Raw genomic sequence first — 57,671 nt, 5'->3', positions numbered from 1 at the left:
GTCTGGATCGAGCAGGGGAAGGACGGGCAGGCGGTGACCGCACCCGAAGGTGCCTATCCGCCGCAGGACCAGAAGAAGGCCGTCCTTCACTACCACCGCTCCGACGGCGACTACGACGGCTGGGGCCTGCACACCTGGACCGGCGCGGCCAACCCGACCGACTGGTCCAAGCCGCTGCGCCCGGTTGGCCGGGACAGCTTCGGCGTGACCTTCGAAGTGCCCCTCGCCGACGGCGCCACGTCCCTCAGCTACATCGTCCACAAGGGCGACGAGAAGGACATCGCCAGCGACCGGTCCCTGGACTTCGCCACCCACGGGAAGGACGTCTGGCTCCTCGGCGGCACCGCCGGCTACCTGCTGCCGACCGTGGGCTCCGCCCCCGACCTGGACCTCGGCGCCTCCAAGGCCCAGTGGATCGACGCGGACACGGTGGTGTGGAACGTCAAGGCCACCGACGCCACCAGCCAGCAGCTCGTGTACGCCCCCAAGGGCGACATCACCGTCAAGGACGGCGCCCTCTCCGACGAGGGGCACTGGCTGCGTCTGGTGCCGACGACCCTCAGCGACGCCCAGAAGGCGAAGTTCCGGCACCTGAAGGACGGCACCGCCTGGTCCGTCGACCCGCGTGACCGGGACCGGGTGCGGGAGGCGCTGCGCGGCCAGCTCATCGCCACGCAGCGGGCCGCCAACGGCGCGCTGCTCGCGGCGACGGGCGTCCAGACCCCCGGCGTGCTGGACGACCTCTACGGTGCGGCGCGCAAGGCCCGCCTCGGACCCGTCTTCGACCGGGGCAGGCCCACCCTGTCCATCTGGGCCCCCACGGCGAAGAGCGTGTCCCTCGACCTGGACGGCCGGCGCGTAGCGATGCGCCGCGACGGCGACACGGGCGTCTGGTCGGTGACCGGATCGCGTGCCTGGAAGGGCAAGCCGTACCGGTACGTCGTCACGGTGTGGGCCCCGGCGGCCCGCAGGATCGTCACCAACAAGGTCACCGACCCGTACTCCGTGGCTCTGACTGCCGATTCCGCACGCAGTCTCGTCGTCGATCTGAAGGACAGGTCCCTGGCGCCCGCGGGATGGTCCGGGCTGGACAAACCCCCGGCCGTCCCGCTCAAGGACGCGCAGATCCAGGAGCTGCACGTCCGCGACCACTCCGTGGAGGACTCGACCGTCCCGGCGACGGAGCGGGGCACGTACAGGGCCTTCACCGACAAGAACTCGGCGGGCAGCAGACACCTCCGTGCCCTGGCCAAGGCGGGTACCTCGTACGTGCACCTGCTTCCGGTTTTCGACTTCTCGACCGTTCCCGAGAAGGCCGTCGACCGGGCCGTCCCCGCATGCGACCTTGCCTCCTATCCGGCCGACTCCGCCGAGCAGCAGGAGTGCGTGGCGAAGGGCGCCGCCGAGGACGCCTACAACTGGGGCTACGACCCCTACCACTTCACCGTCCCCGAGGGCTCCTACGCCACCGATCCGGACGGGACGCGGCGCACGGTCGAGTTCCGCGAGATGGTCAAGGCGCTCAACGAGGACGGCCTGCGGGTCGTGATGGACGTGGTCTACAACCACACCGTCGCAAGCGGTCAGGCCGAGGCCTCGGTCCTCGACAAGGTGGTGCCCGGCTACTACCACCGGCTGCTGGCCGACGGCTCCGTGGCCACCTCGACCTGCTGCGCGAACACGGCTCCCGAGAACGCCATGATGGGCAAGCTGGTCGTCGACTCGGTCGTCACCTGGGCCAGGGAGTACAAGGTCGACGGCTTCCGCTTCGACCTCATGGGCCACCACCCGAAGGCCAACATCCTCGCCGTCCGCGAGGCCCTCGACGCGCTGACCCCCGAGAAGGACGGCGTCGACGGCAAGAAGATCATCCTGTACGGGGAGGGCTGGAACTTCGGCGAGGTCGCCGACGACGCCCGCTTCGTCCAGGCCACCCAGAAGAACATGGCCGGCACCGGCGTCGCGACCTTCTCCGACCGGGCCCGCGACGCCGTGCGCGGCGGCAGCCCCTTCGACGCCGACCCCGGCGTCCAGGGCTTCGCCTCCGGCCTGTACACCGACCCCAACTCCTCGAAGGAGAACGGCACCGAGGCCGAGCAGAAGGCCCGCCTGCTGCACTACCAGGACCTGATCAAGGTCGGCCTCTCCGGCAACCTCGCCGCCTACCGCTTCACCGACACCGACGGCAAGGAGGTCAAGAGCTCCGAGGTCGACTACAACGGCGCCCCCGCCGGGTACGCCGAGGCCCCGGGCGACGCCCTCGCCTACGCCGACGCGCACGACAACGAGACCCTGTTCGACGCGCTCGCGTACAAGCTCCCCGCCGACACGTCCGCCGACGACCGGGCCCGCATGCAGGTCGTCGCCATGGCGACCGCCGCCCTCTCGCAGGGCCCGGCGCTCTCCCAGGCGGGCACCGACCTGCTGCGCTCCAAGTCGCTGGACCGCAACTCCTTCGACAGCGGCGACTGGTTCAACGCGATCCACTGGAACTGCGCCGACGGCAACGGCTTCGGCCGGGGGCTGCCGCCGGCCACCGACAACGAGGCCAAGTGGCCCCACGCCAAGGCCCTGCTCGGCGCCGTGAGGGTCGGCTGCGCGCAGATCCAGGGCGCCTCGGCCGCCTACCGGGACCTGCTGAGAATCCGTACCACGGAGAAGGCCTTCTCCCTCGACACGGTGGCACAGGTGCAGTCGGCGCTCTCCTTCCCGCTCTCCGGGAAGGACGAGACGCCCGGCGTGATCACCATGAAACTGGGTGACCTGGTCGTCGTCTTCAACGCCACGCCCGACCGGCGGTCCCAGCGGCTGACGGTGCCGGGCGCAGGCGCCTACCGGCTGCACCCGGTGCAGGCCGCCGGAGCGGACCGTGTGGTCAGGACGGCGACCTACACGAAGAGCACCGGCACCTTCCAGGTACCGGGCCGTACCGTGGCGGTCTTCACGCGCTGACAGGGAACCGGCCGCGAAGTGCCCGTACCGGCGGCCCGGTACGGGCACTTCTGTGTTCGGGGGCCGGAACGGGAGAGGGGCGATGGCTTTCGGTCTTATCGTGACCGCCTCACTGAGCACGGCCATGTGTTCGTTTGTCGACGGCAGCGCGGTCCAGTGACAGGAGTAAGTCATGCCGCTTCATCCGTCAGTAATCTCACGGGGCCCGCAGGTTCATGCGTCAGTCCGTGCCCTGTCATCCTGCGGCGCGATGCCGACTCGGCCGCTGAGCTGCTTGTTCATAAGGAACCGCGTCTCGTGGGGGTCATCGAAACCGGCACCGCTGATTGCTGAAATTTGCCGCAATATTTTTCATACCCCTGCCGGACCTACGTACTCTGAGGGTGTCCGTTCAGCAAGTGAAGGGGAGCACTCTGATGAAGCGGTTGGTGCGTTCGACTTTCATGGTGTGCGCGGTGGCTCTGGCCATGGCCGCGCCCGCCACGGTGGCCCACGCCGGGTCCCAGGAGCATGCGGAGAACGAGGCCTCCGTGCCCGCGTGCCTGACGTACAGCCCGGGGTGGCGCTACACGTTCGTGAACAACGACTGCCCCACCCCCCACAGGGTGAAGGTCCTGTACGGCGATGGAACGGACGTTCCCTGCCAGGAGGTGGCCCCGCGAGACTGGTTCACCTTCCCGGGCTACGGAACCGAGGGGAACACGGTCGAGGGCATCGTCCTGTGCGACCAAGCCGACGGTGCCTGACCGCACCGCGGAACGGACGAGCGCTCCCAGCCTGCGGGGAGCGCTCGTCTTCGCCGAGTGGTGACGACGGCATGCCTGGTCCGGCAGGCGTTCAGGAGCCGCCGGACCGGACGCCCGTCACCCCGGCTGCGACCGTCGAGCGGACGGCTTGATGATCCCCTGAGGCGAGGGCGAGGGCGAGGGCGAGGGCGAGGGCGAGGGCGAGGGCGAGGGCGAGGGCGCGGACGCGGACGCAGGAACGGTCTGGGTCAGCTGGCGTTGCTCCAGCCGCCTGTGCTGGAGTACGAGTCGAGCAGGTCCACCACGAAGACCAGGGTCGAGCCCGCCGGGATCAACGGCGAGGGCGACTGGTTGCCGTAGCCGAGACGCGGGGGAACGACGATCTCGCGGCGACCGCCGACCTTCATCCCCCTCAACCCCCGGTCCCAGCCCTTGATGACCCTGCCGCCGCCCAGGGCGAACTTGAAGGGCTGGTCACGGTCCCAGGAGGAGTCGAACTCCTTCCCGGTCTCGAAGGTCACCCCGACGTAGTGGACCCTGACCACCGTGCCCGGCTTCACCTCGGCCCCGTCCCCGACGACCAGGTCCCGGATGGTCAGCTCGGCAGGCGCAGCACCCTCCGGGACGTCGACCTCTGGCTTCGTCAGTTCACTCATCGCAGTTTCGTCACTCCCCGTCGCAGACCCTCGTGCGGGCCGACCCGGCACATGGACACTCCATGCGGCAGGGGATCACGCTAACGCGCTTGCCGGTTTCCGGAGCGCACCGGATCAGTGACCGCGTACGCGGTCCGTCGCACGGCCGGCGCACGAGCCCCCGCACGCCCGGGCGGGAAGCGGCAGAGAAGGCCAGGGCCGACGCGCACCGTTCAGTCGACTGCGTCGAGCCGCGCCGCCGCCCACAGCTCCCTGGACGACGAGACGACCTCGGCCAGGCCGTGCCGCAGGGGGCATCTCCGGCTGCCGGCCGAGTACCCGGCGGGCGAGGGTGATCTCCGGCCGACGCAGTTGCGGGTCGTCCTCCCTGCCGGGCAGGAAGGTGATCTCGGCGTCTGATCAGCATCAGTTCCCGAACAGTCCGGGACGGCTGCCCGGACAAGCGCATGGTCTGCTCGGTACGGCGCCCGATGTTCTGCAGGGCCTTCGGCCGGGAGGCATGCCCGTGTACAGTGAAGACCGCCCTTGACCTGCACAAAGCAGGCAAGGAGCCGTCTTCCAGAAGTCCGACATGCTGCGCACCATGTTCAAGTCCAAGATCTAGCATTTGGGTGTTTTTGCAGGTCAAAGGCTTGATGGCCCCGATCGGGTCAGCAAGCGGCCAGCATCGGGCGCGGGAGCGTCCCAGCTGCTGACCTGGTGGCCGCCATGACGGGGGACCCGAACACAGGTGCCTGGCTCCCGCCTGGGAGGTTCGCTGCGTGACTCGACAGCTCGTCCGCGGCACGGGTCCTGAGCGAGTGGGCTGTCGGGGCCGAAGCGGCGTTCCTTATGGGTACCGCCCGCCCCTCCGGCCGCTACCGCGACCTCGCCCGCCCCGGTGCCCTTCTCGTCCCCTGCGCCGGCGCCATCGGCCTCGGCTTCGGCACCATCGTCATTTCCAAGACCGAGACCGAAGCCGCAGCCGACTCCACTGCGGCGGCCCTCCGCGTAACCTGCTGCCTCATGATCACCCGTGCCCGCGAGCGGGGCTGGCCCCGGGTCTGCAGGGCAGCCGGTTTGCCGCGTCACCTGAGGGCCTGCACGGGTAGGCGATGATGCGCTAAGCGCCCACTGGGTGAGATGTCCGAGGGAAGGACGGGCGGCCGCCCGACGTACGTACGGCAGGGAACCCCAGTATCCGCCATGCCGCCGCCTCCCAGCAGCGATACCGGATGCATGGACACGATGATCACCGCGCCCCGCGCCGAGGTGCTGCGGGACCGCTACCGCAGCCGACTGCCCGAGCGCTTGCAGGAGCTGGCCGGCCCCATCGAGGGCAACGTGGACCTGCCGCTCCACATCGTCTGGTCCGGGCGGACGAGCTACAGCCTGGACCGTCCGAAGTCCCGCATGACGTTCTACCGGACCGTCCTCGCCGAAGGACTGCGCGAGGACCTGGTGACCCTCCTGCACCACCGGCTGCTCACCGAGCAGTGGCCCGTGCTGCGGCGCTTGATCAGCCCCTACATCCGCGAGGTCTGGGAGAACGCTTTCCCCGAGCTGCCCCGCACCGCTCCGGCCGACACGACCGCCGCGTGAAGCTCACTCCGCTCCACGAGCGTCTCCTCGCCGACATCCTCGACCTCGGCTCCCCCCACCCTCTGGTCCTCACCGGCGGATAGAAGGAAGCACGGCGTCACGCAGGACGGATATCTCCTGCGCGGCCCGAGCGGCTACTACACGGAACCGATGGAACGCCGCGTGTATGGTCCGGATTTGCGTCGTGTGTAGGTCGGGGTTGGTGCGCGGCCACAGTACGGATGCCGACGCGGAGGCGACGAGGAGCGGGGGAGCAGAGTCGATGCCCTCGCCTCGGCCGGTGTAAGGAGCACAGGTCCGCGGGCACATGGGGTGCGACGACGCGACACCTCGACGTCTCCGCTTGCGCCAAGGCGAGCCGGTGAGGTTCGGCGTGCAGTTGTCCAGCTAGGGGCGCCGCGCTGCGGCTATTCGGCTACACGAGTGGTTGACCTGGGCAGATGAGGCTTTCAGCGTCTTTCACAAGCGTGCTGTCCGTAGGCGATAACGTATGTCACATGGAGCTTGCCCTGAAGGTTGACGAGGTGGTCGGTGGCGACTTGGAGGCTTTGCTCCGTTGGCTCCACGAAGAGCGGAGCCTGCGCGGGCAGGCGCGGGTGTTCATGGGAGGGGCTCAGCCCCCGCCTCCCGGTAGCATGGGGGGCTTTTCCCTGGAGGTCGTGAATGTCGTGCTCTCCAACTCGATCGCCCTGGGCAGCCTGCTGACAACCTTGGTGGCCTGGCGCTCCAGCCGGCCGTCACCGCCGCCAGCCGTGCGCATCGAGGTGAACGGTGTGCCGGTGACCGTGAACACCGACGATCCCGAAGTGATCCGTTCCCTCATCGACACGCTCCGCAGGGCGGACTCCAGTTCCGGTTCCGTTGCGGACGATCCCGACGCCGCCTCGACCTCCGGCTCCTGAGGTCCCGTATGGCCGATGCGATCTCCCGGACCGACGCCTCCAACGTGGTGCTGATCGGCTGTCACCGCTTCACCGCACTGGAGGATCTGCCCGCCGTTGCGAACAACCTCACCAGCCTTCGGGACCTGCTGGCCGACCCGAGCGTCTGGGGTGTGCCGGAGGATCGGATTGAAGTGCTGGCCCAACTGCCGGGCAGCGACGATATCTTGGACGCGGTTGAGCGAGCTGCCGCAAGCGCCGTTGACACACTGGTCGTGTACTACGCGGGGCACGGCCTGATCGACCCGCTGACCGGGGAGCTGTACCTGGCCCTTGCGGGGTCGAGCAAGGGAAGTCACCGCGTCCGCTCAGCGCTTCGCTTCGATGATCTGAGGCGCGCCATCCACAGCAGTCGCGCCGAGAAGAAGGTAGTACTTATTGACTGCTGCTTCAGTGCCCGGGCGCTGGTGGGCGCGATGGGTAGCAGCGAGGCGACAGACGTCGTCGACAAAGCCGTCGTGGAGGGCACCTGCGTCATCACCGCTGCCTCGGAGACGGCTGAGGCCCGCGCCGAGCCCGGGGAGGAGTTCACGGCCTTCACCGGTGCGCTGCTCGACACCCTGAAGAAGGGGGTGACGGGCGCCGGTGAACTGCTCGACATGGAGATTCTGTACCACAAGATCTACACCGAACTCGATGCCGCGTCCCGCCCGTTGCCGCAGAAGCAGAACCGCAACACAGCAGGGCGGATCTGCATCGCCCGCAACCGCGCCCATGCCCTGGTGCCCCTGGGGCATCGGCCCAATGGGGCGGGCCCGACGCTCGCCGCGTCGCAGGTGCGCATCTACTCGGCCACCGGTGACCTGGTCGGTTCCGGGTTCCTCGTCGCCGCCGACGTGGTGTGTACCTGTGCGCACGTCATCACGATGGCACTCGGGATGCGCCATGCGGAGCCGGTGCCCAGCGACTCCTGGGTGCAACTCGACTTTCCGCGGCTCAGAGGCTGTCCCAAGGCCAGGGCGAGTGTCGTGTCCTGGCGACGTGACGGAGAGGATATGGCGCTGCTGCGGCTCGATGGAGTAGTCGACGATAGTTGGCCGGCGCCGCTTGTCGACGCAGCCGACGTGTGGCAGCACCCGTTCCGGGTGTTCGGCTTCCCGCGCTACTACGACGACGGCGTATGGGTCTCGGGCACGCTGCGTGCGCAGCAGGCATCGGGCTGGGTACAGATGGAGGCGCAGGAGCCAGGGCCGGCCATCGGAGCAGGTTTCAGCGGGGCGCCGGTCTGGGACGAGACGCTGGACGGCGTCGTCGGGATGACGGTCGCCGTGCACGGGGGCGAGGAGCGCACCGCGTATCTGGCGCTGCTGGCCGACCTGGTTCAGGAACAGACGCTCCAGCAGCGATGTCCGTTCCCAGGGCTCGCGGCATTCACGGAGGACGACGCGGAGTTCTTCTTCGGCCGCGAAAGTGACACCGACCGCCTGTACACGGCTGTGCTCAATCAGAGCGTGACACTGGTGGCGGGGCCTTCGGGGTGCGGAAAGTCGTCCCTCGTACTGGCAGGGCTGCTGCCCAGGCTGCGAGCCCAGGGCATGAGAGTATCCGAGCTGCGGCCGTTGCCCGGGGTGCCGGCGTCCAAAGCTCTCGCCAAGGCCCTGACCAACACCCTGGAGCCGGAGCTTGGCGAGGTCGAACGGCTCGCCAAGAGTGATGAACTGACACAGCTCCTGGAGACCGGCGGCAACGCACCCGCCGAACTGCGCGGCAAGGTCCTCGCTTGCGGAGAAGGCCCCGGGCACATCATCTTCGTCGATCAACTCGAGGAGTACGCGGACGCCGAGCCTGCCGCCGCGAGAGACCTGCTCACGCTGCTCGCCGCCCTGTCAGGCCAGGACGGCGTGGCGGTGCTGCGGGTGGTCGCCACCGCGCGGCCCGCCTCCCTCGAACTACTGAAGACGCCCGACGCGTTCGACCTCGCCGGCGACGCCGTACAGTTCCTTGCCCCGCTGCCCGTCAACGATCTGGGGCGGGCGATATCCGCGTCCGTCGACGCCGTGCCGGGGCTGTGGTTCGAGCCGGGACTACCTGAACGGATCGTCGCGGATTCATGCAACGAGCCCGGGCGGATGCCACTCGTCCAGTTCGCCCTCACCGAGCTATGGACCCGTCGCACCCGCTCGACGCTCACCCACGCCGCCTACGACTTCCTGGGCGGCGTGCCGGGCTGTGTGGTCACATACGCGGACCGGGTGCTCTCCGAACTGCCCGAAGGTCAACAAGAGTGGGCTCGACGGTTGTTCATACAGTTGGCCCGACCCGGTGACGGTGACACGTTCTCCCCTCGATCCGCGCGTGCCGCCGACCTCGCCCCTGAAATCATGGAGGTAGCACAGAAGTTGGCCGCCAGTAGGCTCGTTGTGCTCTCACCTGCCCCAGGTGGCGCGGTCCAGGAGGAGATCGTCGATCTGGCGCACGAGGCGCTGATCGGACTCTGGCCGGCCCTTGGGCTCTGGCTCGTCGAGTCCCGGGACTTCCGCCTCTGGCAGGAAGCACTGCGGGCTGACCTCAACCGCTGGGAGATTCAGCATCGCGACCCTGCACGCCTGTTGCGCGGTGCCGACCTCGCGGAGGCCGAACGCCGGATGGCATTGGACCCCACAGACATCGTCGCCGACGAGCGCGACTACATCCTGTTGAGCCGCCACTTGCGGCGCCGTGTCCGTCTCAGCCAGGCCGCCATCGGCTCGCTGGCCGTTCTCACCGTGCTCGCCGCCGTACTGGCACTCTTCGGTTGACCACCGGCCGCACACCGGCGAGGCTTCGATCACGGCACCGTATTTGCTTCTGCAGGGGGGCACGCCTGCCCGAGTCCGCGCTGGAGTGGTCATCCCTGCCCCCACTGCGGGAGGCCGTGCGTGTCGTAGCCGCCACTGAGCCGGGCGGTGAGCAGAGTGGGTTCGGCGGGGTTGACGGTGAGCGGCATGCCTGCTCGTCGGCCTGCCGGGCATCGTCGGTGCGGCCGAGGTCGCGCAGAAGCGACGCCCGGGCGGCGTGGAGGCGATGGCAGCGACCGGTCCGGTCGGCCAGGGCGTCGACCCGGGCCAGGGCGGCGGCCGGCCTGTCGTGTGACGACTCACGACCGTCCGGCGATGGACTGGCGGCTGCGGAGCGTTTCCCAGTGGACGGTGCGGTCGCACCAGCGGTCCAGGAGGGTGCGGTCGTGGCCGACGGCCAGCAGGCCGGCACCGGTCGTCCGGCGGTAGTCCTCGACGGCCGTGACGAGTGCGGCGGTGGTGGAGGCGTCCAGCATGGCGGTCATCTCGTCGCAGATCAGCCAGCGCGGGCGCAGGACGAGGGCGCGGGCGAGGCAGGCGCGTTGGAGTTGGCCGTCGCTGACTTCGTGGGGGCGTCTGCCGAGCAGGTCCGGGGTCAGGCCGACGGTTGCGGCGAGTTCGGTGACCCGCTCGGGCAGTCGTGCGTCTTGGCGGCCGGTGGCGCGCAGGGGTTCGGCGATCAGGTCGGTGAGCTTCAGTCGAGGGTCCGCGGAGAGTCTGGGCTGCTGGAAGATGACGCCGAAGGCGGTGCGTTGTTCGCGGGGGGCGCGGTGGCGCCAGTGGCGTACCGGTGCGCCGTCGAGGCGGACGGTGCCGGAGTCGGGGCGGTGCAGGAGGGCGGCGACCCGGGCGAGAGTGGATTTGCCGCAGCCGCTGGGGCCGAGCAGACCGACGGCTTCGCCCGGCTCGACGGTGAGGGAGGCGTTTCGGACGACCGGTGCGTGGCTGTCGTAGCCGGCGGTGATGGCGTGCAGTTCAAGCACGGGCGTCCTCCGCGACGTGCGGGTGGTGGCAGGCGATGGCGTTGGCCAACGGAGGGGCAGTGGTGCAGGTGCCGGTGGTGCGGTCGCAGCGTGGGGCGAAGGCGCAGCCTTCGGGGAGGTCGCCGAGTTCCGGGGGCATGCCGGGGATGGGGGTGAAGGCGCGGTCGGGCAGGGCGGCGAGCAGGCCCCGGCTGTAGGGGTGGCGGGGGCCGGGAGCGCCGAAGAAGGCGGCTGCGGCCGCGACCTCGACGATGCGGCCCGCGTACATGACAGCTACCCGGTCGGCGATGCGCTCTGCGGCGTTCAGGTCGTGAGTGATCATCAGCAGAGCCCGGTCACCGTCGTCGACGTGCCGTCGCAGTTCGTCGACCGTGTGCTCCACCAGGTCGCGGTCGAGCCCGGTTGTCGGTTCGTCGGCCAGCAGGAGGGGCGCGTCGCCGACGAGGGCGAGGGCGGTGGCGGCCCGTTGGGCGAGGCCGCCGGAGAGTTCGTGCGGGTGGCGGTCGAGGTGGTCGACGGGGAATGCCGTACGGGACGCGGCTGTCTCGGCGGCTTTGCGTACGGCCGCGCGGCCTCGTACGTCCGTCAGCGCGGCGACCGTCTCCTCCAGTTGGGAGCGGATGGTGCGCACGGGGGTGAGGTGAGCGGCCGGGCTCTGGGGGACGAGGCCCACGCGGCGGCCCCGGACGGTGCGGGCGAGGGTCCGTTCATCGGCGGCGAGCAGGTCGAGGTCGCCGAGGCGGGCTTCACCGGCGGTCTGGGCGTTGGCGGGGAGCAGGCCGAGGAGGGCGGAGGCGAGGACGGACTTGCCGCAGCCGCTTTCGCCGATCAAGGCGAGGCATTCGCCCGGCGCGACGTCGAAGCGAGCGTCGGTGACGGCTGCGATGCGGCGCCCGCCGGGCATGAGGAAGCGCACCGACAGGCCGCGTACCGAGAGGATCGGGGGTGGCTGGCTCACAGCATCAGCTCCGACCGGCGGCGGGGGTTGATTCGTTCCCGCCAGGCTCCGGCGAGGCCGGCGATGGCGAGGGTGGGGACGATGATGAACAGGCCGGGGAAGAGGGTCGGCCACCACTGTCCGGCGAGCAGTGAGCCGCGTGCGCTCTGGATGAGGTTGCCGAGGCTGGCCATATGGGTGGGCAGGCCGAGGCCGAGGAAGGACAGGGCCGACTCGTGCCACATGGCGTGCGGCACCATCAGGACGGCGGCGAGCGCGGCCTGAGGCAGTACGCCGGGAAGCAGGTGCCGTACCGCGACCCGCCACCGGGACGCCCCGCCGGAGACGGCGGCGTCGATGTACGGCCGTGAGCGCAGGGAGAGGACCTCGGCGCGGACGATGCGCGCGGTCGAAAGCCAGTGGGTGAGCGCGACGGAGACCACCACCGGCCAGACGCCCGGCCGGAACATCGCGACGATGAAGATGCCGAGCAGCAGGTGGGGAACGGAGGAGAAGGCGTCGACGAGCCGCATGAGGGCCCGGTCGGCCCACCCGCCCAGCGCCCCGGCGGTGGCACCCACGGCCGTGCCGATCACGGTCGCGGTGAGCGCCGCGGCCACGCCGACGAGCAGGGAGACCCGCAGCCCGTAGACACAGCGCAGCAGCAGGTCCCGGCCCACGTCGTCGGTGCCGAAGGGATGCGCCCAGGAGGGCGTCAGCAGCTTGGCGGACAGGTTGACGGCCTGCTGGTCGAGCTGGACCAGCGGCGGTACGAGCAGCACGGCGAGCGCGGTCATCGTCAGCAGGACGACCGAGGTGCGCACCCGCAGCGTGCGGGTGGAGCGGCGGCTCGTGCCGGGGGAGCGCCATGCGGTCCCCGACGGCTTCTCGGTCTCGGCTATGGCCTCAGCCATGGGAGTCACATTTCACTGAGTTTCACCCTCGGGTCGAACAGTCCGTAGAGGAGGTCGGCGAGCAGGTTGCCGACGAGGACGGCGGCGGTGGCCAGCGTGGTGAGGGCGGCGAGCAGGGGGAAGTCGACGGCGGTGGCCGCTTCGACGGTGGCCGCCGCGATGCCGGGCCAGCTGAAGACGCTCTCCACCAGCAGCGCGCCGGTGATGAGTTCGGGGACACGGGAGCCGATCAGGGTGAGGACCGGAAGGAGTCCGGAGCGCAGGGCGTGTCCCAGCAGGACGGCGCTCTCGCTCAGGCCCCGTGCACGGGCGCCGCGCACCGGGTCCTCCGCCAGGGCGTCGCCGACCCCCTGGCGCACGTAGAGGGTGAACCAGGGGATCTGGGAGACGGCGAGCACACCGGCGGGCAGGACGAGGTGGCTCGCGACCTGCCCCGCGGTGACCTGCTCGCTTGCGGTGTCAGTGAGGCCGCCCGCCGGGAGGACGTCCAGTCGGAGGGCGAACAGCCAGATGGCCAGCAGGGCGATCCAGAAAACCGGCGCCGCCTCCAGGGTGTAGGCGAGCGAACTGACGATCCGGTCGAGCCACGATCCGGAGCGGCGGGCGGCCAGCACCCCCAGGACCGTGCCTGCCAGTACGGCCACGACGAACGCGACCGCGCACAACAGCGAGGACCACACCAGGCGTTCGCCGATGACCTGTGTCACCGGCTGCCGCAGCACGCTGGACTGGCCCAGGTCGCCGCCGAGAGCGGAGGTCAGCCACTCCCACCAGCGGGCGATGAAGGGCCGGTCCGCGCCGAGGTTGTCCCTCAGCCGGTCCAGGGTCTCCTGGTCGGCGCCGAGGGCGGCCGTGCCGGCGTAGGCCTTGACGGGGTCGAAGGGGGAGGCCGCGGCGATGGCGAACACGCCGAAGGTGACGACGAGGAGGATGGGGGCGGCGAACAGCAGCCGCCTCCCCGCCAGACGTGCCATCGCGCCCCAGGGCAGGAAGGTGGTGGTCACTTCTTCGGCTGCCAGTCCTCGATGTCCCACCACGGGCCGCTGGCGAAGCCGTGCTCGTGCGGCTCGAGCTGCGTGGTCAACCCGTCCCAGCGGTCCGCGAGAACGTACAGATGGTCGATGTGGGTCAGGAACGTGTAGCCAGGGTCTGCCACCAGGGCGCGCTGCAGCGTGTCGTAGGCGGCCCTTCGGGTCGCCGTGTCCGAGCTGCGGCGGCCGGTGTCGAGTGCCTTGTCCACGGTCGGGTTGTCGTAGCGGGCCATGTTGTTGAAGCCGTCGCCGGCGAGGGAGGAGTGCAGCAGGGTGTAGAGGCCGAAGTCGGGGTCGCCGGTGCTGCCGAAGCCCGCGAGGACGGCGTCGTTCTTCATGCGGGGCTCGATGACCTCCCAGGTGGCGCTCTCCACCGTCACGTCGATGCCGGCCTTCTTGGCGTCGGAAGCGTAGGCGAGGGCGTGGTCCTGGCGGACCTTGTCGCCCGAGGGGTAGAGCAGGGTGAACGCCGCCCGCTGTCCGTCCTTGGCGCGGATGCCGCCCTTGCCGGTCCTCCAGCCCGCGCGGTCCAGGATCCGCTTGGCCTTGGTGAGGTCTTGTCCGCGCTCGATGCCCTTCGCGTACCAGGGGTCGTCGACGGGCAGCGGCCCGTGCGCCGGTCGGCCGGCGCCGTCGAGGATCTTGTCGACCATGGCCTCGCGGTCCACGGCGGCGTCGAGGGCCTGCCGGACGGCGCGGTCGGCGGTGACCTTGTTCTCCTGCGGAAGGGTGACGGTGCGGAAGTCGTAGGACTTCGCGTCGTACGTCTTCCTGCCGTTGTCGCTCTTGAAGGTGGCGGCCAGGTTGGGCGGGAGGACGGCCCCGTCCAGGTCGCCCGCGCGCAGCCGGGTGGCGCGCACGTTGTCGTCCGCGATGACCGCCATGGTGAACGTCTTCACCTTCGGTACGCCGCCCCAGTAGTGCGGGTTGGCCTTGAAGGTGAGCTTCTCGCCCTTGCGCCAGGCCGAGAGAACGTACGGGCCGGTGCCGACCGGCTTGGTGTTGAAGGAGCCGGTGTTGGGGTCCTGCTTGGCGGCGATGTGCTCGGGGACGATGGGCAGGACCGTGCGCCCGGCGAACGGGGCGTAGGGGTACTTGAGGGTGAAGACCACCTTGTCGTCGCCGTCGGCCCGCACGTCCTTGATGGCGTTCAGCTCGCTGCGGGCCGTGTTGTTGGTCTTCGCGTCGAAGATCTTGTCGTACGTGAAGACCACGTCGGCGGCGGTGAGGGGCTCGCCGTCGCTGAACTCCACGCCGTCACGCAGGGTGTAGGTGTAGGTGAGCCCGTCGGCGGCCACCTCGGGGAGGGCCTTCGCCAGGGCCGGTCTCAACTTCAGACCGGCGTCCCGGGCGAGGAGGCCGTCGAAGATCTTCGAGTTGCCGTCCTTGCCGTAGCCCAGCAGGGGGCTGAGGGTGTCGGGCTCCGAGGCCACCCCGATCACGACCGAGTCGGCGGAGTTGCCGCCGCTTTCGCCGTCGCTGGGCGCGGAGCAGGCGGCGACCCCGGCCACCACCGCCGCCACCGTGACGGCGGCACCTCGTATTCGACGGGTCGTCATGAGCCTCACACCCTTGTTGCTTGTGGTTAGTTGTTGCATGTCATGTGCGATGGCGGGACTACCCGGGAGGACTACCCGGGCACGTCGCGCGTCAGTCCGTCACCGATGAAGCGCGGGGCGGGCGTCTTGCCAGGGGGCAGGCGGAGTTCCAGGGTGCTCATAAGCCCGCCGCGGCGGCCGTGCGGGCTGGATGCTGCGGGCCGAGGAAGACCGCGATGCCGCTGCCCTGCGGAGAGGGATGGGTGGCCTGGGTCCAGCCCTGGCTGCGGTAGAAGGAAGCAGCCCGGGGTGCCCCGACCGAGGTGAGAAGCCGGCTGCGGCCTTTGGGGGCGTCGGCGGTGACGGCCTCCAGGAGCGCGGCGGCGAGGCCGGTGCCCTGGGCGGAGGGGCGGACGGCGAGTTCGTCGATCTCGCGGGCGCCGCACAGCCAGTCAAGGGTGCGCTCGGTGCCGAGCCCGGCGGCGGCCTGCCGGTAGCAGCGGTCATCGGGGAAGGGTGCGAGGGTGGTCCAGGCTGTGGCGAAGCCGAGCACCTCCCCGTCGTTCACCGCGGTGACGGCCGTGAACCCCGGACGCCGTACGTTCCCCGGCAACCGTCCGACGAACTCGGCGGCCTTCTGCTCGTCCTCGTTCCACGGCGGGGCGCAGAAGGCGTCGACGTACACGGAGCGCAGTTCCTCGACGTGCGTGAGGAACTCGGCGCCCTTGAAGACACGGATGTCCATCAGGCCGCCACCGCCTTGGCCCCCGCAACGGCCTGGCAGCGCTCCTCGGCCAGGGATCGCACGCGGGAGTCCGCGGCGCCCTCGCTCACCACCACCAGGGTCCCCGCGCCGTGCTCGGCGCAGGCCGCCGCCACCGCATGCCCCGGCAGCCGCCCGTCACGGACCAGCCCGGCACCGGCCTCGTCACAGGACGACTCGATGCCGAGAACGATCGGAGGACCCATCACCCGCCCTTCCTGCACTCTCAAAGTTATTGCAACTATTGTGCAATAACTGGGTGCTGATGTGTACCCCTCCAGAGGTGCGCAGGTCACCGTCGTATACGTGCACATCCGTTGGTGGCCCCCGAACGCCAAGGCCCCGAGCAGCGACCCCTGTTAGCCCTCCCGCCCGCCGCTGTGACCATCGGCGGGACCGGCTCGAACGCCGGTGGTGGTCATCGGTGGGCGTTGCACCCCCTTGGCCTCCTTGACGCCTGGTGGGAGGCGCTGCCTTTGGGTATGCGAGGCGGGCTCTGGCTGTGGCGGGTGACGACCTTGCTCTGGAGATCGTGATGATGGCGGGGTGCGGGCTACGCAATGGTGAAGCCAGGGCCGTGAATACCAACAACCCGGTGGCGGATGACGTGTACCGGGTGCACGAGCAGATCCATTCCCCTACACATCAGCCGGCGAAGCTGAGACACCGCAAGGTGGGGGAGTTCCGGGAGGCAATCGAACGTTACGAGGCAAAGCACGGCACGACGAGGGAGGTTGTACGGCTTTCGGCACTACTTCGCCTCCAACGCACTCGGCAGCGGCATCCCGATCACGGACGTGGCCGAGTGGATGGGGCACAGGTCGATCGAGGAGACGTACCGCACCTGTCGGCACCTGATGCCGGGAAGCGTCGCCAAGGCGGCACGCGTCCTGAACGCCGGCCTGTGGGAGGCAGTCCGACGCCGCGACGAAACCTGTCGGGGCTGCGACGGCACCACCTGGCACAGGACGCGGAGGCCGTCTATGGGCCTCCACGTCAGTCCATGGTGGACGCGTAATAGCAGGTCAAGGCATCCCGGCGCCCTGGAGGCACTGGCCACGCCTCCTGTTCCGTCCCAGGTGGCGTGGATGGGGTTGGGGCAGTACCGGTGGGTCCTTCAGTCGCGTGGTTCTTCGAGGAGGCACGTCACCTGCGGGGCGCCGGTGCGCGGATGGAGGGCGACTTCCGCCGTCACTCCCCAGACTTCGGCCAGGAGCTGCGGGGTGAGTATCTCGGTGGGTTGGCCGAAGGCGGTGACTTCGCTGGAGTGCAGGGCGTAGAGGCGGTCGCAGTAGTAGGCGGCCAGGTTGAGGTCGTGCAGGGCGAGCAGCACGGTGGCGGGCAGGCGGCACAGGGTGCCGAGCACGGACAGTTGATGCCGGATGTCGAGGTGGTTGGTGGGTTCATTGAATGTGGAGGGAAGGCAGAAACCAGGTGTGTCCTCGTCCAGTTGTCGCGGCGGCTCCGGCCGGATAGCGCCTCAAGGGATCGCTGCCCCATCAGCCGGACTTGTTGCCTCACGACACATGCACACCCGTCGCCGCGGTGGCCCGTGCCCGGGAGGCCCCTGATGACGTCGGACACGAGGCCGGACGAAGACGGGGCAGCAGCCCCGCCCGGAAGGCAACGGCCTCCCGAGGACCGCGTCGCTCCGCGGGGCGACCTGCGCTCCGCCCTGCCCGACGCCACTGCGGTGGTGGTGGTCACGGCGCTCGTGTTCGCCCTCCTGTGGACGCGCTTGGAGTCGGGTGCTTCGGACACCGTCGCGGTCATGCCGTTCATGGACGATGCCGGCACCTACTGGTTGTACCTGCTCAGCCAGGCTTTCGGCTGGTCGGGGCTGCTGTGGGCCTGGGGCACGGTCATGTTGGGTCTGCTGCTGTCGGGGCCGCGTCCCGCCCGGCTGCCCGTCTCCCGGCAGGTACTGGAGCGCTGGCACCGCACCACGAGCCTGACGACGACGGCGCTGATGTTCGCGCACGCGTTGATGTTCGCGGCGGAACTCGTACGCTACGAGACGAAGGTGGGCTCGGCCGAGCGACTGTGGGTGGGCTTCGCCGACAGCTTCGTGCCCGGCTGGTACGACTCCGGCACCGGCCGGATCGCCATCCCGGTCGGACAGGGTGCCCTGTACCTGGCGATCCCGCTCGGGCTGGTGTTCTACGTCCGGTATCGCATCGGGGCGAACACCTGGCGACGGCTGCACCGCTTCGTGATCGTCGTCCACGTGCTGAGCGTGTGGCACGCCCTGCTGTACGGAACCAACGTCTGGTACGGGGAGGGGCCGCGCACCGTCCTGTGGCCGCTGCAACTGCCTGTCGCCGCGCTGCTGTCGGTCCGTCTGCTGAGACCTGCTCGGCGGGCCGAACGGCTGGGCCCGCCGAGGGGAGGCGCGGGCGCGGCCCGTCCGGCCTGGTGGGCGCGCGCGGCCGGACGCCTCGTCGCCGGAGCCGTCGTTGTCGGGCTGGTCGTCGTGGTGGTGTCCGGCCGTGACGGCGGACGGGACCGTCCGGCCCATCCGCCCGCGACGGCACCGCACGCCCAGGAAACGGACTGACGGCCGGCACCGGGCGGGCGGCACGGCATCCCGGGATGGGATGATGGCCGGCGACAAGGCGACGGCGGAACGAGGAAGCCGGTGTGATTCCGGCGCGGTCCCGCCACTGTGATCGGCGAGCACGTCCCGACAGGCCACTGCCCGGCAGCGGGTGGGAAGGCCGGGACGCCGCATCGACCCGAGAGCCAGGAGACTCACGCGGTCGCCTCCTTCGACGGACCACCGGGGCGGATCTCCCCGGAGAGAGGGACGGCACCGCATGCGCGCAACGCCGACCGGACGAACGACTGACGACGCGAAGACCGGGACGGCGGCCGGGCCCGTGCCGTGCCGTGTCGTCGTGTGCCGCGACTGCTGCTGCGGCAGCCCCAAGGTGACCGGTGTCGACCACGCGGCCCAGACCGAACGCCTGCGCGCCGTGGTACCGGTACGCGTCTCCGACTGCCTCGACGTCTGCGACCACGCCAACGTCATCGTCGTCCAGCCCTCCGCCGAGGGCCGGGCAGCCGGCGCCCGGCCCGTGTGGCTGGGGCTGGTCAACGACCCGGACGCGACCGAGGACATCGCCGCCTGGGCACGCGCCGGCGGACCGGGCGTCGCGCCCCGGCCGGACATCCTCGACCTGTACGCCATCACGCCGCCGCGACGGCGTACGGCCTCCTGACCGCACGGACGGAGAGTCGGAGGGAGAGCAGGAATCGTGCACGAAGCCCGTGCCTCAACGGCGTCCGTCGGCGCCGCCCCGCATGACGTGGCGAGTCTCGACGGCTTCTTCGCCCTGCAGGCCGGCGGACCGGACGACGGCTGGCACCCGGTTGCCCACACCTACGCGGCGGGATTCACCGACCTCGCCGGCGCCGTCGCACGACGTCACCGCACTTCGGAGCCGCGCGTCGACGTCTCCATCGCTCAACTCGGTCACGCCGCCCGCCTCTGATCACCGGCTCTGGCCTGCGTCGTCCTGCAGGGGATCGTCCCCGATCTGGCGGGACTGCAGCGGGCCGACGACAGTCCGGTCCTCCGGGTGCCCCGGCCGGCCGGCTGGTACGCCGACCGGCTCGACGGCGGCCCCGTCCGCGCCCTGTACGAGCAGGTGACGGGTCACCTGTCGGCACTGGCCGACGGACTGCGCGTCAAGATCGCCTCGCGCCCGCTGGACGGCAACTCGGCGTCGGCGATCGCGGTGCGGCCCAGGTCCTGCTCGCACTCCGTTCAGCCGTCCGCGGACCGCTCACCGGCCTCACGACCGCTCCGCTGGACACCGGACGCCTGGCCGGCACCGGAGCGCTCACCGGCCCCGACCTCGCGTTCCGCCGCCGGAGTTGCTGCCTCTACTGCCGTGCGCCGAACGGCTCGAAGTGCGGTGACTGCGGGCTGGCGTGAGGTGTGCCGAGACGGGGTTCCGCCGTCGCCGCCCGGTCGGTGGTGCGGGACGGCGGGCGGCGCGGACGTCCGTCCTCCGGGCGCCGTCCCGTGTCACGTGTCCGGAACGGCCCCGGACAGGGCGCCCGACGTCAGGCGCCGGAGAGCAGGGCGGGGACCGAGGCGAGAGTGCCCGGGAGTCGTTCGCTCGGGATCCCGCCACCTTGAGCCAGCTCGGGGGAGCCACCGCCTCTGCCGTCGAGCAGCCGCTTCACCAGGGCCGAGGCGTCCCGCCCCGCGCTCCGGGCCGCGCCGTTCACCGCGGCCACCAGCGTCGCCCGGTCGCCGACCGGTGTGCCGATGACCACCACACCGGGACGAGCGGCGGGCAGGCGGTCCCGTACGGCGATGGCAAGGGCCCGGGCGTCGCCGTCCGTGACGGCCGTGACCAGCAAGGTGCCGTCGATGTCGGTGGCGTCGGCCGCGAGATCGCCTGCGCGGGCCCGGTCGGCCTGCTCGCGGAGACGCTGGTTCTCGCGGTCGGCGGCCTTCAGTCGGTCGAGCAACCCGGCGATGCGGTCGGGGAGTTCGGCGCGCGGTGCCTGGAGCTGTTCGGCGATGCGGCTGACCAGGTCGCGTTCGCGAGCCAGGTAGCCGAAGCCCTCGACGCCGACTGCGGCCTCCAGGCGGCGCATGCCCGCGCCGACCGAGTTTTCGGAGGTGAGGGCGACCGTGCCGATCTGTGAGGCGTGTTCGACGTGGGTGCCGCCGCACAGTTCCCGTGACCATGCGCCGCCGATCTCCACGACGCGGACCTTCTCGCCGTACGTCTCGTCGAACAGGGCGAGTGCGCCCAGTTCTTTGGCCTCCGGCAGCGTCATCCAGCGCACGCCGACCGGGAGGTCGCGGCGCAGGGCCTGGTTGGCGGCCTGCTCGATGTCGCTCCGGGCGGTGGGGGACAGGGCGCCGCGCCAGGGGAAGTCCAGGCGCAGGTATCCGGGGCGGTTGTAGGAGCCCGACTGCAGGGCGGTCGGGCCGAGGATCTGCCGTAGGGCGGCGTGCAGGACGTGGGTGCCGGAATGGGCCTGGCGGGCGCCGAGCCGCCACTCCGGGTCCACGGCAGCGTGCACCTGGTCCCCAGTGGCCAGTTCGCCGGACAGGACACGGACCTGGTGGACGACCAGGCCGGGTAGCGGCCGCTGCACGTCCAGCACCTCCGCCTCCACCGACGCACCGGAGAAGCGGCCGGCGTCGCTGTCCTGGCCGCCGGACTCGGCGTAGAAGGGGGTACGGTCCAGGACGACGGTGGCGATGTCGCCCTCGCGGACCACGGGCGTCGGGCCCGTGGCGTTCAGAATCGCCAGGACCCGGGAGTCGGTCGTCTGGGTGTCCCAGGCGCGCCAGTCGGTCGGTCCGTGCTTCTCCAGCACCGGGCGCAGGGTGGTGAGGTCGGTGCCGCCGGCCTTGCGGGCGCGCGCGTCGGCCCTGGCACGTTCGCGCTGCTCGCGCATGAGCGCGGTGAAGCCCTCGCGGTCTACCGGCACGCCCTGTTCGGCGGCCATCTCCAGGGTGAGGTCGATGGGGAAGCCGTAGGTGTCGTGCAGGAGGAACGCCTGCGCGCCGGGCAGCGCACGGCCGCCCTCCGCCTTCACCTTGGCCACCGCCGTGTCCAGCACGGTCGTGCCCTGCCGCAGGGTGGCCCGGAAGGCGTCCTCCTCGCTCGCGGCCCGGTCCGCGATGCGGTCGTAGGCCTCGGCCACCTCGGGATAGCTGGGCGCCATGCAGTCCCGCGCGACCGCCAGCAGGTCCACGAGCACCGGCTCGGCGTGGCCCAGTTGACGCATGGAGCGGACCGCGCGGCGCAGGATGCGGCGCAAAACGTAGCCGCGGCCCTCGTTGCCCGGACTGGTGCCGTCCGCGAGGAGCATCAGGGCGGTGCGGACGTGGTCGGCGACCACGCGCAGCCGTACGTCGGCCTCCGCGTCCGCGCCGTAGCGCACCTCGGTCAGAGCGGCGGCCCGGTCCAGGATCGGGCGGGTCTCGTCGATCTCGTAGAGGTTGTCGACGCCCTGGAGGAGGGTGGCCATGCGTTCCAGGCCCATGCCGGTGTCGATGTTGCGGCGGGGCAGCTCGCCGAGGATCGGGTAGCCGGACTTGCCGGGGCCCTCACCGCGCTCGTACTGCATGAAGACCAGGTTCCAGAACTCCATGTACCGGTCCTCGTCGACCGCCGGGCCGCCCGGGCGGCCCAGGGCGGGTCCGCGGTCGTAGTACAGCTCGGAGCAGGGACCGCAGGGGCCGGGCACGCCCATGGACCAGAAGTTGTCCTCGTCGCCGCGGGCCACGATCCGTTCGTCGGGCAGGCCGGCGATACGCCGCCACAGGGCGCGGGACTCGTCGTCGCTGTGGTGGACGGTGACCCAGATGCGGTCCGGGTCGAGGCCGTAGCCGCCGCCTTCCACCGACGCGGTCGACAACTCCCAGGCGAAGGCGATGGCCTCCTCCTTGAAGTAGTCGCCCAGGGAGAAGTTGCCGTTCATCTGGAAGAAGGAACCGTGCCGGGTGGTGCGGCCCACCTCCTCGATGTCCAGGGTGCGCACGCACTTCTGCACGCTGGTCGCCCGCGGCCACGGCGCCGGCGCCTCGCCGGTCAGGTACGGCTTGAAGGGGACCATACCGGCGTTGACGAACAGCAGGGTCGGATCGGGTGTGGGCAGCGGGGCACTGGGGACGACGGTGTGGCCGCGCTCGGCGAAGAAGTCGAGGAAGCGGCGGCGGATCTCGGCGGTACGCAAGACGGGGCTCCGGGGGCTTACAGGGGGAGAGGGGCGAGGGACCGGGCGGGGTGGCGCGGACCGAGGAAGACGACGATGCCCTTGCCGTCGGGGGACGGGTGGGTGACCTGTGCCCAGCCCTGGCGGCGGTAGAAGGCCATGGCCCGACTGTTCTGGACGGAGGTCAGCAGCCAGGCCCGGCCGTCGGGTGCGTGCGCGGTCACCGCTGCGAGGAGGTCGGCGGCGAGTCCGGTGCCGCGGGCGGTGGTCCGGACGGCCAGTTCGTCGATCTCCAGGGCGCCGCACAGCCAGTCCGCGGCGTACGTGGGACCGAGACCGGCGGCGGCCTGCGGGTGGCAGCGGTCGGCGGGGAAGGGCACGGGGGTGGTCCAGGCGGTGGCGAAGCCGATGACCTCCCCTCCACGGAGGGCGACAGCGGCCGTGAAGCCGGGGCGGCCCACGTTCGTCGGCAGCCGGTCCACGAACTCCGTCGCCCTCTCCTCGTCCTCGTTCCAGGGCGGGGCGCAGAAGGCGTCGACGTAGACCGATCGCAGCGCGTCGGTGTGCGCGAGCAGACCGGCGTCCGCGTAGACGTGGAGGTCGGTGCTCATCAGGCGGCCACCGCCTGTCCGGCGGCGACCGGGTGCAGGGCGGCGTACTCCAGCAGCGCCGACGGATCGATGGACACGTCCAGCGGTGCCGGTTCGGCTCCGGCGCGCACGAGGAGGTCGCCGACGGCCGCGATCATCGCGCGGTTGTCGGTGCACAGCCGCAGCGGCGGCACGCGCAGCTCGATCCCGGCCGCCCGGCAGCGCTCCTCGGCCAGCGACCGCACCCGGGAATTCGCGGCGACGCCGCCGACCACGACCAGAGTGCCTACCCCGTGCTCGGCGCAGGCGGTGACCGCCTTGCGGGTCAGTACGTCGGCGACGGCCTCCTGGAGCGATGCCGCGCCGTCGGCCACTGGCAGCTCGCGGCCGGCGTGCCCCTCCGCCCAGCGGGCGGCGGCCGTCTTCAGCCCTGAGAAGGAGAAGTCGTACGACCCCGGGAGCGGGCGCGGGAAGGGGACAGCGCGAGGATCCCCCGCTCGCGCTGTCCGGTCGATGGCCGGACCGCCGGGGTACGGCAGCCCGAAGACCCGCGCGACCTTGTCGAAGCACTCGCCGGCCGCGTCGTCCAGCGTGTCCCCGAGGTGCGTGATCCGGTCCCGGGCGAGGTCGCGGACGAGGAGCAGAGAGGTGTGGCCGCCGGAGACGATCAGCACCATGCACGGGTTCGGCAGCGGGCCGTGCTCCAGCGTGTCGGCGGCGACGTGCCCGGCCAGGTGGTGGACCCCGTACAGCGGGACGCCGAGCGAGTAGGAGATGCCCTTCGCACCGGCGAGACCCACCTGCAGAGCACCCGACAGCCCGGGGCCGGTGGTCACGGCGACCGCCCCGATGTCGGACAGCCGCAGCCCGGCCTCGTCCAGTGCCCGCCGGACGACCGGACGCAGCGCGTGGAGGTGGGCGCGGGAGGCGATCTCGGGCACCACCCCGCCGAAGCGGGCGTGCTCGTCCATGCTCGACGCCACCGCGTGCCCCAGCAGCCGCCCGTCCCGGACCACACCCGCGCCCGTCTCGTCGCAGGACGACTCGATGCCCAGCACCACCGCAGACCTCATCGCCCACCCTTTCCTGCACTGCATAAGTTGTTGCAATCAGTGTGCAATAAGATTTCCGATGATGTGCACCCGAACGGCTCTGTGCAGGTGGCCGACCCGTAGAGTGCCAGTCCGACGCCCTTCCCGATCCTGAGGTACCGAGCCGTGACCGCCGCCCGACCCGCACCTACCGCAGCAGTGATCGTCGTGGGGATCGGCGCCGACGGCTGGGGCGGTCTGCCGGACGCCGCGCGCCGGGTGCTGCTCGACGCGGAGGTCGTCATCGGCGGCCCGCGTCAGCTCGATCTGCTGTCGCCGGAGTGCGCCGCCGAGCGTGTGACCTGGCCCTCGCCACTGCGGCCGGCGGTTCCCGGCCTGCTCGCCGCGCACGCGGAACGCCGTATCGCCGTCCTGGCCAGCGGTGACCCCATGTTCCACGGCATCGGTCGCACGCTGACCGAGATGCTCGGTCCCGGCGCGGTGCACGTACTGCCCCACCCTTCGTCCGTCTCCCACGCCTGCGCCCGGCTCGGCTGGCCCGTGGAGGAGGTCCAGGTCGTCACCCTCGTGGGCCGCCCCACCGCACGCCTCGCCGCGGCCCTGCACGACGGCCGCCGCCTGCTCGTGCTCAGCGCCGATGCCCACGCGCCCGGCGAGGTCGCCGCTCTGCTCCGCGACCGGGGCTTCGGCCCCAGCCACATGCGGGTCCTGGAACAGCTCGGCGGCGTGAAGGAACGGACGACCGAGGCCGCCACCGCCGACGACTGGCCGCAGCACGCGCCCTGCGACCCCCTCAACATCGTCGCCGTCGAGTGCCGCCGCGCCCCCGGCGCCCTACGCCTCGGTGCCGTCCCCGGACTGCCCGACGAGGCGTACGAGCACGACGGGCAGCTCACCAAGCGGCATGTCCGCGCCGCCACGCTGGGAGCGCTCGCCCCGTCCCCCGGCGAGCTGCTGTGGGACATCGGCGGCGGCTCCGGCTCGATCGCCGTCGAGTGGATGCGCGCCCACCCCTCCTGCCGGGCCGTCACCATCGAACGCGATCCCGTACGGGCCGAACGCATCGTCCGCAATGCCGACCGGCTCGGCGTGCCCGGCCTGCGCGTCGTCACCGGCGCCGCACCCGAAGCCCTCACGGGGCTTCCCAAGCCGGACGCCGTGTTCGTCGGCGGCGGGCTCACCGCACCCGGACTGCTCCAGGCGTGCTGGAAGGCGCTCCCCGTCGGCGGTCGGCTGGTCGCCAACACCGTGACGCTGGAGTCCGAAGCGCTGCTCGCCGACGCCCGCAGACGTCACGGAGGCGAACTGGTGCGCCTCGCGGTGGCGCACGCCGTTCCCGTCGGCGGCTTCACCGGGTGGCGGCAGGCGATGCCGGTGACCCAGTGGGCCGTACAGAAGACCGTCAACCCCTCCCCAGGAGCAGACAGATGACCGTGTACTTCATCGGCGCCGGCCCCGGAGCAGCCGACCTGATCACGGTGCGCGGCGCCCGGACGCTCGCCGCCTGCCAGGTGTGTCTCTACGCGGGCAGCCTGGTCCCGCGTGAGCTGCTGGCCGAGTGCCCGCCGGATGCCCGGCTGGTCGACACGGCGCAGCTGACCCTGGACGAGATCACCGCCGAGCTGGTCCGCGCACACGAGGAAGGCCACGACGTGGCCCGGCTGCACTCCGGTGACCCGTCCGTGTTCAGCGCGGTCGCGGAGCAGATGCGGCGCCTCGACGCGACCGGGGTGCCGTACGAGGTCGTCCCCGGTGTGCCGGCCTTCGCCGCGGCGGCGGCCTCCCTGAAGCGGGAGCTGACCGTGCCGACGGTCGGGCAGACCGTCATCCTCACCCGGATCGCCAACCGGGCCACCGCCATGCCGGAGGGAGAGGACCTGGCCACCCTCGGCCGCAGCGGAGCGCTGATCGTGCTGCACCTGGCCGCGAAGTACGTGGACCGGGTGGTCGGCGAACTGCTGCCGCACTACGGTGCGGACTGCCCTGCGGCCGTCGTCGCCTACGCCTCCCGCCCCGACGAACTGATCATCCGCGGCACGCTCGACGAGATCGCCGGGAAGGTGAGGGAGGCGGGGGTGCTGCGCACGGCGGTGATCATGGTCGGGCGGACCCTGGGAGCCGACGAGTTCCGCGACAGCCATCTGTACTCGCCGGAGCGGGAGCGGCACGTCTGCTGAGCCCGCGCGGATCCGCTCCGCTGTTCACGCCACGGGACTGCGGCCCACCACCGTGCCCGCGCGGTCGATGCAGATCACGTCGACCGCGACGGGCGCTCCGCGCAGTACGGACAGGGCCTCGTCACGGGCGGCGACCGCCACCAGGTCGCCGAGCGGCACCCCGGCCGCCCGGCAGAGCTGGAGCGCTGCCAGGCCGGTGTTGGCCTGCGCCACCTCGCGGGCCAGGGCCTCGCCCGCGCCGCCGCGCCGGGCCAGTTCGGCGAGGAAGCCCTTGTCGACCTGGGATCGGGCGGAGTGCAGGTCCAGGTGGCCCGAGGCGAGCTTGGACAGCTTGGCGAAGCCGCCGCAGACGGTGAGCCGGTCCACCGGGTGGCGGCGGACGTACTTCAGCACGGCGCCCGCGAAGTCCCCCATGTCCAGCAGGGCGTCCTCGGGCAGCCCGTACTCGGCGACGACCGTCCTCTCCGAGGTGGACCCGGTGCATCCGGCGACGTGCGTACGGCCGGCGGCCCGTGCCACGTCCACCCCGCGCCGGATCGAGTCGATCCACGCGGAGCAGGAGTAGGGGACGACGATGCCGGTGGTGCCGAGGACGGAGAGGCCGCCGAGGATGCCCAGCCGGGGGTTCCAGGTGGACCGGGCGATCTCCTCGCCGTGGTCGACGGAGAGGGTGATCTCGACGTCGCCGCTGCCGCCGTGCCGCTCGGCGACGAGGGCGACGTGTTCGCGCATCATCTGGCGGGGGACCGGGTTGACGGCCGGTTCGCCGACGGGCAGGGGCAGGCCGGGCCGCGTGACGGTGCCCACGCCCGGCCCCGCCCGGAAGACGACGCCGGAGCCCGCGGGCAGGGGTCGCACCGTCGCCCGGATCAGCGCACCGTGGGTGACGTCCGGGTCGTCACCGGCGTCCTTCACGATCCCCGCCATCGCGTACGCGTCCGTCAGCTCCTCGGCCGCGAGCGCGAACGACGGCGTCTGCCCCTTGGGCAGGGTGATAGCCACGGGGTCGGGGAAGTCACCGGTCAGCAGCGCGGTGTACGCGGCCGTCGTCGCGGCTGTCGCGCAGGCCCCGGTGGTCCAGCCGTGGCGCAGGCCGGTGTGCTTGAGTTGGGCGCTGCGACCGCCCCTGGCCTCGCCGCTCATGCCTCACTTCCAGAAAGGGAAACGGATGAAGGACTGCTCGTGCACGTGTTGATCCTCGGCGGTACCACGGAGGCCCGTCGTCTCGCCGAACGGCTGGCGGCCGAACCGCTGCCGGGGCTTCGGGTGACGAACTCCCTGGCGGGACGGGTGTCCGCGCCCCGCATGCCACCCGGTGAGGTGCGCGTCGGCGGCTTCGGAGGAGCCGAGGGGCTCGCGGCCTGGCTCCGTGAGCACACGGTCGACCTCCTCATCGACGCCACTCACCCTTTCGCCGGCACGATCAGCTTCGATGCGGCTCGGGCCGCTGCCACCGCTCATGTTCCCCTGCTGGCGCTGCGCCGCCCCGGCTGGGTGCCGGTCGAGGGAGACGTCTGGCACGAGGCCGGCTCCTTGGCGGAGGCCGCCGAGCTGCTGCCTTCCCTCGGCCGTCGGGTCTTCCTGACCACGGGGCGGATGGGTCTGGCCGCCTTCGCCGGCCTGGAGGGTCTCTGGTTCCTCGTCCGGTCCGTCGACGCGCCCGAGCCCCCGTGTCCGTCCCGCATGGAGGTGCTGCTGGACCGTGGCCCGTTCACCCTCGACGGGGAGCGCGAACTTCTGCGCCGGCACCGGATCGACGTCCTGGTCACCAAGGACAGCGGGGGGGTGGCCACCGCGCCGAAGCTGACGGCCGCCCGTGAGGCCGGCCTGCCCGTGGTCGTGGTGCGCCGGCCCGCGGTGCCCGAAGGGGTGCCGGTGGTGACCGAGCCCGATCAGGCGGCGCGGTGGGTACGAGAGGCCCTCGCACGCCGCCCGTCCGCGCGGCGGTGCGGTCCTCACGTCTCCGGGTAGCGACGAGGTGTCCAGACGACCTCTTCGCCGTCTCCACGCCGTACGGCCCGGGTCTGGGACGAGCCGACCAGCAGGATCGTGCGCATGTCGACCTCGGCCGGATCCAGCTCCGCCAGCCGCACCACCCGTACCCGCTCGTCCGCGCCGCCCACGTCACGGGCGACCACGACCGGCGTGTCCGGAGCCCGGTGCTCGAGGAGCAGTTCGCGGGCCTTGCCCACCTGCCAGGTCCGGCTGCGTGACCCGGGGTTGTACAGGGCCAGCACCAGGTCGGCCGCTGCGGCGGCGCCCAGGCGTTCGGCGATGACCTCCCAGGGTTTGAGGCGGTCGGACAGGGAGATCGTGGCGTAGTCGTGGCCGAGCGGGGCGCCCGCGCGTGCTGCCGCCGCGTTGGCGGCGGTCACCCCCGGCAGCACCCGCACCGGCACGTCCGCGTACGCGTCCTCCGACGCGGCCTCCAGCACGGCGGTGGCCATGGCGAAGACGCCCGGATCGCCCCCGGACACGACGGCCACGCGCCGCCCCTGCTGGGCGAGTTGCAGGGCGAACTCGGCGCGCTCGGCCTCGGCCCGGTTGTCGGAGCCGTGCCGGCGCTGGCCGGGGCGCACGGGTACCCGGTCGAGGTAGGTGGTGTATCCGACCAGGTCGTCCGCCGCGGTGAGGGCACCGCGCGTCTCGGGCGTCAGCCACAGCGGACCGGCCGGCCCCGTTCCCACCACGACGACCTCACCCGTCGAACCTGGTTCCGGCGCGGCCGGTTCGACGTCGACCTGGCTCGGCAGCACCGCCACCGAGAAGTACGGCACCGACTCGGCGTCCACATCCGTCAGTTCCGCGAGACGCTCTCCCGCCATGGTGGCGCGCTCCACGTACCGGGCGGCACCGAGCCGCCCGGAATCCTCCAGCGCCCGGCGCACCTTGGGGAAGGTGCGGCCCAGCTTCATCACGACCGCGGCGTCGGTCGAGGCGAGCCGCGCGGTCAGCTCCTCCTCGGGCAGGGTGCCGGGCAGGATGGTCAGCACCTCCTCGCCCTCGGCGAGCGGCGTGCCCAGGCGGGCCGCGGCGGCGGAGACGGAGGTGACACCGGGGATGACCTCGGTGTCGAAGCGGTCGGCGAGCCGCTTGTGCATGTGCATGTAGGAGCCGTAGAAGAGCGGGTCGCCCTCCGCCAGGACCGCGACCGTCCGGCCCGCCTCCAGGTGGGAGGCCAGCCGGGCCGACGCCTCGGCGTAGAAGTCGTCGATGGCGCCCCGGTAGCCGCCGGGATGGTCGGTGGTCTCCGTGGTGACCGGGTAGACCAGCGCTTCCTCGATGTGGTCGTCCCGCAGGTGCCTCGCCGCGATCGAACGGGCGATGGACCGGCCGTGCCGGGCGCTGTGGTACGCGACCACGTCGGCCTCGGCGATGGCCTCGACGGCCCGCACGGTCATCAGGGACGGGTCGCCGGGACCGAGCCCGACTCCGTACAGCTTGCCGCTCATTCTTCCTCGCTCGCGATCGCGTTGAGCGCGGCGGCGGCGATGGCGCTGCCTCCGCGACGGCCCCGTACGACCAGGTGCTCCAGTCCCGACGGGTGGGCGGCCAGGGCGTCCTTGGACTCGGCAGCGCCGACGAAGCCGACGGGCACGCCGATGACGGCGGCCGGGCGGGGCGCCCCCTCCTCGACCATCTCCAGGAGACGGAAGAGCGCGGTGGGCGCGTTGCCGACAGCGACCACGGCGCCCTCCAGCCGGTCCCGCCACAGCTCCAGGGCGGCGGCGCTGCGCGTGGTGCCGAGCCTGGCCGCCAACTCGGGGACGGCCGGGTCGGACAGCGTGCACAACACGTCGTTGCCGGCCGGCAGCCGCTTACGGGTCACACCGCTGGCCACCATATGCACGTCGCAGAAGACGGGTGCGCCGGCGCGCAGTGCCTTGCGAGCACGCTCCACCACGGCGGGGGTGTACGAGAGGTCGCGCACGAGGTCGACCATGCCGCAGGCATGGATCATCCGGACCGCGACCTGGCTGACGTCCGCGGGCAGCCCCGCGAGGTCCGCCTCCGCGCGGATGGTCGCGAAGGACTGGCGGTAGATGGCCGCGCCGTCCTTCTCGTAGTCGTAGGGGGTCACAGTGGTGATCTCGCTGCTCTCGGTCGTAGTGGTACGGCTCATGAGGTGATCGCCGCCAAGGCGGTGGCGAGGCGGGAGACATCGTCGAGGTCGGTGGTGCGGAGCGGTCCGTCCCCGTCCGGTCCGGCGAGGCGGTAGCCGCCCTCCGGCGTGGCGACCACGTCGACACGGTCGCCCCGGGGGTGGCCGCAGCGTCGCTCGCAGCCGGACCAGTACAGCGGGAGGGGCGACCCGCTGGCGGCGGCGAGGGTGCGGGTGGCATCGGCGCGTACGTCCGCGCGGGACTTGCCGCAGCCGGGTCGGCCGATGCACGCGCCGACGTCCAGCCAGGGTGAGGAAGGATCGGTGACCAGGCCCGTGGCGGCCAGACGGGAGAGGGCTGCGCTGCGGTCGGACACGGTCATGTCCGGGGCGGGGACGACGACGACGCGCCAGGGGGTGAGACGTAGTTCACCAGGGGCGACGTCGGCCAGCTCCTGCCACTGGGGGGCGGTCAGACGCCCCAGCGGGGCGTGGACGCAGAGCGCGGACCCGATGACGCCGGGAAGCGGTCCACCGGTGACCGTCGCGTCCGTGCTGTCCCAGACGCAGCCGATCCCCGACTCCGCCAGGCGGTGCCGTACGGCGGATGCCAACTCTGCCGAACCCGGTCCCAGTTCGTCGATCCGCCAGACTCGCTCACCAGCGAGTCGAGCGAACTGAAGGAACTCCTCGGCGGCCAGCAGCGCCGCTCTCGGCGCGTCGTCCCCGGCGACCCGCAGCGCCTCCCGCGCCGAACCCAGGGATATCAGCGCGCCGTCGTCGGCCGTGGCGCGCACGGTCACGTCGGCACCGAGTGAGGCCACGTCCCCGCGTCCGTCGTCGAACGCGAACAGGAACCGTCCCGACAGCCCGCGCGCCGCCTCGCTCGCGCACAGCGCCGCGTCCAAGGCCGTGAGCCAGGACCGCACCTCTCGCGCCCCCTGCCCGTCCAGCCCGGACAGCGGCGAGGCGACGACGTTGCGCACCCGCTCGTGCTCCGGCGACGGGAGGAGCCCGGCCGCGTCCAAGAGCCTGGCCAGCTCCTCGCCGCACGTGTCGCGGAGCCCGCGCAACTGCACGTTGCCGCGTGAGGTCAGGTGAAGCTCGCCGTCGCCCAGTCGCCGGGCCGCGTCCGCGAGGGCGTGCGCCTGATGGGCGGCCAGGACACCGCCGGGAACGCGGATGCGGGCCAGGGCGCCGTCGTCGGCGGCGTGCAGCCGCAGCGTTCCCGGGCATGCGTCACCGCGGTCCCGCGCAGGCGGTGTGGCTTGGGGCGATGAGGGCGAAGGAGCTGTGGACACGGCGGCGAGCATACCGATCATCGCACCGGATGTATGCCCTGCCCTCTTGCTGTGACCCTTACTATGCTGCACAGGCGGATCATCCGGTCCGCCGCCGCCACGACGGCGACAGGGGAGGAAGCCCGGTGTGAACCCGGCGCGGTCCCGCCACTGTGAGTCCGGCCACTGCGAGGCCGGGCGAGCCAGGAACTCCCGCCGTCACACACCGCCCGGGGCGCGGACCCCGAGGAAGGCCAGACGCCGCATGCCGCACTCGTCCGGGGAGCGCGCCTCGCACCCCAGCATCCTGCTCCTGTCGACGTCCGACACCGACCTGCTCAGTGCCCGCGCGGCCGGCGGCCCGGTGCCCTACCGCTTCGCCAACCCCTCCCGCCTGCCGCTCGACGACCTGCCCGCCCTCCTCGACGGCGTCGGCCTGGTCGTCGTCCGCCTCCTCGGCGGACTGCGTGCCTGGGAGGAGGGCCTGGACCTCCTGCTCGCCGACGGCCGCCCGGTCGTCGTCCTCACCGGAGAACAGGCCCCCGACGCCCAGCTGATGGCCGCCTCCACCGTCCCCGTCGGCATCGCCGCCGAGGCGCACGCCTACCTAGCCCACGGCGGACCGATCAACCTGGAGCACCTCGCCCGCTTCCTGTCCGACACGGTCCTGCTCACTGGCCACGGCTTCGAGGCGCCCGCCCCCGCACCGACCTGGGGCCCGCTGGAGCGCGAGCCGGGCGGCGGGGACGGCCCGACGGTGGCCGTGCTCTACTACCGCGCCCACCACATGAGCGGCAACACCGCCTTCGTGCACGCCTTGTGCGACGCCGTGGAGGCCGCCGGCGGCCTGCCCCTGCCCCTCTACGTGGCCTCCCTGCGCGCCCCCGAGCCCGAGCTGATCGCCGAACTGCGCGCGGCGGACGCCATCGTCACCACGGTCCTCGCGGCCGGCGGCACCAAGCCCGCCGAAGCCTCCGCCGGCGGCGACGACGAGTCCTGGGACGCGGGCGCGCTCACCGCCCTGGACGTGCCCCTCCTCCAGGCCCTGTGCCTCACCGGCTCCCGCACCGCCTGGGAGGAGAACGACGAGGGCGTCTCCCCGCTCGACGCGGCCAGCCAGATCGCCGTACCGGAGTTCGACGGCCGTCTGATCACCGTCCCGTTCTCCTTCAAGGAGATCGACGCCGACGGACTCCCGGCCTACGTCGCCGACCTTGAGCGCGCCGCTCGCGTCGCCGGCATCGCCGTACGCCACGCCCGCCTGCGACACATCCCGGCCGCCGACAAGCGCCTGGCCCTCGTGCTCTCCGCCTACCCGACCAAGCACTCCCGCATCGGCAACGCGGTCGGCCTCGACACCCCCGCCAGCGCCGTCGCCCTACTGCGCCGGCTGTGCGAGGAGGGGTACGACTTCGGTACCGGCGACGAGGTCCCGGGCCTGGTCTCCGGTGACGGCGACGAACTGATCCGCGCACTGATCGAGGCGGGCGGCCACGACCAGGACTGGCTGACAGAGGAACAGCTCGCCCGCAACTCGGTACGCGTCCCGGCCGCCGACTACAAGCGCTGGTACGCCACCCTCCCGAAGGAACTGCGCACCTCCGTCGAAGAGCACTGGGGCCCGCCCCCGGGCGAGATGTTCGTCGACCGCAGCCGCAACCCCGAGGGCGACATCGTCCTGGCCGCCCTGCGTCACGGAAACCTGCTGATCCTCATCCAGCCCCCGCGCGGCTTCGGCGAGAACCCCATCGCCATCTACCACGACCCCGACCTGCCGCCCTCCCACCACTACCTCGCCGCCTACCGCTGGATCGCCGCCCCCGCCGAGGACGGCGGCTTCGGCGCGGACGCGATGATCCACCTGGGCAAGCACGGCAACCTGGAGTGGCTGCCCGGCAAGAACGCCGGCCTGTCCGCCGCCTGCGGCCCCGACGCCGCCCTCGGCGACCTGCCCCTGATCTACCCGTTCCTCGTCAACGACCCCGGCGAGGGCACCCAGGCCAAGCGCCGCGTCCACGCCACTCTCATCGACCACCTCGTCCCACCGATGGCCCGCGCCGACTCCTACGGCGACATCGCGCGCCTGGAGCAACTCCTCGACGAGTACGCCCAGATCGCGGCCATGGACCCGGCCAAGCTCCCCGCGATCCGCGCCCAGATCTGGACCCTCATCCAGGCGGCCAAGCTCGACCACGACCTCGGCCTGGACGACCGGCCCGACGACGAGGGCTTCGACGACATGATCCTGCATGTCGACGGCTGGCTCTGCGAGGTCAAGGACGCCCAGATCCGCGACGGCCTGCACGTCCTCGGCACCCCGCCCACCGGCGCCGACCGCGTCAACCTCGTCCTCGCCATCCTGCGCGCCCGCCAGATCTGGGGTGGCGCCACCGCCCTGCCCGGCCTGCGTGAAGCCCTCGGCCTGGACGAGTCCGCCGCCACCCGCGCCACGGCCGACGCGGCCGAGGAGCGGGCCCGCGTCCTGGTTCAGGCGATGGAGGACGCCGACTGGGACCCGGGCGCCGTACCCACCGAGCACGGCGAACAGGTCTCCGCCGTCCTGGAGTTCGCAGCCCGCGAGGTCGTCCCGCGCCTCGCTGCCACCACCGCCGAGATCGACCACGCCGTCCATGCCCTGAACGGCGGCTTCGTCCCTGCCGGCCCCTCCGGGTCCCCGCTGCGCGGCCTCGTCAACGTCCTGCCGACCGGCCGCAACTTCTACTCCGTCGATCCCAAGGCCGTCCCCTCCCGCCTCGCCTGGGAGACCGGCCAGGCCCTCGCCGACAGCCTGCTGGAGCGCTACCGCACCGACAACGGCGACTGGCCCACCTCCGTGGGCCTCTCCCTGTGGGGCACCAGCGCCATGCGCACCGCCGGGGACGACGTCGCGGAGGCGCTCGCCCTGCTCGGCATCCGCCCCGTCTGGGACGACGCCTCCCGCCGTGTGACCGGCCTGGAGCCGATTCCGCGCGAGGAGTTGGGCCGCCCCCGCATCGACGTCACCCTGCGCATCTCGGGCTTCTTCCGCGACGCGTTCCCGCACACCATCGGCCTGCTCGACGACGCCATATGCCTCGCGGCCTCCCTGGAGGAGCCCGCCGAGGCCAACCACGTCCGCGCCCACGTCCAGGCCGACCTCGTCGAACACGGCGACGAGCGCCGGGCCACCACCCGCATCTTCGGCTCCCGCCCCGGCACCTACGGCGCCGGACTGCTCCAGCTCATCGACTCCCGCGACTGGCGCACGGACGCCGACCTCGCCGAGGTCTACACCGTCTGGGGCGGCTACGCCTACGGCCGCGACCTCGACGGCCGCCCGGCCCGCGACGAGATGGAGACGGCGTACAAGCGCATCGCGGTCGCCGCGAAGAACACCGACACCCGCGAGCACGACATCGCCGACTCGGACGACTACTTCCAGTACCACGGCGGCATGGTCGCCACCGTCCGCGCCCTGCGCGGCACCGCCCCCGAGGCGTACATCGGCGACTCCACCCGCCCCGAGACGGTCCGCACCCGCACCCTGGTCGAGGAGACCTCCCGCGTCTTCCGCGCCCGCGTGGTCAACCCCAAGTGGATCGAGGCGATGCGCCGCCACGGCTACAAGGGCGCCTTCGAACTCGCCGCCACCGTCGACTACCTCTTCGGCTACGACGCCACCACGGGCGTCATGGCCGACTGGATGTACGACAAGCTCACCGAGACCTATGTCCTGGACCCGGTCAACCGCGAGTTCCTCCAGGAGGCCAACCCCTGGGCGCTGCACGGCATCGCCGAACGCCTGCTGGAGGCGGAGTCACGGGGCATGTGGGAGAAGCCCGACTCCGCCGTCCTGGAGGCGCTGCGCCAGGTGTACTTGGAGACGGAAGGCGACCTGGAGGGCGAGGACTGAGGACTCAGACGGCGCAGCCGGAGCACAGGCCGTAGACCAGCAGCGAACCCGACACCCCGGGGCGCAGCCCGGTCAGTTCCTCGATCCGGCTCACCGCGTCCACCAGGGGAGCGCTGGCCAGGTCGGCGACGTGGCCGCACTGCTGACACACGGTGTGGTGGTGCGGCTCGTCGGTGATCCCGTACCGCGTGGGCCCCGGCCCCGGAACGGCGTGAACCACGTCGAGTGCTGTCAGTGCCTCCAGAGAGCGGTACACCGTGGTCGAGTGGCGGCCTTCACCCGTGCGCTCCAGCCGGGTGTGGATCTCCGTGGCGGTGAGGTGCTGCCCCGACTCGCTCAGCAGGGACAGGATGCGCAACCGGCCGGCCGTGCAGCGCAGGCCGTGCCGCCGCAGCAGCGCACGGGGATTCGGCGGCTCGGGCACGTCGTTGTGCGCTGCCCGTGTTTTCCGGTCCACGTCGGTACACTATTGCCAGTCAATGGCAACAGCAAAAGATTGGCGAGAACGGTGCCGTTCGTCTGCGACACCGGACCTAGGACCAACGCCTGATCAACAAACACCACTGATGCTGTTAACGTGCAGTTGCACATCAGTGGCAATAACGTCGGAGGATGTTGGACATGGCGGTGTACACGCTCCCGGAGCTTCCGTACGACTACTCGGAGCTCGAGCCGGTCATCAATCCGCAGATCATCGAGCTGCACCACGACAAGCACCACGCGGCGTACGTCAAGGGCGCCAACGACACGCTGGAGCAGCTCGCGGAGGCGCGGGACAAGGAGCAGTGGGGCGCGATCAACGGCCTGGAGAAGAACCTGGCCTTCCACCTCTCCGGTCACATCCTGCACTCGATCTACTGGCACAACATGACCGGTGACGGCGGCGGCGAGCCCCTGGCCGCCGACGGCGTCGGTGACCTCGCCGACGCGATCGCCGAGTCGTTCGGCTCCTTCGCCGGCTTCAAGGCGCAGCTCACCAAGGCCGCCGCGACCACCCAGGGATCGGGCTGGGGCGTTCTCGCCTACGAGCCGCTGAGCGGACGCCTGATCGTCGAGCAGGTCTACGACCACCAGGGCAACGTCGGCCAGGGCTCGGTGCCGATCCTGGTCTTCGACGCCTGGGAGCACGCCTTCTACCTCCAGTACAAGAACCAGAAGGTCGACTTCATCGACGCCATGTGGGCCGTCGTCAACTGGCAGGACGTGGCCAAGCGCTACGAGGCCGCCAAGGCCCGCACCGACGTGCTGCTGCTGGCTCCCTGAGCCCTCTGGTCGTCCTGCCTCGTGATCGTCTTCTCACCCTTCACGACGGCGGGCGGAATGAGGAAGCCCCCGCGAGGACATGACTCGCGGGGGCTTCCTCTTCGATGGTGTCCCGCCGAGTGGTGTAGGGGATCGCCGCGGTCGAGTGCGCGGGTTCTGCTCCCTCGGGTGCACCGTCTGATCGAGACCGAGGCGAGTGTGAAGATCGGCGCCGAGTGGGGAGAGCACACCGACACCCGCACCACCTGGCGCAACGGGCGCCGCGAGAAGACCGTGACCACCCAGGCCGGCTCGCCATCCCGAAACTGCGTGCCGGAAGCTTCTTCCCCAGCCCGCTGGAGCGCCGCCGGCGCATCGACCAGGCCCTCTACGCAGTCATCATGGAGGCATACGTCCACGGCGTGTCCACCCGCTCGGTCGACGACCTCGTCAAAGCCCTCGGCTCCGACACCGGGATATCCAAGAGTGAGGTCTGCCGACATGCGCTGAGCCGGACGAACAGCTCGACGCCCTCCGCACCCGGCCGTTGGACCACATCCGGTTCCCCCGCCTCTTCCTCGACGCCACCTATGTCAAGGCCCGGGCCGACCATCGGATCGTCTCGCAGGCGGTCGTCATCGCCACCGGCGTCCCCCAGGACGGTGGCCGCGAGGTCGTCGTGGTCATGGCCGGTGACAGCGAGACCGAAGCCTTCTGGACCCAGTTCCCGCGTCACCTGCGAGAACGCGGACTGAGCGGCGTCCGCCTGGTCATCTCCGACAGCCACGGCGGTCTGGTCGGAGCGATCCGCAAGGTCATGCTCGGCGCCGCCTGGCAGCGCTGCCGGGTCCACTTCGTCCGCAACGTCTTCGCCGTGATCCCGAAAGGCTAGGCCGAGATGGTCGCGGCAACGATCCGCACCGTCTCCGCCCAGCCCACCGCGGACGCGGTCCGCGCCGGCTCCACACCGTCGCAGACATGCTCGGCCGACAGTTCCCCAAGGTCAAAGAGATGCTGCTGGAGGCCAAGGAAGATCTGACCGCGTTCGCGGACTTCCCCCACCAGCACTGGAAGAAGATCCAGTCCACGAACCCGCTCGAGCGGCTGAACCGAGAGATCAAGCGCCGCACCGACGTCGTCCAGGTCTTCCCGAACCCGCCCGCGGTCCTCCGCCCGGCCACCGCGGTCCTCGCCGAACTCCACGACGAATGGATCGCCTTTCCCCGCCGCTGCTTCTCCAACGAGAGCATGGACGTCCTCTGCACCGATACCCCGACCGTCCTGCCCGCCGTATCAGACGGCTGATCGCCTACACCGCCAGAAGGGACGTGACCGTGTTCGATCGGATGCTTGGTCGACGATGGTGCAGCGGTCTGGTTCACGCGGAAGCTCAGGCGAGGAGCCTTGTTGCCCGAGTGAAGTCGATGTTCTTCGGCATCTTCGAGTGCGACGAGTGCCGGTGTACAGTGAACAACGCCCCTGACCTGCAGAAAGCCGGCGGGGAGCCGTCTCGGAGGAGTCCAAAGTGCTGCGCACCATGTTCAAGTCCAAGATCCACCGTGCCACCGTCACCCAGGCCGACCTGCACTACGTGGGATCGGTGACCGTCGACGCCGACCTGCTGGACGCCGCCGACCTGCTGCCCGGCGAGCTCGTGCACATCGTGGACATCACCAACGGCGCCCGGCTGGAGACGTACGTCATCGAGGGCGAGCGCGGCTCCGGGGTGATCGGGATCAACGGGGCCGCCGCCCACCTCGTCCACCCCGGCGACCTGGTGATCCTCATCAGCTACGCCCAGGTCACGGACGCCGAGGCGCGGGCGCTGAAGCCGCGGGTGGTGCACGTGGACGGCGACAACCGTATCGTCGCCCTGGGCGGCGACCCGTCCGAGCCGGTTCCGGGGTCGGACCAGGAGCGCAGCCCGCAGGCCGTGTCTTCCTGAGCGTGCCGCAGGCCCTGTCCGGACAAGGAGCGTGTGCTGGTGAGCGACATCGAGATCCGTGACGACCGGGCGGCGGGCCGGCTGGAGGCGAGGGGCGACGGCGACGCGGTGGTCGGCCGCATCGAGTACTTCGTCCTGGAGACCCCCGAGCGCGCCTTCGTCCCCGTGCACACCGTCGTCGAGCCGCCCCACGAGGGCAAGGGCATCGCGGGCTCGCTGACCCGCGAGCTGTACACCCTGGCGCGGAGCGAGGGCGTCGCCGTCGCCCCGCTGTGCCCGTACGTCGTCAAGTGGGCCGAGCGCCACCCGGACGAGGCTCCCGCGGCCGACCCCGAACTGCTGCGCGCGGCCACGGAATGGCTCGTAGCACATCCCGGCCGGTTCTGACCAGGACGACGAGGACGAGAGCCGTACGCGTGCTGACGCTGCTGCACACCTCACCCGTCCACGTACCGGTCTTCGACGCCCTGCGCGACGAGGCGCACCCCGGCCTCGAACTGCGGCACCACGTCGACGCCGGTCTGCTGGACCGGGCCCGGCGCGAGGGGCCGGACGCGGTGCGGGCCGACGTCCTGGCCGCGCTGCGGCAGGCCGTCGCCGGGGGAGCGCGGGCCGTACTGTGCACCTGCTCGACCATCGGCGGCGTCGCCGAGGAGACCGCCGGCGGGGCCGGGGTGCCGGTGCTGCGGGTCGACCGGCCGATGGCCGCCGCCGCGGTGGCCGCCGGCCCGCGCGTCGTCGTCCTCGCCGCCCTGCAGAGCACGCTCGCGCCGACCCGGGCGCTCCTCGTCGAGGAGGCGGAGCGCGCCGGGCGTCCCGTCGAGGTGCGGACGCGTCTGGTCGACGGTGCCTGGCCCTGCTTCGAGGCCGGGGACACCGACCGTTACGCACGCATGGTGGCGGCCGCCGCGGACGGGATCGGCGACGCCGACGCGATCGTCCTGGCCCAGGCGTCCATGGCGCCCGCCGGGCGGTTCACGACCACCCGGGTTCCGGTGCTGGCGAGCCCACGGCCGGGACTCGCCGCCGGGGCGGAGGCGGTACGGAACGGCGGAGCCGCGGCCCGGCGGGCCGCGGAGCCCCTCGGCCACTTGGGTCCCGCCCGTCATACGGGCGAGTGAGTGCGGACACCGCAGTCGGGTAGGCGGGGGACAAGTCCAGAGCCGCTGTCGACCCACTGGCCGGAGGACCTCGCCATGACGAACCCGTATCCGGATCCCGTCCCGCCCGGCCCCACCCCGGGACCCACTCCGGGCCCGGACCCGACCCCCGCGCCGCCGACGCCCGGGCCGGGCCCCGACCCGACGCCCCCGCCGCCCCCGGGCCCCGGCCCGGAACCGACTCCGCAGCCCCCGGGGCCCGGACCCGAACCCACGCCCCAGCCGCCGGGCCCCGGCCCGTCCCCGGGACCGCAGCCGACCCCGCCGCACCCAGGCCCGCCGGAGCCCTCCCCGTCGCCGATCCCTCCGGGACCGGAGCCGGTACCCAACCCGGAACCGGGACCACCGCTCACCTGACCGCGACGCGGGACCGGCCACCGGACCCGTCGCGCCCCGGAGTGGCGAGCGCCGACGTGCGGGCGGTGGGCGCCGACGTGAGCGCCCCCGCCCGCGCGGCGACGCCTAAGCCGTGACCTCCGACCGGTCCCCGCCCCACAGCGTGTGGAACGAACCGTCCCGGTCCGTCCGCCGGTACGTGTGCGCCCCGAAGAAGTCCCGCTGCCCCTGCGTCAGTGCCGCGGGCAACCGCTCGGCGCGCAGGGCGTCGTAGTAGGCGAGGGCCGCGGCGAAGCCGGGCGTGGGGACGCCCTGGCGGGTCGCGGCGACCAGGACCTCGCGCCAGTCGTCCTGGGCGTCGGCGATCTCCCGGGCGAACGTCTCGTCCGACAGCAGGCTCGGCAGGTCCGGCCGGGCGTCGTACGCGGCGCGGATGCGGTCCAGGAAGGCCGCGCGGATGATGCAGCCGCCGCGCCAGATCGAGGAGACCGAGCCCAGGTCGATGTCCCAGCCGTACTCCTCACTGCCCGCCGCGATCTCGTGGAACCCCTGCGTGTACGAAACGATCTTGGACGCGTACAGCGCCTGCTCCACCCGGTCGGCGAAGGCGGCGGCCTCCGACGCCTCCAGGGCCGTGGCCTTAGGGCCCGCCAGCCCCCGTGAGGCCTCCCGCAGCGCCCCGTGCCCGGACAGCGACCGGGCGAAGACCGCCTCGGCGATGCCGGACACCGGCACACCGAGGTCCAGCGCGATCTGCACGGTCCAGCGCCCCGTGCCCTTCTGCTCGGCCCGGTCGAGCACCACGTCCACGAAGGGCTCGCCCGTCGCCGCGTCCACGTGCGACAGCACCTCCGCCGTGATCTCGATCAGGTACGAGTCCAGGCGGCCGGTGTTCCAGGTGCGGAAGATGTCCGCGATCTCGGCGGGGGAGTACCCGGCGACGTCCCGGAGCAGCTGGTACGCCTCGCCGATCAGCTGCATGTCGGCGTACTCGATGCCGTTGTGCACCATCTTCACGAAGTGCCCGGCACCGTCCGGCCCCACGTGCGTCACGCAGGGCGCTCCGTCGGCGGCCTTCGCGGAGATCCTCTCCAGCATCGGTCCCAGCGACGCGTACGACTCCTTCGAGCCGCCCGGCATGATGCTCGGCCCGTTGAGGGCGCCCTCCTCGCCGCCGGAGACGCCGGTGCCGACGAAGTGGATGCCCTGCTCGCGCAGTGCCCGCTCCCGGCGCCGGGTGTCGGCGAAGTGGGCGTTGCCCCCGTCGATGATCATGTCGCCGGGTTCCAGCAGCGGCGCGAACTCCTGGATCACCGCGTCGGTCGGGTCACCGGCCTTCACCATCACCACCAGGCGCCGCGGCCGCTCCAGCGCCGCCACGAACTCCTTGGCGGTCTCCGCCGCCACGAAGTCGCCCTCGCCGCCGAACTCCTCCACCAGCGCGCGCGTGCGCGACGCGGTCCGGTTGTGCACCGCGACCGTGTAGCCGTTGCGGGCGAAGTTGCGGGCGAGATTGCGGCCCATGACCGCGAGTCCCGTCACGCCGATCTGCGCTGCAGTGCTCATTGGCTTGGCTCCTCATGACCTCGGTGTCGGTGGCGCCGGGCGTGCGCGTCAGTATCCCGCTGACCATCCTGACGTGCCGGTACACCGGCCGCACGTCCTGACCCGGCGGACACCAGTACGCACGGGAGGGGTCCGCGGCCTCAGCGGTCCCCCGCACGGCCCGTCCAACGGGCGCCGCTTCTGCGCCACTTGACCGGACCAACCGGCCGATTGCCGTCTTGTCATGGTCTGTTCGCGGCGTTTACTTTTGCCGCTCCTGACGCAATGTCGAGGGGGACACCCATGGCCGTACGCGGCCGGCACCGCCGGTATCAGCCGAACAGGATCAACCGGGCCTCACTGACCGTCACCGCGGGCGGCGCCGGGATCGCGCTCCCGCTCATCGGCACCGGCACCGTCCACGCCGCCGACGTCGGCACCTGGGACAAGGTCGCCGCCTGCGAGTCCAGCGGCGACTGGGGCATCAACACCGGCAACGGCTACTACGGCGGTCTGCAGTTCACCCAGTCCACCTGGGAGGCGTTCGGCGGAACCGCGTACGCGTCGCGCGCGGACCGGGCCACCAAGGACCAGCAGATCGCCGTCGCCGAGAAGGTGCTGGACGGGCAGGGGCCCGGGGCCTGGCCGGTGTGCTCGGTGCGGGCCGGACTGGGCCGCGGCGGTGAGACCCCCGACATCCGTCCCGCCGGGGGCGCGGGGGCCGAGAGGTCCGCCGGGAAGACGCCCGGCAAGGCCGCGAAGCCGGCCGGGCACGCGGCCGAGAAGTCCGCCCGGACCTCCGGCAGGAGCCCCGACGTACGTCCCCAGACCACACCGCAGTCCCGGGCCGGAAAGGCCCGCATGTACACCGTGGTCACCGGCGACACCCTGTCCGGCATCGCCGACAGCCACCGGGTCCCCGGCGGCTGGGAGGGTCTGTACGAGGCCAACCGCAGGTCGATCGGGGCGGACCCGGACCTGATCCTTCCCGGACAGCACCTGGCACTGCGGGGCGCAGGCACCGCCACCGCGCCCCGGCCCGAGCACAAGGCGCCCCCGGCGGCCGAGCCGAAGCAGCAGAAGAAACCGGCCAAGCAGAAGCAGCCCAGGAAGTCGTCCTCGGACACCCACGGGGAGAAGGCCACGAGCGGCCACTCCCTCGTGGCCCCGGTCGACGCCTCCACCGGCACGCCGTACCACCAGGCGGGCTCGTCCTGGTCGAAGGGCTACCACACGGGCGTCGACTTCCCCGTTCCCACCGGCACCTCCGTCAAGGCGGTAGCCGCGGGCCGGGTCGTCAGCGCCGGGTGGGGCGGCTCCTACGGCTACCAGGTCGTGGTCAAGCACGCCGACGGCCGCTACTCCCAGTACGCGCACCTGTCGGCGATCTCCGTGAAGGACGGGCAGTCCGTGGGCGCCGGCCAGCGCCTCGGGCGGTCGGGCTCCACCGGGAACGTCACGGGCCCGCATCTGCACTTCGAGGTGCGGACGGGGCCCGGTTTCGGTTCGGACGTCGACCCGGTGGCGTACCTGCGGGCCGGCGGGGTCAGGATCTGATCCGCACCCGGCGCCGGTCGAGGACGGGCAGCGGAACGTGGACGGCACCGTAGAAGGGCCCGAAGGAGACGATCATCCGGTCCTCGGCGGCGGGCTCCGCCGGTTCCGGGGCCGCGTGCGCCTCGCCGGCGGGCGCGGTCGCCGGGGCCGGCACCGACACCGGTCCGGGCAGGAACACCCTGGTGGGCACCGGGGTGAGCGGCTGCCCGCTCCCGGCGCCGACGGCCACGACCGCCCCGGCGGCCGGAGCGGTCTCCGTCGCCCGGGAGATGTCCCCGGCCGGAGCGGTATCGGGGGTCGAGGCGGCCGTCAGCGGCCGAGCGGTGTCCGGGACCGCCCCCGCCCCAGGCACCCCGCCGGTCGCCGCCGGCTCCGCGTCGGAACCCTCCGCGGCCTCCCGCGCGAGGCGCTCCGTCGTCAGCAGGATCAGGCCGCCCGCGGCCACCACACCGCAGCTCAGGGCGAGCGCGGTGCCGGTCGTGCCGTAGCGGAAGGTCTCGCCGAACATCGTGATGCCGACCACGGCCGCCACCACCGGGTTCACGACCGTCAGCACGGCCAGCGGGGCCGCGAGTCCGGCGCCCCGGTAGGAGGCCTGCGACAGCAGCATGCCGGCCGTGGCGAGCACGCCGATCACGGCCAGGGAGGGCACGTCGGCGGCCGACACGCCGTCGGCCCAGTCGACCGCCACCGTCTTGGTGAACACCGAGGACATGCCGAACGCGACACCGGACGCGGTCGCCAGCAGCACGCTGCGCACCGCGGGATGCCGGTGCGCGGCCCGGCCGGCGACCATCAGCGTCACGATCGCACCGGCCGTCACCACGGCCACGGCCACCCGCTGCGCCGTGTCCAGCGACTGGGCGTCGGACGCGCCGACCAGCGACAGCAGCCCGGCCAGACCGACCGTCGCCATGATCGCACCCCGCCAGGCCGTCGCACCGGCCCTGCGGCCCACGAACACCGCCGCCATGGGCAGCGCGAAGACGATGGTGAGGGCACCCAGCGGCTGCACGAGACTCAGCGGACCGCAGGCGAGCGCCACCACGTGCAGCAGACCGCCGGCACCGTTGAGGCCGACGGCGGCCCACCAGCCGGGCCGGCGCAGCGGCGCGTACTGCGCGTCGGCGGAGGACGCCGCGACCCGCTCCTGCACGATCGCTCCACCCGCGTACGCGACGGCGGAGACGAGCGACAGCACCACGGACAACGCGAGGGCGCTCATCGGCTGCTCCTCTGCGGGAGGCGGGGGCGCTCGGCCCGGCGCGGCGTACGGTCGTCTTCCATGGACAACACGATGCCTTCTCAGGATCTTCCCGTCGTCGTCCCTGAGCACTCATTGGGTCCTACTACCGATGGAGTACGGCGACGGCGCCGTCCTCCCCAGGGTGGGCGTCCCGCGTCCGAGACCCCTGACGGCGCCCCGTAGGGGCCCTGGTACTACTGCTCTCCGTGGAATTCGACCCCGGCCTCGCGGCCCTCCGCCCGCTCGGCGGCTTCTTCGTCCTGCGCACCTCGCCGCGGCCCCCGCACCGGCCGCTCCCCACCCTCGCCCACGCCTGCCGGGCCCTCCCCGCCCACGGCCCCGCGGACGACCTCGGCGACGGTCTCGCTCACAACCAAGACCCCCTGGCCCACCGCGTCCGGAAGGTCGCCGTCGCCCTCCGCGCTCCCGAGCCCCGGACCGCCGCGTCCGTGGCGCACCAGGGTCTCGCCGCGCGCCTGTGGTCGGTGACGCTGGGCTGCGCCGTCCTGTACGGCCGGGTCCCCGACCGGGACCCGGGCCTGCTGCACTGGGACCCCGACGCCACCGCCCCCGACGACCTGTGGCTCGCCGAGGCGCGCCCCCGGCCGGGGGACGCCGCCACCGTGGCGGACGTCGTGCTCGACACCCACCTGGTACCGCTGACGGCGGCCGTCCGCGGCCGGTACCGCCTCGCGGCCGGGCTGCTGTGGGGCAACGCCGCCTCCGCCCTGGCCGGCGCCGCCCGCGAACTGGACCGCTGGGCCCGCCGCCACGGCCGTACCGCGGCCGCCGCCCGTGCCCGCTCGCTGACCACCGGCCTGCTCGCGCACCCGCTGCTCGCCGGGACCGGCACCCTGACGGACACCGCCTTCCGGCGCCGCAGTTGCTGCCTGTACTACCGCGTCCCCGGCGGGGGCGTCTGCGGCGACTGCTGCTTCTCCCGGCCTCCCGGGACGCCACGGCCGCCGGACGCGCCACCGCCGCACGGCTCCCGGAGACCCCCGCGGTCTTCCCCGGACGCCCCGTCTGAGTGACCATGAGGGAACCAGCCGCCGAGCACAGGAGGTTCCGGGTGCGTGTGGGACTGCTGACCCGGGAGTATCCCCCCGACGTGTACGGCGGCGCGGGCGTCCACGTCGAGTTCCTCGCCCGGGAGCTCGCCCGCCTCGTCGACCTGGACGTGCACTGCTGGGGTGAGGGCCGCGCCGACGGCGTCCTGCGCCACCGCCCCTGGCCGGCGCTCGACGGCGCCAACGACGCGCTGCGCACCTTCTCCGTGGACCTCGCCATGGCCGCCGCCCTCGAAGGCCGCGAGCTCGTCCACTCCCACACCTGGTACGCCAACCTGGGCGGCCGGCTCGCCCAGCAGCTGTACGGCATCCCGCACGTCGTGACCGCCCACTCCCTGGAGCCGCTGCGCCCCTGGAAGGCCGAGCAGCTCGGCGGCGGGTACGCCCTGTCCAGCTGGGCCGAACGCGGCGCCGTCGAGTCCGCCGACGCCGTCGTCGCGGTGTCCGGCGCCATGCGCGAGGACATCCTCGCCTGCTACCCGGCCCTGGACGCGTCCCGGGTCCACGTCGTCCACAACGGCATCGACACCACCCTGTACCGGCCCGACCCCGGCACCGACGCCCTGGACCGCATCGGGCTGGACCGCTCCCGGCCGTACGTCCTGTTCGTCGGCCGCATCACCCGGCAGAAGGGCGTGCCCCACCTGCTGCGGGCGGTGCGGGACATCGACCCCGCCGCGCAGGTCGTGCTGTGCGCGGGCGCCCCGGACACCCCCGAGATCGACCGGGAGTTCCGCGACCTGTTCGCCGAGCTCAGCCGGGCCCGCGAGGGGGTGCACTGGATCCCGCGGATGCTGCCGCGCCCGGAGGTGATCCAGCTGCTGACCCACGCCGCCGTCTTCGTCTGCCCCTCGGTGTACGAGCCCCTCGGCATCGTCAACCTGGAGGCGATGGCCTGCGGCACTCCCGTCGTCGCCTCCCGCGTCGGCGGCATCCCCGAGGTCGTGGCGGACGGCGAAACGGGGGTACTCGTGCCCAAGGACGACGCCGGCGGCGACCACGGGGACGAGGAGTTCGAGGCGGGCCTCACCCGGGCGCTGGACTCGGTCCTCGGCGACCCGGAGGGCGCCCGGCGCATGGGCGGGGCGGGACGGGAGCGCGCGGTGGACGAGTTCGGCTGGGACGCGGTCGCCCGGCGCACCGTCCGGCTCTACGAGGAGATCCTGAAACAGGCTTAGGCGGTCGGGCCCACGGGCAGGCATGGGCCACCAACGAGGGTGAGGGGAGCGGCCATGCGTCGTGGTGGTCCTTCGGTGCTGGGGATCGTGCTGGCGGGCGGGGAGGGCAAACGCCTGATGCCGTTGACCGCGGACCGCGCCAAACCGGCGGTCACCTTCGGCGGCACCTACCGCTTGGTCGACTTCGTGCTGTCCAACCTGGTCAACGGCGACATCCTGCGGATCTGCGTCCTGACGCAGTACAAGTCGCACTCGCTGGACCGGCACATCACCACCACCTGGCGGATGTCCAGCCTGCTCGGCAACTACGTCACCCCCGTCCCCGCCCAGCAGCGCCTCGGCCCGCGCTGGTACCTCGGCAGCGCCGACGCGATCCTGCAGTCGCTGAACCTCGTGTACGACGAACAGCCCGAGTACGTGGCGGTGTTCGGCGCCGACCACGTCTACCGCATGGACCCCCGGCAGATGCTCGCCCAGCACATCGAGTCCGGCGCGGGCGTGACCGTGGCCGGAATACGGGTGCCGCGCGCCGAGTCGTCGTCGTTCGGCGTGATCACCCCCGGATCCGACGGGCGCACCGTCACCGGGTTCCTGGAGAAGCCCGCCGACCCTCCGGGGCTCGCCGACGCGCCCGACTGCGTCTTCGCCTCCATGGGCAACTACCTCTTCACGACCAAGGCCCTCGTCGACGCCCTGCACCGGGACGCCGAGGACCCGCACTCCGTGCACGACATGGGCGGCTCGATGCTGCCCCAGCTCACCGACCGGGGGGAGGCCGCGCTGTACGACTTCAGCGCCAACCACGTGCCGGGGGAGACCTCCCGCGACCAGGGCTACTGGCGCGACGTGGGCACGCTCGACGCCTACTACGAATCCCACATGGACCTGATCGCCGAGCGGCCCGCCTTCAACCTCTACAACCGCGACTGGCCGGTCTACACCCACTCCACCCAGCTCTCCCCGGCCCGCTTCAACGCCGGCGGCATGGCCAGCGAGTCGATCATCAGCGCGGGCTGCCTGATCCGCGGCCAGGTCACCCGGTCCGTGCTGTCACCGGGCGTGGTCGTCGACCCCGGGGCGGTCGTGCAGGGCTCGGTGCTGCACGACAACGTGCACATCGGCCGGGGTGCGGTGGTACGCGGGGCGGTGCTGGACAAGAACGTCGAGGTGCCGCCGGGCGCGACGATCGGCGTCAACCCGGAGCGGGACGCCGACCTGTACACCGTCTCCAAGGGTGGCGTGATCGCGCTGGGGAAGGGGCAGCGGGTGCCGTGACGGACGGGTCGGCCGCGGCCCCGGGAGGCGTGCGTCGCCTCTGGGGCCGTTGTCATGTCCCTGGACGTCAAACGGAATCCGTGTTGTCATTCCACTGCTGTTCCATCGATGGATGACATCGATGTCCTGAGCCATCAGCCACCACCCGTTCCCGAGGAGAGGGTCAGTGCGCACCACACGACTCAGAGACAGACTGGCGTTACTGCTCGCCGCCGCGCTGGGTGTCGCGGGACTCGCCGCCGTACCGGACGCGAGCGCGGCGGACGCCGCCGACGAGATCCACGGTCTGAAGGGCGAGTACTACACCCAGTCCGCCCCCGGCGCCTTCGACTTCCACGAGCTCAAGGCCACCGGCTTCGACCCCCGGATCGACTTCGACACCCTGGAACCCCGCCTGAACTTCGCCACCGGCCGGTCCGACGACGTCAGCGTCCGCTGGACCGGCAAGCTGGTGCCGGAGAAGACCGGCGCCCACACCTTCTCGGTCACCGGCGACAACGGCTTCCGCCTCTGGATCGGCGGACGGCTCGCCATCGACCACTGGGTCGACGACTGGGACCGCGAGCAGACCGCCGAGCCGGTCGAGCTCACGGCCGGACAGTCCTACGACCTCAAGCTGGAGTACTTCGAGCACTACGGAGGCTCCAACCTGCACCTGCGCTGGACCGAGCCCGGCGGCACCAAGGAGCCGGTGCCGCAGTCGGCGTTCCGCCTGCCCGACGGCTTCGACTACGACGGCGCGACGGCGACCACCGTGCTCGCCACGGGCCGCACCCTCGAGCTGGACTTCGCCCGGCCCCTCGCGGCGGTCCCGGCCGGCCTCACCGACCACCTCGAAGCGGTGATCGGCGGCGCCAAGTGGCCCCTGGGCGGGGCCGCGCTCGACCCGGCCGACCCCACCGTGCTCCGCGTCGCCCTCGGCGAGCCCGTCGTAGGCAACAGCACCGGCACCGCACCCGGCGCCGCCGACGTCCGCTACGACGGCGAGGGCGGCCTCACCGACGCCGACGGCAACGTTGTCAACGCGTTCTGGAGCAGCGGCGCCAACCACTCCACGTACGAACTGCGCACCCGGTGGGCCGACGACGTCGACCCGGATCACGCCCACCCGGAGTACCCGCGCCCGCAGCTCGCGCGGGATGCCTGGCGCAGTCTCAACGGCCGCTGGCAGTTCGCCGCCGCCGAGGCCGGCGAGCAGCCGCCGGTGGGCAAGCGGCTGAAGGAGCGGATCGTCGTCCCGTACCCGGTGGAGTCCCAGCTCTCCGGCATCCAGCGGCACGAGGACCGGATGTGGTACCGCCGCACCTTCACGGTGCCCCGCGACTGGCACATCGGCTCCGGGCAGCGGCTGAAGCTCAACTTCGGTGCCGTCGACTGGCAGTCCGAGGTGTACGTCAACGGCACGAAGGTCGCGGAGCACAAGGGCGGCTACGACAAGTTCGGCGCCGACGTCACCGACGCGCTGAAGCCCGGCAGCACCCAGGAGCTGATCGTCGGCGTGTACGACCCGACCGACGCGGCGAACGGCGAGAACCCGCCGCTCGGCAAGCAGCGCCTGGACCCGAGCGGCATCTGGTACACGCCCAGCTCCGGCATCTGGCAGACGGTCTGGATGGAACCGGTCGCCCGCGACCACGTCGAGTCGCTGAAGCTCACCCCGGACGTCGACGCGAGCACCCTGACCGTGGAGCCGAAGGGCGTGCGCGACGGCCTCCGGATCACCGCGACCGCCTACGCCGGACAGCGCAGGGCCGCCACGGTGAGCGGCCGCACCGGCGAGCCGCTGACCCTGAGGATCCGCGACCCGCGTCTGTGGTCGCCCGACGACCCCTTCCTGTACGACCTGAAGGTCACCGTCGGCACCGACCGTGTCCAGAGCTACTTCGGGATGCGCTCCGTCGCCGTGGAGAAGGTGGACGGCGTGCCCCGCACCGTCCTCAACGGCGAGCCCGTCTTCATGATGGCCACGCTCGACCAGGGCTTCTGGCCCGACGGCCTGCACACCGCTCCCACCGACGAGGCGCTCGCGTACGACCTGAGGCTGCACAAGCAGCTCGGCTTCAACTCGGTGCGCAAGCACATCAAGGTCGAACCCGACCGCTGGTTCTACTGGGCCGACCGGCTGGGCCTGCTGGTGTGGCAGGACATGCCCGCGATGACCGCCGGCGTGAACCCGGCCCCGGCCGCGCGCGCCGAGTACGAGCGCGAGATGAAGGAGATGATCGACGAGCACATCAGCAGCCCGTCCGTCGTCATGTGGGTCACCTTCAACGAGGGCTGGGGCCAGTACGACATCGGCCGCGTCGCCGCGCAGGCCAAGGCCTGGGACCCGACCCGCCTCGTGAACAACCAGTCGGGCCTGAACCTGGGGGCCGACGGAGGCGCCGGCGACATCATGGACGAGCACGGCTATCCGAGCCCGGCCCTGCCGCCCCGTCCGGACGGCGAGCGCGCGCTGGTCAGCGGCGAGTACGGCGGCCTGGGCCTGGCGGTGCCCGGACACGCCTGGTCGGTGCAGCAGTCCTACGTCGACGTGGACCCGGCGACGTACACCGACGACTACCTGGCCAAACTCGACGAGGTCCGTGCCCTGGTCTGCAAGGGGAGCAACGGCGCCGTCTACACCCAGATCACCGACGTCGAAGGAGAGCTGAACGGGCTGACCACCTACGACCGCGAGGTCCTCAAGCCGGACGCCGCCCGGATGAAGGCCGCCCACGAGGCGCTGATCCGCGACGCGTCCCGGCCCGCCCCCGCGGGGTGCCCGGCCGCCTGAACACCCCGCACGGCCCCCGGTCGGCCCGCAGCCGTCCGGGTGGGGAAGCGCGGGGCGGGTGGCACCGTCGGTGACCATCCGACCGCAAGCGCCCCATGAGTCACAGGAGTCCGGCCTCTTCCCGAGGGGCCGGACTTTAATCCGTTGTTAACTGTGTGTAGCTTGATCGTACTTGACCGTAATCGACGGAGGGCGATTGACTGTTTGTCCACCCGTCGTCCTTGCGAGGCACGCCCTTGACTTCCGATCTGCTCGCCCCTCTCGACCTGGCGTTCTGGAACATCGAGTCCGCCGAGCACCCCATGCACCTCGCGGCGCTCGGGGTCTTCCCGGCGCACTCGCCCACCGCGGGCGCCCACGCGGCGGACCTGCTCGCGGCCCGGGCGCCGGCAGTGCCCGGGCTGCGGATGCGGATCCGGGACTCGTGGCAGCCGCCCCTCGCCCTGCGCCGGCCCTTCTCCTTCGGCGGGGCCACCCGCGAGCCCGACCCGGGCTTCGACCCGCTCGACCACGTCCGGCTGCACGCCCCGACGACGGACTTCCACGCCCGGGCCGGCCGCCTGATGGAACGCCCGCTGGAGCGCGGCCGGCCGCCCTGGGAGGCACACGTGCTGCCCGGCGCGGACGGTGAGTCCTTCGCCGTGCTGTTCAAGTTCCACCACGCCCTGGCCGACGGACTGCGGGCCCTGGCCCTGGCGGCGGGCGTCCTCGACCCGATCGACATGCCCGCGCCGCGCCCCCGGCCCGAGGAGCCCCGGCGCCGACTCCTGCCGGACGTCCGCAACCTCCCCGACCTGGTGCGCGGCGCCCTGTCCGACGCGGGGCGCGCCCTGGACATCGGCGCCTCCGCGGCCCTGTCCACCCTCGACGTGCGCTCCTCGCCGGCCCTCACCGCCGAGCCCTCCGGCACCCGCCGCACCGCCGGGGTGGTCGTCGACCTGGACGACGTGCACCGGATCCGCAAGACCGTCGGCGGCACCGTCAACGACGTCCTGATCGCGGTCGTCGCCGGCGCCCTGCGCCGCTGGCTGGACGAGCGGGGCGACGGCAGCGAGGGCGTCGCGCCCCGCGCCCTGATCCCCGTCTCCCAGCGCCGCCCGCGCACCGCCCACCCGCAGGGCAACCGGCTCTCCGGCTACCTGATACGGCTTCCGGTCGGCGATCCCGACCCGCTCTCCCGGCTCGGCACGGTGCGCGCCGCCATGGACCGCAACAAGGACGCCGGGCCGGGCCGGGGCGCCGGTGCGGTCGCCCTGCTCGCCGACCACGTCCCGGCGCTCGGCCACCGGCTCGGCGGCCCCCTGGTCGGACAGGCCGCCCGGCTCTGGTTCGACATCCTGGTCACCAGCGTGCCCCTGCCCAGCCTCGGCCTGCGGCTCGGCGGCCACCCGCTCACCGAGGTCTACCCCCTGGCGCCGCTGGCCCGCGGCCACTCCCTGGCGGTCGCCGTCTCGACGTACCGGGGACGGGTCCACTACGGGCTCGTCGCCGACGCCAGGGCCGTGCCGGACCTCGACCGGTTCGCCCTGGCCGTGTCCGAGGAGGTGGAGACGCTCATCACTGCCTGCGGTCCCTGACCCCGCCGGGTTTGGTCCGCGGCCCCGCGCTCCGTAAAATTCCCCGTTCGAAAGCGGGCGCGACCGGAGCGCCGCGACGGTGACCAGGAACGGCAGCGGCGATGACGGTGACACAGGACGGCTCGGCGACCACGGACGAGGTGGCGAACGGGTCCGGTGACGGGACGCGGTACGGCCCCGGCATCGACCCGGAGCGACTCGCCGTCTGCCTCGGCGTGCTCGAGGAACTCGACCGGCTCGAGGTCGACCACCCCGACGCGATCGCGGTCCGCCGGGCCACCTCGCACATCTACCGGACGGTCAAGCAGCGCCGCCGCCAGGAGCGCCGGGCCGCCAAGACCGCCCACGACAAGGCGGTCACCGAGGCCACCGCCACCGGATCCGCCGAGCGCATCGACGACGAGACCGAAGGCATCCTGCCCTCCTCCCGCACCGAGGAGGGCACGATCGCGGGGATACTCCAGCGCCCGCGCTCCTGCTACATCTGCAAGCAGCGCTACGTGGAGGTCGACTACTTCTACCACCAGCTCTGCCAGACGTGCGCCGCCGAGAACCGCTTCCGGCGCGACGCGCGCGCCGACCTCACGGGCAAGCGCGCGCTGCTCACCGGCGGCCGGGCCAAGATCGGCATGTACATCGCGCTCAGGCTGCTGCGGGACGGCGCGCACACCACGGTCACGACCCGCTTCCCCAAGGACGCCATCCGCCGCTTCAAGGCCATGGACGACTCCGCCGACTGGATCCACCGCCTGGAGGTCGTCGGCATCGACCTGCGCGACCCGGCCCAGGCCGTGGCCCTGGCCGACCGGGTCGGCGAGCAGGGCCCGCTCGACATCCTGATCAACAACGCCACCCAGACGGTGCGCCGCCTGCCCTCCGCGTACGCCGCCCTCGTCGAGGGCGAGAGCGCCCCGCTGCCGGCCGGTGAGCTGCCCGCCCACCACGTCATCGGAGCCTTCGACTCCGGCGCGGTGGACGGGCTGGCCGCACTGCCTGTCGGTGTCTCGGGGCTCGACGCGCAGAAGGTGGCCGACCTCGCCCTGGTCGCCGGCAACGCCAGTGTGGTCCGGCACCGCGAGGGCACCGCCATCGACGCGGGCGGCCTGGTCCCCGACGTCGTCGACACCAACACCTGGGTGCAGACGATCGAACAGATCTCCCCGGTGGAGCTGCTCGAGACCCAGCTGTGCAACTACACGTCGCCGTTCATCCTCATCAGCAAGCTGCGTCCGGCGATGGCCGAGGCCGCGCGCAGGGCGGCCTCCGGGCGCGCCTACGTCGTCAACGTCTCCGCGATGGAGGGCGTGTTCGCCCGCGGCTACAAGGGCGCGGGCCACCCGAACACCAACGCGGCCAAGGCCGCCATGAACATGGTGACGCGGACCAGCGCCCAGGAGATGTTCGACACCGACGGCATCCTGATGACCTCGGTCGACACCGGCTGGATCACCGACGAACGCCCCCACTACGACAAACTGCGCCTGGCCGACGAGGGCTTCCACGCCCCGCTCGACCTGGTCGACGGCGCCGCCCGCGTCTACGACCCGGTCGTGCGCGGCGAGGCCGGCGAGGACCTGTACGGCGTCTTCCTCAAGGACTACGCGCCCGGCAAGTGGTGACGGCGGCACCGGGCCGACGGCCGTAATCCGCCGGCCCGTTCACCGGGCACCGCCCTACCGTGGACGGTGCGCCGGCGTGCCCGGTGCGCCGGCCCCGCGTACTTCGTGGTTCGACCCCAAGCAGGCCCGTCCCCGGGCCTGTCGCCCCGTCGGGGGGCACCGCGGGGCCATCCCGATCTCGGGCACGCCTCGCGCGCACCCGCGGCGGATCCGGTCAGTCGACCGTCCGCAGCGGGGAGTTGCGCGCCGCCACCAGTTCCAGCAGCGTGCGCCAGTCCTCCAGTACCCCGGCGTCGAAGACGGCGGTGCGGGCCTCCTCGTCGGCCTGGCGCAGGCTGAGCAGGTCGTCGTCGTGGGACCGGCCGTCCGGCAGGTCGCGCCGGTGCAGCAGGTGGGCGACGCGTGGGCCGAGCAGCGGCCGTAGCGCGTCGGCCGTGCGGCCGGCCACAGCAGCGCCCCCACGGCCGAGACCAGGCCGGCGACCTGGAGCTCCTTGTCGGCGGGGCGCCGCCGGCGCAGCAGCGCCGCGGTGCGGAGCGCGTGCCCGAGCGGATCCGCGGGGCCGGTGTCGTGACCGGTCCGCGGCCGTGCGCCCCGGCAGGCGTGCAACAGGTCCATCAGCTCTTCCACGCTGCGCGGTTCCATGCCCCGGTCCTCCCACGAGACAGCCGTTGCGGACCGCCAGCGCACCATGGCGAGCTTGCGGCGCAGCCAACGGCGACTGAACGGCACGGCCCGCGCCGCCGATGGGCACAGGCCCGGCCCGCGACATGGGCCGAACGGGTGAGACGCAGACCGGGCGAAATGTGGTGCTTCGCGGCAGACTGGCCCCAACTGTGCGCGGGACGGCGGGCAATGGTTGCCCCATGTTTTCGAGCCCCATAGAGCGCACCCCCGCTCATTTGGTTAGTCTGGAGCGGTCGGACGAGCAGTAACCGGGTGCGCACCCGCACCCACGGTCCGTCGCGGGACGGGCCGGTCCACAACGGCCCGCGCCCGCACGCGTTACCGGCGCCACCGCGTCCGAACTGCATTCGACCCACACCCGAGCGTGCGCCAGGTGCCGGACAGCAGACTGGTCGACAGGCCCCGAGGGTGACCCGACACATAAGGAGTGCGCGGTGACACCGGAGACGACGACGAATCCCGAGCAACGTCCCGAGGAACGTGCCGAGCGCGGGGGGCGCCGGCCCGGAGAGATCGGCAGCCTCGACGTGTGGGCACGGTCCGCCCCCATCCGCCTCGCGGGCTACGAGGAGGACCTCGCCGAGCCGCACATCCTGCCCAGCGTGGACTGACCCGCCGCAGGGCCCGCCGGACGCGTGGGCGTGCCAGACTCACGCCCATGCTGATCAGGGAAGCCACGGCCGCCGACTGGCCGCACATCTGGCCCTTCTGGCACCGCATCGTCGCGGCCGGCGAGACCTACGCCTGGGACCCGGACACCCCCGAGGACGTCGCCCGCGACCTGTGGATGAACCCCGCCAAGCACGTCCTCGTCGCCGAGGACGACACCGGTACCGTCGTCGGGTCCGCCTACGTCACCCCCAACTACGGCGGTCCCGCCGCCCGCATCGCCAACGCGGGCTTCATGGTCGACCCGGACCGGGCCGGCCGGGGCACCGGCCGGGCCCTCGCCGAACACGTCCTGGCCACCGCCAGGGCCGACGGGTACCGGGGCATGGTCTTCAACGCCGTCGTCGAGACCAACCCGGCCGTCGGCCTGTGGACCTCCCTCGGCTTCACCGTCCTCGGCACGGTGCCGGACGCCTTCGACCATCCTCGGCACGGCCCGGTCGGCCTGCACATCATGTACCGCGCCCTGTAGGGGCCGCGGTCAGTCCAGCGGAGCCGTCCGCCGCCACGGACGCAGCGCCTCGATCCGCTCCGCCAGCTCCAGCAGCGTCGCCTCCGACCCGGGGCGCCCCACCAGCTGCACGGCGCAGGGGGCGCCCGAGGGCAGCGTGCCGAACGGCACCGACATCGCGGGCCAGCCGGTCAGGTTCCACGGCGGCGTGAAGGGCGAGTACGCCGAGTTGGCCGCCACGTTGCGCAGCCAGCCCCGCTCGTGCCACGGGCCGGCCTTGGGCGAGCGGCGGGCCAGTGCCGGGGTGAGCAGCACGTCGTACTCGGCGAAGAACGGCTCCAGGCGCTCGCGCAGCCGCTCGCGGCCTCCGCCGGCCGTCACCGTGCGCACGAAGCGCCGCCCGATGCCCGCGTGCACCCGGGTGCGCCGGGCCAGCCCGCGTGTGTCGAGACCCCGCGCGTCCACCGCCGTCCCCGCCGTCCAGTGGGTCACGGCGGTCACGCCCAGCGACGCCGGGTAGGGCGGGTCGGCCCGCCGCACCTGGTGCCCGGCCCGCATCAGCACCCCGGCCGCCTCACGGACGGCGTCCGCGTACGGGCGGGAGACGGTGACCCCGGCGAGCGGGCTGCGCGGGGAGACGGCGACCCGCAGGCTGCCGGACTCCGCGCGGCGGAACCGTCCGACCTCCGCCGCGTCGCTCGCGGGACCGGCGCCGGGATCACCGGCGAGCACCGAGAGCATCAGGCGGGCGTCCTCGACCGTGGTGGCCAGCGGTCCGTTCTCGGACATGCCGAACCAGTCGCCTTCGCCGATGCCGGCCGGGACCACGCCGTGGCCCGGCTTGATGGTGACCAGACCGCAGTTGGCCGCCGGGATGCGCAGGGAGCCCATGCCGTCGTTGCCCAGCGCCAGTGGCACCAGGCCGGCCGCGACCGCCGCGGCGCTGCCGCCCGACGAACCACCCGCGGTGCGCGTCGGGTCCCACGGGTTGCGAGAGGTGCCGTGCACGCCCTCGGTGGTGCCGAACACGCACAGCTCGGGCACGTTCGTCAGCCCCACGACCACCGCGCCCGCCGCCCGCAGCCGGGCCACGGTGACGTGGTCGGCCGCGGCGGGCGTGTCCGGCGTCGCCGCGGAGCCGACCCGGGTGGACTCGCCGCGCACCGCGAGGTTGTCCTTGACGGCCACCGGGACGCCGGCCAGCGGCAGTTCGGCCAGATCGCCCCGGGCACCCACCTCATCGGCCTCCGCGAGGGCCGCCTCCGCGCGCACCGCCCGGAAGGCGCCGACGCGGCCGTCGAGCCGCTCGATCCGGGCGAGGTACGACGCCACCACCTCGCGCGGCGTGACCCGCTTCTCGCGTACGGCGGCGGCGATCTCGGCGGCGGTCCGGCCGGCCCAGTCGGTCACGGGAGCTCCTCGGTGTCGTGCGTGCGGTGCGGGGACGGGATTACTGGCGAGTACGCACAGAGCACTCTGCCCGTCCGGACGCCTCCGCGTCGAGAGTCCGGTGCCCGTCGGCCACCCGTTCGGATCCGCCCGGCGACGGCCCCGCCCCGGACAGGCCGGGCACGCCGCACGGTTCGAAGGGCCGGCCGTGGGGGAGTTTCACACCACGCCGGCCCCGTCACCGCGACCCACCCCTGGCAGCCCCCGCCCCGCCAACCCTGGAGCGCCCCGCATGCATGACGACCGCAGCCTGGTCGAAGCCCGCCTCAGGCGCGTCCTCGACG

General features: G+C 72.2%; 44 protein-coding genes, 5 pseudogenes and 2 riboswitches (2 of these 51 running past the window's edge). Of the genes and pseudogenes, 28 read left to right on the top strand and 21 right to left on the bottom strand.

Going from position 1 to position 57,671, the window contains the following annotated elements:
• The coding region annotated (gene pulA, locus ACFWJB_RS07750) for a pullulanase-type alpha-1,6-glucosidase (protein WP_386920903.1) crosses the window boundary (this coding region is incomplete at its 5' end): on the top strand, positions 1-2,952 show 2,952 of its 3,461 nt. The annotated region extends 509 nt beyond the left edge of the window.
• 428 nt (positions 2,953-3,380) lie between these two features.
• Positions 3,381-3,698, top strand: coding sequence for an alpha-amylase (locus ACFWJB_RS07745; protein WP_386920901.1), 318 nt, complete (start codon positions 3,381-3,383; stop codon positions 3,696-3,698).
• A 248-nt stretch (positions 3,699-3,946) separates the two neighbouring features.
• Here the strand turns inward: ACFWJB_RS07745 and ACFWJB_RS07740 are convergent, their stop codons facing one another.
• On the bottom strand, positions 3,947-4,354 hold the full coding sequence (locus tag ACFWJB_RS07740; RefSeq protein WP_386920899.1) for an FKBP-type peptidyl-prolyl cis-trans isomerase: 408 nt from the start codon (positions 4,352-4,354) through the stop codon (positions 3,947-3,949).
• Between the two features lie 1,218 nt (positions 4,355-5,572).
• Here ACFWJB_RS07740 and ACFWJB_RS07735 point away from each other — a divergent pair.
• From ACFWJB_RS07735 to ACFWJB_RS07725, 3 genes are all read left to right on the top strand, one after another.
• A complete protein-coding gene (locus ACFWJB_RS07735; RefSeq protein WP_386920897.1) occupies positions 5,573-5,935 on the top strand; it encodes a hypothetical protein in 363 nt (120 codons plus the stop codon).
• Positions 5,936-6,432: 497 nt separating this feature from the next.
• Positions 6,433-6,837, top strand: coding sequence for a hypothetical protein (locus tag ACFWJB_RS07730; RefSeq protein ID WP_385462282.1), 405 nt, complete (start codon positions 6,433-6,435; stop codon positions 6,835-6,837).
• An 8-nt stretch (positions 6,838-6,845) separates the two neighbouring features.
• Complete coding sequence (locus ACFWJB_RS07725) at positions 6,846-9,614, top strand: trypsin-like peptidase domain-containing protein (RefSeq protein ID WP_386920895.1); 2,769 nt, start codon at positions 6,846-6,848, stop codon at positions 9,612-9,614.
• A gap of 338 nt (positions 9,615-9,952) precedes the next feature.
• Here ACFWJB_RS07725 and ACFWJB_RS07720 read toward each other — a convergent pair whose 3' ends face one another.
• The 7 genes from ACFWJB_RS07720 to ACFWJB_RS07690 form a co-directional block, all read right to left on the bottom strand.
• Complete coding sequence (locus tag ACFWJB_RS07720) at positions 9,953-10,636, bottom strand: ABC transporter ATP-binding protein (protein WP_386920893.1); 684 nt, start codon at positions 10,634-10,636, stop codon at positions 9,953-9,955.
• Positions 10,629-11,540, bottom strand: a complete 912-nt coding sequence (locus ACFWJB_RS07715) for an ABC transporter ATP-binding protein (RefSeq protein ID WP_386920921.1) — start codon at positions 11,538-11,540, stop codon at positions 10,629-10,631. The genes ACFWJB_RS07720 and ACFWJB_RS07715 overlap by 8 nt, the downstream gene beginning before the upstream one ends.
• Positions 11,541-11,590: 50 nt before the next feature.
• On the bottom strand, positions 11,591-12,487 hold the full coding sequence (locus tag ACFWJB_RS07710) for an ABC transporter permease (protein WP_386920891.1): 897 nt from the start codon (positions 12,485-12,487) through the stop codon (positions 11,591-11,593).
• A 5-nt stretch (positions 12,488-12,492) separates the two neighbouring features.
• The gene (locus ACFWJB_RS07705; protein ID WP_386920919.1) at positions 12,493-13,461 is read right to left on the bottom strand and encodes an ABC transporter permease; all 969 of its coding nucleotides are present in this window, start codon (positions 13,459-13,461) and stop codon (positions 12,493-12,495) included.
• A gap of 26 nt (positions 13,462-13,487) precedes the next feature.
• Positions 13,488-15,077, bottom strand: a complete 1,590-nt coding sequence (locus ACFWJB_RS07700; RefSeq protein ID WP_386920889.1) for an ABC transporter substrate-binding protein — start codon at positions 15,075-15,077, stop codon at positions 13,488-13,490.
• 157 nt (positions 15,078-15,234) lie between these two features.
• A complete protein-coding gene (locus ACFWJB_RS07695; protein ID WP_386920887.1) occupies positions 15,235-15,801 on the bottom strand; it encodes a GNAT family N-acetyltransferase in 567 nt (188 codons plus the stop codon).
• A complete protein-coding gene (locus tag ACFWJB_RS07690; RefSeq protein ID WP_386920885.1) occupies positions 15,801-16,025 on the bottom strand; it encodes a hypothetical protein in 225 nt (74 codons plus the stop codon). Before ACFWJB_RS07690 ends, ACFWJB_RS07695 begins: the two co-directional genes overlap by 1 nt.
• Positions 16,026-16,300: 275 nt before the next feature.
• On the opposite strand from ACFWJB_RS07690, the pseudogene ACFWJB_RS07685 reads away from it, so the two are divergent.
• A pseudogene (locus tag ACFWJB_RS07685) lies at positions 16,301-16,733 on the top strand (integrase); the annotation flags it as partial.
• A gap of 203 nt (positions 16,734-16,936) precedes the next feature.
• Here ACFWJB_RS07685 and ACFWJB_RS07680 read toward each other — a convergent pair.
• Positions 16,937-17,227 (bottom strand): annotated as a pseudogene (locus ACFWJB_RS07680) (histidinol phosphatase); the annotation flags it as partial.
• A gap of 162 nt (positions 17,228-17,389) precedes the next feature.
• Here ACFWJB_RS07680 and ACFWJB_RS07675 point away from each other — a divergent pair.
• From ACFWJB_RS07675 to ACFWJB_RS07665, 3 genes and pseudogenes are all read left to right on the top strand, one after another.
• Positions 17,390-18,376, top strand: a complete 987-nt coding sequence (locus ACFWJB_RS07675; RefSeq protein WP_386920883.1) for a ferric reductase-like transmembrane domain-containing protein — start codon at positions 17,390-17,392, stop codon at positions 18,374-18,376.
• A 68-nt stretch (positions 18,377-18,444) separates the two neighbouring features.
• Positions 18,445-18,572, top strand: a riboswitch (cobalamin riboswitch).
• Between the two features lie 63 nt (positions 18,573-18,635).
• The gene (locus tag ACFWJB_RS07670; RefSeq protein WP_386920881.1) at positions 18,636-19,040 is read left to right on the top strand and encodes a (2Fe-2S) ferredoxin domain-containing protein; all 405 of its coding nucleotides are present in this window, start codon (positions 18,636-18,638) and stop codon (positions 19,038-19,040) included.
• 36 nt (positions 19,041-19,076) lie between these two features.
• A pseudogene (locus ACFWJB_RS07665) lies at positions 19,077-19,759 on the top strand (iron reductase).
• A 131-nt stretch (positions 19,760-19,890) separates the two neighbouring features.
• Here the strand turns inward: ACFWJB_RS07665 and alaS are convergent.
• The 3 genes from alaS to tsaD are packed head-to-tail and all read right to left on the bottom strand — an operon-like array spanning position 19,891 to position 24,175.
• Positions 19,891-22,533, bottom strand: a complete 2,643-nt coding sequence (gene alaS / locus ACFWJB_RS07660) for an alanine--tRNA ligase (protein ID WP_386920879.1) — start codon at positions 22,531-22,533, stop codon at positions 19,891-19,893.
• 17 nt (positions 22,534-22,550) lie between these two features.
• Positions 22,551-23,123 (bottom strand): GNAT family N-acetyltransferase, encoded by a 573-nt coding sequence (locus tag ACFWJB_RS07655; protein ID WP_386920878.1) that lies wholly within the window; start codon positions 23,121-23,123, stop codon positions 22,551-22,553.
• Positions 23,123-24,175, bottom strand: a complete 1,053-nt coding sequence (gene tsaD, locus ACFWJB_RS07650; protein WP_386920876.1) for a tRNA (adenosine(37)-N6)-threonylcarbamoyltransferase complex transferase subunit TsaD — start codon at positions 24,173-24,175, stop codon at positions 23,123-23,125. Before tsaD ends, ACFWJB_RS07655 begins: the two co-directional genes overlap by 1 nt.
• Positions 24,176-24,319: 144 nt before the next feature.
• On the opposite strand from tsaD, the gene cbiE reads away from it, so the two are divergent.
• Together cbiE and cobM are read left to right on the top strand one after the other, a co-directional pair.
• Positions 24,320-25,585 carry a precorrin-6y C5,15-methyltransferase (decarboxylating) subunit CbiE gene (gene cbiE / locus ACFWJB_RS07645; protein WP_386920874.1) on the top strand — a complete coding sequence of 422 codons (1,266 nt, stop codon included), beginning with the start codon at positions 24,320-24,322 and terminating at the stop codon, positions 25,583-25,585.
• Positions 25,582-26,331, top strand: coding sequence for a precorrin-4 C(11)-methyltransferase (gene cobM, locus ACFWJB_RS07640; RefSeq protein WP_386920872.1), 750 nt, complete (start codon positions 25,582-25,584; stop codon positions 26,329-26,331). Before cbiE ends, cobM begins: the two co-directional genes overlap by 4 nt.
• A gap of 24 nt (positions 26,332-26,355) precedes the next feature.
• Here the strand turns inward: cobM and ACFWJB_RS07635 are convergent, their stop codons facing one another.
• Positions 26,356-27,474: a cobalt-precorrin-5B (C(1))-methyltransferase gene (locus ACFWJB_RS07635; RefSeq protein ID WP_386920870.1), complete on the bottom strand. Its 1,119-nt coding sequence runs from the start codon at positions 27,472-27,474 to the stop codon at positions 26,356-26,358.
• A 39-nt stretch (positions 27,475-27,513) separates the two neighbouring features.
• Here ACFWJB_RS07635 and ACFWJB_RS07630 point away from each other — a divergent pair, with 39 nt between their 5' ends.
• Positions 27,514-28,302: a cobalt-precorrin-6A reductase gene (locus ACFWJB_RS07630; RefSeq protein ID WP_386920868.1), complete on the top strand. Its 789-nt coding sequence runs from the start codon at positions 27,514-27,516 to the stop codon at positions 28,300-28,302.
• Here the strand turns inward: ACFWJB_RS07630 and ACFWJB_RS07625 are convergent.
• The 3 genes from ACFWJB_RS07625 to ACFWJB_RS07615 are packed head-to-tail and all read right to left on the bottom strand — an operon-like array spanning position 28,287 to position 31,746.
• Positions 28,287-29,783, bottom strand: a complete 1,497-nt coding sequence (locus tag ACFWJB_RS07625; RefSeq protein ID WP_386920866.1) for a precorrin-2 C(20)-methyltransferase — start codon at positions 29,781-29,783, stop codon at positions 28,287-28,289. The two genes, ACFWJB_RS07630 and ACFWJB_RS07625, sit on opposite strands and share 16 nt — an antisense overlap.
• Positions 29,780-30,454, bottom strand: coding sequence for a precorrin-8X methylmutase (locus ACFWJB_RS07620; RefSeq protein WP_386920864.1), 675 nt, complete (start codon positions 30,452-30,454; stop codon positions 29,780-29,782). Before ACFWJB_RS07620 ends, ACFWJB_RS07625 begins: the two co-directional genes overlap by 4 nt.
• Positions 30,451-31,746 carry a cobalamin biosynthesis protein CobG gene (locus ACFWJB_RS07615; protein ID WP_386920917.1) on the bottom strand — a complete coding sequence of 432 codons (1,296 nt, stop codon included), beginning with the start codon at positions 31,744-31,746 and terminating at the stop codon, positions 30,451-30,453. Before ACFWJB_RS07615 ends, ACFWJB_RS07620 begins: the two co-directional genes overlap by 4 nt.
• A gap of 102 nt (positions 31,747-31,848) precedes the next feature.
• A riboswitch (cobalamin riboswitch) is annotated at positions 31,849-31,926 on the top strand.
• 52 nt (positions 31,927-31,978) lie between these two features.
• Between ACFWJB_RS07615 and cobN the strand changes: the two genes are divergently transcribed.
• A complete protein-coding gene (gene cobN, locus ACFWJB_RS07610; RefSeq protein ID WP_386920862.1) occupies positions 31,979-35,605 on the top strand; it encodes a cobaltochelatase subunit CobN in 3,627 nt (1,208 codons plus the stop codon).
• 4 nt (positions 35,606-35,609) lie between these two features.
• On the opposite strand, the gene ACFWJB_RS07605 is transcribed toward cobN, so the two are convergent.
• The gene (locus ACFWJB_RS07605) at positions 35,610-36,062 is read right to left on the bottom strand and encodes a Fur family transcriptional regulator (protein ID WP_386920860.1); all 453 of its coding nucleotides are present in this window, start codon (positions 36,060-36,062) and stop codon (positions 35,610-35,612) included.
• 164 nt (positions 36,063-36,226) lie between these two features.
• On the opposite strand from ACFWJB_RS07605, the gene ACFWJB_RS07600 reads away from it, so the two are divergent.
• From ACFWJB_RS07600 to ACFWJB_RS07580, 5 genes and pseudogenes are all read left to right on the top strand, one after another.
• Entirely contained in the window at positions 36,227-36,868 is a 642-nt protein-coding gene (locus ACFWJB_RS07600; RefSeq protein ID WP_386920858.1) for a superoxide dismutase, read from the top strand.
• 177 nt (positions 36,869-37,045) lie between these two features.
• Positions 37,046-38,152: pseudogene (locus tag ACFWJB_RS07595) on the top strand (IS256 family transposase); the annotation flags it as partial.
• A gap of 220 nt (positions 38,153-38,372) precedes the next feature.
• The gene (gene panD / locus ACFWJB_RS07590) at positions 38,373-38,792 is read left to right on the top strand and encodes an aspartate 1-decarboxylase (protein WP_385462303.1); all 420 of its coding nucleotides are present in this window, start codon (positions 38,373-38,375) and stop codon (positions 38,790-38,792) included.
• A 39-nt stretch (positions 38,793-38,831) separates the two neighbouring features.
• Positions 38,832-39,179: a GNAT family N-acetyltransferase gene (locus tag ACFWJB_RS07585; protein ID WP_385462306.1), complete on the top strand. Its 348-nt coding sequence runs from the start codon at positions 38,832-38,834 to the stop codon at positions 39,177-39,179.
• Between the two features lie 29 nt (positions 39,180-39,208).
• Positions 39,209-39,913 (top strand): aspartate/glutamate racemase family protein, encoded by a 705-nt coding sequence (locus tag ACFWJB_RS07580; protein ID WP_386920855.1) that lies wholly within the window; start codon positions 39,209-39,211, stop codon positions 39,911-39,913.
• A gap of 501 nt (positions 39,914-40,414) precedes the next feature.
• On the opposite strand, the gene gndA is transcribed toward ACFWJB_RS07580, so the two are convergent.
• Positions 40,415-41,854 carry an NADP-dependent phosphogluconate dehydrogenase gene (gndA, locus tag ACFWJB_RS07575; protein ID WP_386920853.1) on the bottom strand — a complete coding sequence of 480 codons (1,440 nt, stop codon included), beginning with the start codon at positions 41,852-41,854 and terminating at the stop codon, positions 40,415-40,417.
• Between the two features lie 282 nt (positions 41,855-42,136).
• Between gndA and ACFWJB_RS07570 the strand changes: the two genes are divergently transcribed.
• Positions 42,137-43,390, top strand: coding sequence for a transglycosylase family protein (locus ACFWJB_RS07570; RefSeq protein WP_386920851.1), 1,254 nt, complete (start codon positions 42,137-42,139; stop codon positions 43,388-43,390).
• Here ACFWJB_RS07570 and ACFWJB_RS07565 read toward each other — a convergent pair.
• Positions 43,380-44,615, bottom strand: coding sequence for a DMT family transporter (locus tag ACFWJB_RS07565; protein WP_386920849.1), 1,236 nt, complete (start codon positions 44,613-44,615; stop codon positions 43,380-43,382). The two genes, ACFWJB_RS07570 and ACFWJB_RS07565, sit on opposite strands and share 11 nt — an antisense overlap.
• Before the next feature lie 227 nt (positions 44,616-44,842).
• On the opposite strand from ACFWJB_RS07565, the gene ACFWJB_RS07560 reads away from it, so the two are divergent.
• The 6 genes from ACFWJB_RS07560 (at position 44,843) to ACFWJB_RS07535 (ending at position 54,131) form a co-directional block, all read left to right on the top strand.
• A complete protein-coding gene (locus tag ACFWJB_RS07560; protein WP_386920847.1) occupies positions 44,843-45,670 on the top strand; it encodes a (2Fe-2S)-binding protein in 828 nt (275 codons plus the stop codon).
• Positions 45,671-45,708: 38 nt separating this feature from the next.
• The gene (gene glgA / locus ACFWJB_RS07555) at positions 45,709-46,884 is read left to right on the top strand and encodes a glycogen synthase (protein WP_385462324.1); all 1,176 of its coding nucleotides are present in this window, start codon (positions 45,709-45,711) and stop codon (positions 46,882-46,884) included.
• Positions 46,885-46,938: 54 nt separating this feature from the next.
• Positions 46,939-48,159 (top strand): glucose-1-phosphate adenylyltransferase, encoded by a 1,221-nt coding sequence (gene glgC / locus ACFWJB_RS07550; protein ID WP_386920844.1) that lies wholly within the window; start codon positions 46,939-46,941, stop codon positions 48,157-48,159.
• Between the two features lie 166 nt (positions 48,160-48,325).
• Positions 48,326-50,935 carry a PA14 domain-containing protein gene (locus ACFWJB_RS07545; RefSeq protein WP_386920842.1) on the top strand — a complete coding sequence of 870 codons (2,610 nt, stop codon included), beginning with the start codon at positions 48,326-48,328 and terminating at the stop codon, positions 50,933-50,935.
• 236 nt (positions 50,936-51,171) lie between these two features.
• Entirely contained in the window at positions 51,172-52,512 is a 1,341-nt protein-coding gene (locus ACFWJB_RS07540; protein WP_386920840.1) for a wax ester/triacylglycerol synthase family O-acyltransferase, read from the top strand.
• Positions 52,513-52,613: 101 nt separating this feature from the next.
• Complete coding sequence (locus tag ACFWJB_RS07535; protein WP_385462336.1) at positions 52,614-54,131, top strand: SDR family NAD(P)-dependent oxidoreductase; 1,518 nt, start codon at positions 52,614-52,616, stop codon at positions 54,129-54,131.
• Positions 54,132-54,345: 214 nt separating this feature from the next.
• On the opposite strand, the pseudogene ACFWJB_RS07530 reads toward ACFWJB_RS07535, so the two are convergent.
• Positions 54,346-54,776 (bottom strand): annotated as a pseudogene (locus ACFWJB_RS07530) (hypothetical protein).
• 476 nt (positions 54,777-55,252) lie between these two features.
• Here ACFWJB_RS07530 and ACFWJB_RS07525 point away from each other — a divergent pair.
• Entirely contained in the window at positions 55,253-55,429 is a 177-nt protein-coding gene (locus ACFWJB_RS07525) for a hypothetical protein (RefSeq protein ID WP_385462341.1), read from the top strand.
• Positions 55,430-55,476: 47 nt separating this feature from the next.
• Entirely contained in the window at positions 55,477-55,959 is a 483-nt protein-coding gene (locus ACFWJB_RS07520; protein ID WP_386920838.1) for a GNAT family N-acetyltransferase, read from the top strand.
• Positions 55,960-55,968: 9 nt separating this feature from the next.
• Here the strand turns inward: ACFWJB_RS07520 and ACFWJB_RS07515 are convergent, their stop codons facing one another.
• Positions 55,969-57,348: an amidase gene (locus ACFWJB_RS07515; protein ID WP_386920836.1), complete on the bottom strand. Its 1,380-nt coding sequence runs from the start codon at positions 57,346-57,348 to the stop codon at positions 55,969-55,971.
• A 271-nt stretch (positions 57,349-57,619) separates the two neighbouring features.
• On the opposite strand from ACFWJB_RS07515, the gene ACFWJB_RS07510 reads away from it, so the two are divergent.
• A protein-coding gene (locus ACFWJB_RS07510; protein WP_386920834.1) for an alpha-mannosidase crosses the window boundary here: on the top strand, positions 57,620-57,671 show its start. The gene runs 2,969 nt beyond the window's last position; only the first 52 of its 3,021 coding nucleotides appear in the window; it begins with the start codon at positions 57,620-57,622; the stop codon falls past the right edge of the window.

The sequence above is a fragment of the Streptomyces sp. NPDC127100 genome (assembly GCF_042724095.1).
Lineage (GTDB): Bacteria > Actinomycetota > Actinomycetes > Streptomycetales > Streptomycetaceae > Streptomyces.
The sequence above is the reverse complement of the archived record's forward strand: the minus strand, read 5'-3'. Positions and strand labels throughout refer to the sequence as shown.

Bases quoted from the DNA above. Each gene is read 5' to 3' on its own strand.
- glgC (WP_386920844.1), top strand. From the start codon at position 46,939: ATGCGTCGTGGTGGTCCTTCGGTGCTGGGGATCGTGCTGGCGGGCGGG.
- ACFWJB_RS07535 (WP_385462336.1), top strand. From the start codon at position 52,614: ATGACGGTGACACAGGACGGCTCGGCGACCACGGACGAGGTGGCGAAC.
- ACFWJB_RS07725 (WP_386920895.1), top strand. From the start codon at position 6,846: ATGGCCGATGCGATCTCCCGGACCGACGCCTCCAACGTGGTGCTGATC.
- ACFWJB_RS07740 (WP_386920899.1), bottom strand. From the start codon at position 4,354: ATGAGTGAACTGACGAAGCCAGAGGTCGACGTCCCGGAGGGTGCTGCG.
- cobN (WP_386920862.1), top strand. From the start codon at position 31,979: ATGCCGCACTCGTCCGGGGAGCGCGCCTCGCACCCCAGCATCCTGCTC.
- ACFWJB_RS07675 (WP_386920883.1), top strand. From the start codon at position 17,390: ATGACGTCGGACACGAGGCCGGACGAAGACGGGGCAGCAGCCCCGCCC.
- ACFWJB_RS07670 (WP_386920881.1), top strand. From the start codon at position 18,636: ATGCGCGCAACGCCGACCGGACGAACGACTGACGACGCGAAGACCGGG.
- ACFWJB_RS07715 (WP_386920921.1), bottom strand. From the start codon at position 11,540: ATGCCCGGCGGGCGCCGCATCGCAGCCGTCACCGACGCTCGCTTCGAC.
- ACFWJB_RS07655 (WP_386920878.1), bottom strand. From the start codon at position 23,123: ATGAGCACCGACCTCCACGTCTACGCGGACGCCGGTCTGCTCGCGCAC.
- ACFWJB_RS07705 (WP_386920919.1), bottom strand. From the start codon at position 13,461: ATGGCACGTCTGGCGGGGAGGCGGCTGCTGTTCGCCGCCCCCATCCTC.
- ACFWJB_RS07735 (WP_386920897.1), top strand. From the start codon at position 5,573: ATGGACACGATGATCACCGCGCCCCGCGCCGAGGTGCTGCGGGACCGC.
- ACFWJB_RS07710 (WP_386920891.1), bottom strand. From the start codon at position 12,487: ATGGCTGAGGCCATAGCCGAGACCGAGAAGCCGTCGGGGACCGCATGG.
- ACFWJB_RS07635 (WP_386920870.1), bottom strand. From the start codon at position 27,474: ATGAGCGGCGAGGCCAGGGGCGGTCGCAGCGCCCAACTCAAGCACACC.
- ACFWJB_RS07565 (WP_386920849.1), bottom strand. From the start codon at position 44,615: ATGAGCGCCCTCGCGTTGTCCGTGGTGCTGTCGCTCGTCTCCGCCGTC.
- ACFWJB_RS07520 (WP_386920838.1), top strand. From the start codon at position 55,477: ATGCTGATCAGGGAAGCCACGGCCGCCGACTGGCCGCACATCTGGCCC.
- ACFWJB_RS07570 (WP_386920851.1), top strand. From the start codon at position 42,137: ATGGCCGTACGCGGCCGGCACCGCCGGTATCAGCCGAACAGGATCAAC.
- ACFWJB_RS07625 (WP_386920866.1), bottom strand. From the start codon at position 29,783: ATGAGCGGCAAGCTGTACGGAGTCGGGCTCGGTCCCGGCGACCCGTCC.
- ACFWJB_RS07620 (WP_386920864.1), bottom strand. From the start codon at position 30,454: ATGAGCCGTACCACTACGACCGAGAGCAGCGAGATCACCACTGTGACC.
- ACFWJB_RS07690 (WP_386920885.1), bottom strand. From the start codon at position 16,025: ATGGGTCCTCCGATCGTTCTCGGCATCGAGTCGTCCTGTGACGAGGCC.
- ACFWJB_RS07615 (WP_386920917.1), bottom strand. From the start codon at position 31,746: ATGCTCGCCGCCGTGTCCACAGCTCCTTCGCCCTCATCGCCCCAAGCC.
- tsaD (WP_386920876.1), bottom strand. From the start codon at position 24,175: ATGAGGTCTGCGGTGGTGCTGGGCATCGAGTCGTCCTGCGACGAGACG.
- ACFWJB_RS07730 (WP_385462282.1), top strand. From the start codon at position 6,433: ATGGAGCTTGCCCTGAAGGTTGACGAGGTGGTCGGTGGCGACTTGGAG.
- cobM (WP_386920872.1), top strand. From the start codon at position 25,582: ATGACCGTGTACTTCATCGGCGCCGGCCCCGGAGCAGCCGACCTGATC.
- ACFWJB_RS07695 (WP_386920887.1), bottom strand. From the start codon at position 15,801: ATGGACATCCGTGTCTTCAAGGGCGCCGAGTTCCTCACGCACGTCGAG.
- ACFWJB_RS07700 (WP_386920889.1), bottom strand. From the start codon at position 15,077: ATGACGACCCGTCGAATACGAGGTGCCGCCGTCACGGTGGCGGCGGTG.
- gndA (WP_386920853.1), bottom strand. From the start codon at position 41,854: ATGAGCACTGCAGCGCAGATCGGCGTGACGGGACTCGCGGTCATGGGC.
- ACFWJB_RS07600 (WP_386920858.1), top strand. From the start codon at position 36,227: ATGGCGGTGTACACGCTCCCGGAGCTTCCGTACGACTACTCGGAGCTC.